This window comes from Cupriavidus sp. 22TCCZM04-2 (assembly GCF_057798895.1).
The window spans coordinates 1-49,538 of sequence record NZ_JBYOJS010000030.1 but is presented as its reverse complement, the minus strand read 5'-3'; the positions used below and the strand labels follow the sequence as shown (position 1 = coordinate 49,538).

The window sequence follows — 49,538 nt, the reverse complement described above, 5'->3', positions numbered from 1 at the left end:
CGACCGAGGCTGTGTGAAAACGTCCCGATCGCCTAGACTGAGTCAACGCATTCAGACTGGGGGATCGGATGAAGCGATTCATAGAGGGAGAAGACCGCAAGCAGGCTACGCTGCTTCCAGAATGCCTCGATGATTTCATCGCCGAGGATAACCCCGCCAGGATCATCGACGCGTTTGTTGAAGAGTTGGATCTCGAGTCGCTCGGGTTCGAAGGTGCCAATCCCTCAACTACAGGTCGCCCCTCATATCATCCTGCCGTCCTGCTGAAGATATACATCTATGGCTACCTCAACCGGGTCCAGTCCAGCCGCCGTCTGGAGCGCGAATGCCAACGCAATATAGAGCTGATGTGGCTGACCGGTCGACTGGCGCCGGACTTCAAGACGATTGCAGACTTCCGCAGGGATAACAGCACAGGCATTCGCAATGTCTGCCGTCGTTTCGTTGTGTTGTGCCGCGAGTTGAAATTATTCTCGCAGGCCATGGTCGCCATCGACGGCAGCAAGTTCAAGGCAGTCAACACTCGGGACCGCAATTTCACTGCTGGCAAGGTCGACAAGCGTCAGCAGCAAATAGAGGAAAGCATCCAGCGGTATCTGAGCGCGCTGGAAACTGCGGATCGCACGCAGCCAGCGGACATAGAACTCAAGACAACTCGACTGCGTGAGAAGATCGCGCAACTGCGCCAGCAGATGCATAGCCTTGACCAGATTAAGGAAGAACTCAAGACGCTGCCAGATGGACAGATCTCGATGACCGATCCCGATGCGCGCTCGATGGCGACGAGTGGCAAGGGCTCTGGAATGGTCGGCTACAACGTACAGATGGCCGTGGATGCCAAGCACCATCTGATCGTCGCCCATGAGGTCACCAATATTGGCAGTGATCGGGCGCAACTCAGTTCGATGGCTCGAGCCGCTCGCGATGCGATGGGGAGGACCAGGCTTAAAGCCATAGCTGATCGTGGCTACTTCAGTGCGCTGGAGATCAAGGCGTGCGCGGATACGGGCATTGCTGCCATCTTGCCAAAGCCAGCAAGGTCCAGCGCGAAGGTGGGTGGTCGATTCGTTCGGGCAGACTTCATCTACATTGCCCGAGACGATGAATATCAATGTCCCGCCGGTGAACGTGCGATATACCGCTTCACCACGGAAGAACATGGACTGCAGCTACGCCGCTATTGGAGCAGTGCTTGTCCGCGGTGCTCAATGCGGTCGAAATGCACGCCGAGTCCGTACCGGCGCATCTCCAGATGGGAGCATGAGGAAGTGCTGGAGGCCGTCCAGCGCCGGCTCGACAAGACGCCAGATGCCATGACGGTTCGCAGGCGAACGGTCGAGCATGTCTTCGGAACCTTCAAACATTGGATGGGCTACACGCACTTCTTGACGCGCACGCTACCCAATGTAGGTACTGAAATGAGCCTGCATGTTATGGCGTACAACCTCAAGCGTGTGCTCGGAATTCTCGGATTCTCGAAAACAATGAAGGCGATGCGCCTGGTGGGTGCGTAAGCACCCATTTACGCCCAAAAAAATGGGCTGAAGATCGCCCTCAGGGCTCCCATTAGCACTATTCGCCCGTTTCGACGTCATCCCACGACAGAATTAGCCGAAAATTCGATAAGGCAGGCTACGCCCCAGAGGGAGCACGCATTGGTCGATTCGAGAGACGTTTCCACACGGCCTCGACCCATTTCCGATGTTCGCCCCAGTTGAGGCCCGTGACCGTTTTGGCCGAAAAGACGACATCCGGCCCGCGGGTGCAATAGCCGCACCCCGTCCCGAATGCCATCATTCATCAGCACAGACGGTACATGCGCTCAAGAATGGAGATTTATCCTACGACCGGCGCGACAGGAACAAAAGGGCTGCCACCGCAACCACCGGCCCGACCGCAAGTGTCAGCAGCGCAACCGAAAACGAATGCGTCTGCCCATAGAAGTAGCCCACCACGAGCGGTGACATGGCGCTGCCGGATTGCCAGATCGCATTGGTCAGGCCAGCGGCGGCACCGGCGGAGTTGCGGCCGGAGGCATCGCTTACCTGTGCCATGAGCACGGGCGTATAGCCGAATCCGACCGCGCCCAGCAAGGGGGCGATCAGGTAGAACTGGGTGATCGTGGAACTTTGTCCGAAGACCACCAGCATGACGGCAAAGGCGGACAAGCACAGGATGGAGATCCGCTTGCGGGCGTTGCTGTGCAAGTCGGAGAGCCATCCGAGCACCGGCTTTGCGATGACTGCGCCAATGCCGAACGTGGCCGCAATCGAACCCGCCGTCACCGGCGTAATGCCGTATTGCCTGGTCATCAGTGCATTGGCCCATGCCCCGAAACCCACAGTGGCCCACAAGCCGCCGCAACCGGCAATGGCAAGCAGGATGAGGTTTCGGTGCTTCAGCAGCACCACGACGTCGGCAGCTTTGATGCGCGACATGGGCGGCTCTCCTTCGGGGGCGTCGCGCAAGACAAACCAGGCGACCGCCGCGCACGCCAGCGTAATCATTCCCAGCAGGCGAAAGGCGCTTTGCCAGCCATACCACTGCGAAATGGTCGGCACCGTGGCATTCGTGAGCACGATAGCCAGCGACGTGGCTGTCGTGTACAGGCCCATCGCGCGGCCGCGGTCCTTGCGGAACCACGCCGCGATGATCTTCATGCCGGCCGAATAGTCCGCGCCGGCGGCCAGGCCCATCGCGAACTGGATGGCAATGCCGGTCCACAGGGTATGCGCGAAGCCGAAGCAGAACGTGAGCACGCCCAGCGGCACGAGTGCCAGGGTCAGCGTGGCGCGGCCGCCCAGCACGTCGGTCAGGATGCCGCCCGCGATATTGGCGAGCACATAGCCGATATAGAAGGCCGTGATGAATGCGCCGAGCATAGACACCGCCAGGCCCAGCGTTTGGCCGACCGGCGCGGCAACGCTGCTCCACGCCACGCGATCCACATAGCTGAGCAGGAACGCCGCCCACACCACCGCCAGCACCACCCAGCGGTATCGTGATGCGTCGGCATTCGCGGGCGACGCGGCATCGACCGCCTTCTCCGCCATCGAAAGGCTTGTCTTCATGGTCTCCTCCATCGCGGGCGTGTGCGTGGGAGCACTCCGCGTAGTATCAGATGTATTGGGTACAGACGTCCGGAAATATTTCCGCGGACGGCGGCTCGGTCGTCCGCTCTTCTTGCTGCATGGTTTCCATCGATGGCAGTTGCCTGTCATCACCGGGTATGGCTTACAAGTCCAGTACGAGTGTCCGCGACCTCGCGCGTGAGCAGCACGGTGTGAACTGATCGTTCCTTGCCTGCTCCTCGGGAGACAGGTAGAGGTCACGATGGTCGGGTTCGCCTTCGAGCACACGTACCAGGCAGGTGCCACAGATACCCTGTCCACAGGACACCGGCACTTCCACGCCGGCGTTGGCCAGTGCCTCGGCTACGCTTTGCTCCGCCGGGACGACCACGGTCTTTCCCGAACTGGCGAGCTTCACTTCGAATGCACCACCGGCGGTATCGACGGTGGCCGCGAAGAACTCATAGTGCAGGCGCTCTTCTGCCCAGCCAAGCTGGCGGGCCGTGTCGAGCACCGCGTCCATGAAGCCCTTTGGTCCACAGACATAGAGATGCACCTTGGCGCTGGCCTCAGCCAGCAGGGCCTGGATGTCGAGCCTTTGCGCCGGGTCTTCGTCGTCGAAGTGGAGTTGCACCCGCTCGGCATACGGTGCGCGTCCAAGTTGGTCGACAAAGGCGGCGCATCGTCGCGAGCGGGCGCAGTAATGCATGGCAAATGGAAGTCCTTGGTTCGACAAGGACTCCGCCATGCACAGCATCGGCGTGATGCCGATGCCGCCAGCCAGCAGCAGGTGCCGGGCGGCTTCCGGCTCGAGCGGGAAGTGATTTCGCGGTGTACCGATCTGCAGCGTGCTGCCCTCTTGCACGGCCTCGTGCATGGCGCGGGAACCACCGCGCGACTGTGCGTCGTTCAACACGGCGATCACGTACCTGTGCTGCTCGGAGGGCGGGTTGCACAGCGAATACTGCCGTGTCACACCGCCTGGAATGTGCACGTCGATGTGCGAGCCGGCGGAGAATCGCGGCAGCGGTGCACCGTCAAGGTCGGCCAGTTCGAAACTGCAGATGCCTTCGGCCTCCATCTGCTTGCGCACCACGCGCACGGTGAGTTGGGATGCACCCATGACGCCCTCCTACATCACATGCAAGCCACCATCCACCATCAGCGTGGTGCCGGTGATGAACGAAGCCTCGTCGCTGGCCAGCCAGAGGATTGGCCACGCAATCTCGTCGGGCGAGGCCCAGCGCCCGAGCAGGGAGGTGTCCTGGCGCTGCCCCTTGAGTACGTCCAGGCTCTTGCCGGCAGCCTCGGCGCGGCCGATATGGAAGTCCGTCAGGGTCGAGCCTGGGCACACCGCGTTGGCCCGCACGCCGTGCGCCGCTTCCTCGAAGGCGAGGGTACGCGTCATGGCCAGCATGCCCGCCTTGGTGGCGTCATACAGGCCCATGCCCTTGCGCCCGGTCACGGCGTAGCAGGACGACACGTTGACGATGCTTCCCTGGCCGGCGGCGCGCAGCAGCGGCAGCGCGGCCTTGCAGTAGTTCGAGGTACCCACCAGGTTGACATCGATCATGGCGTGCCACTCTTGCGGCGTGGCATCCGCCATCGCCGAATAGTTGCGCATGGCGGCGTTGTTCACCAGCACGTCCAGCCCGCCGAACTTGTCCGCCGCTTGCCGCACGGCGTGCTCGGCCTGCGCCGGATCATTCACGTTGGCCACCACGGTCCGCAGCGAAGCTTCCGGTAACCGCGCGGCAATGGCCGCGGCGGTGCGTTCCAGCGCTTCGGCGCTGGCGTCGACCAGAATCACCGAAGCACCCGCCGCGCAGAACAGGGTGGCGGTCGCGGCACCGATGCCGCCTCCGCCGCCCGTGATCAGGGCGCGTTTGCCCTGGAGTCGTTTGCGATGTTCCATCGTGGCGCTCTTATACGGAGTAAACCGGCTGGTCCTTGCCATCGTCCAGATGTTCGCGTGCCCAGTCCTGCGGCTTCTGGTCCTTGGGCAGCAGCACGCCGGCGGCGCGCACACGCTGTGCGCTGGCGTCGAGCGCGGGCGGCTCGACATCGCTTTGCATGTTTGCCGCAGCCTCGTACAGCATGCGGCGGCACATCACGATCGCGCGGTCGGTCGGCAGCAGCTTCTCCTTGCTGTGGTCCTGGATCGGGCCCATGCTTTCCTGCAGCGAAGAATCCTGCACCGCGAAGCCGAACACACCCGAATACGCGCGCTTATCCTTCTGCGCCTGGCGGTCGATCAGGTAGTCGTTGTCCTTGTTGGCCTTGGTGCGCCACGTGCCTTCTTCATATTCGTTGTGGATACCCTTGCCGGCCTTCATGTCGGCCAACTCCTGCTCCGTGAGCGGGCGGTCAGGACGGAAATTGATACTCCAGGCCCAGCAGTTGTGGTCGTCGATGGGCACCCACACGTGGCCGCCGAGCGCGTGCTCGCCAAACGGCGGAATCAGCGTGTACCACGGGAACAGCCACTGCGTGATGCGGTAGTAGTAGGTGTCCTCGTCACCGTTGCGGCGGCCGAACAGCGTGAGACCGACCGGTGTCTTCTCGATATCGAAAATCACGTTGCCATCGGCCTTGATGTACTTCAGCGCCTCGGTGCCCTGGTGCATGGGGTCGTCGTCGACCTCGTAGCGGTGCACGTACGACACGTGGCTGGTGTCGATGCCGCCTTCCATGGCCTGCAGGTAGTTGCTCTCCTGCAGCCGCTTGGAGACGTACACATGGCTCTCCGGCAGGTTGCACCACTCCACGTCGGGCGGAGCCGGCTGCTTGTCCTTCGGGCCCAGGTAGGCCCAGACGATGCCCGCGCGCTCGATGCACGGATACGCCTTGACGCCCATGTGCTTGCAGGCCTGCGGCGCCGAGGGCACATCCACACAGTTGCCGTCCCGGTCGAACTTGAGACCGTGGTAGGCGCAGCGGATGCCGTTCTCCTCGTTGCGGCCGAAGTAGAGCGAGACGCCACGGTGTGAGCAGAACTCGTCGATCAGTGCGGCCTTGCCCTCGGTATCACGGAACGCCAGCAGCTTTTCACCGAGCAACTGCACGCGTACCGGCGGGCAGTCCGGCTCGGCGATTTCGCTCACCAGCAGCGCCGGCACCCAGTACCGCCGCATCAGATTGCCCATCGCCGTGCCGGCGTCGGTGCGCACCAATGTTTCCGACATGTTCATGTCCATCTCTGCATCTCCTTGCGTTGTCCGTCTGGTGAAACTGTAATCCATTGTACGGACAATTTGACAAAGGTCAAGCTCGACTTTGAATACAATGGCGAATATGAAAAGCTCCGAGATGAAGGGAACAGATCACATGGAAGTCGAAAAGAACCAGGACAGCGTGCGCGCCGTGGACCGCGCGCTGGACATCCTTCTCGCATTCCGTCCGGGTGATGACGCCCTGACGGTGGCGGACCTGCTCAAGCGGGTTGATCTGAGCCGGCCGACGCTGTACCGCCTGCTCAATGCGCTCGAGCACAACGGCTTTCTGGTGTCGTTCGGGGAGCCGCAGCGCTTCCGGCTTGGGAGTTCCGTGGCGCGATTGACCTACGTGTGGACGGCGAGCCATCGGATTGCCGATATCGCCCAGGCCCCGCTACGTCGCTTGTGGGAAGCGACCGGAGAAACCGTGGCGTTGTTCGTACCGGAGGGCGCGTACCGCGTGTGCGTAGCCGAGATCGAGAGCGTGCAACCCTTGAGCTTCCGACGTGGCTTGGGATATCGGGAGAAACTGGCATTAGGCGCCAGCGGGCGCGCAATCCTCGCGCATATGGACGGTGGCACGGCACAAGCGCTCGATGCCCCGGTCGATCCAGCCGAGCTGGCCACCATTCGCCAGCGCGGCTACGCGGTCAGCCGCAACGAATTGATCGAAGGCGCCGTCGCGTTGGCCGCGCCGTTCTTCAACGGTGCGGATCGGGTCGCGGGCTCGCTGTGCATCTTCGGCCCTGGGGTGCGCCTGACCGAGGACAGGGTGTCTGCGTTCAGCCGTTTGCTGGTGACTGAGGCGGCAACGCTTTCGAAGGCCCTCGGGCAGTGATCCGCCTAAGCGCAGACTCCGGGCGAGACGAACTGACAGCGCGCCAGCGGGGTTGTGAACCTACTCAATGGCCCGACACATGAGGCGATGTGCGTAGTCGCTTTCGAAGGCGGTTTTGTGGGTAAGCCGGCCGTCCGAACATCTTAGTCGAGGAGCGACCGAACGACGTCTCTTGGCCGGTCTCGGCCTGATGACCGCCCCGAAGCATCGATCATCTCTGACCGACCCATTGACGATGTTCGCGTTTCGACAACCCCCGCTGCCCGCTGTCCACGGCCAATTCACAAGCTATGGAGTGGCACGGACGAAGGCAAGGATAGCTGCACCTATGGACTCGTCTGAAGAATTGATCGAGTAGACCTGCGAGAAATGGTTGTGCCCAGCGAATTGAGTGAAGGTTGGACAATGTCCTCGACCGCACAGCGTGTCGCGCAACTCCAGGATCTGCCTTGTAAATGGAAGCGGATCGAATTCTGTCAATGTCACCATCAGTGGTACTGGTGTCTGCACCAACCCGGGCATGGCTGATCGCTCGGCATATTGGCGTTGGTCATCGCCGTAATAGGCGGTAAGTGAAGGGCTGGCATCGGCGGTTGCCGGGTCAAAGATATTTCCCGACATGAGTATCGCGCCGGCCAGGCCCACGCCATCGGGTCCATGTAAGTGCGGCTGTGCAATATACGAGGCGACAAGGGCGGCGCCAGAAGAGTGCCCCAGAATGAAGATGCGCTTGGGATCCCCGCCATTTGCTGCGATTCCTTTCCTTATCCACTGGACGGCAAGGCCAATATCTTCGGCCCCCGACGGCCACTGGTGCAATGGCGCTAGTCGGGGGTTGACGTTAACGCCGACCATTCCATGCCTGACGGCCCACAGCATGACATTGTCATAGAAGGGGCTGCCCGCCGCATGTTTGTCGCCGGCGACAAAGCCGCCTCCATGTATAAAAACCAGTACAGGGAGGGGCGCTGCCGACATGGGTTCTGGGGCGAAGAGATCGAGGCGCTGGCCGTCTTCCGATCCATAGGCAAGATCTCTCGTTACCCTGACTCCTGTATAGGACTGAGTCGCCAAGGAGGGCGCATACAACGCCGCCGTGGCACGGGGCTCCGTCACTCTACCCAGTGCCTGAAGCTTCGCAGCAAACTCTGGCTGTACTTGGGCGTAACCCGGGGAGGCGGCCGCAATGACCACTGCCGCGGCAATGCGGATAGCACTCATACATTGCTGACTTGTCATTGGTCGCTCCTTTATCTCCGATTCGCGTGCCTTGCAGCCTGACATGCTGCGGCCTTGATCAGGATAGGGTAGGAGGTTAGCGGGCCACCTGCCACACGTGGCATGCGCTGCGCTGCAAACGGGCGGGTTGATCGTTATCCGAGCAGGCGACGCTCGGATGATGCCGTTCATTGGCCGTAGATGGCCCGCACTCGTCCCGCGTCAACTGAGGCGAGAGTGCCAGACGGCCCTTCGCGACCCGCTGCGGTCATCGGGGACGTCGCAACTGCAACGTCCGTTCTCAGCGTCCACCGGTCATTGGCCGCGTGCGTCGACCACTACAAAAAGCGAACTGCGCTCTTTGGCTCGTACGATGGGCGACTGAAGAGTGCCGAGAAAAATATATTGGGCGTGACATTCGCCACGCCTTCCGCTTTCCGCGTCCGGCCGCTGCGCTTGCGCGCACATGTACCAGGCTCCAAGCCGGTTTCACTGCAGGGAGAATGCGCGCCAGCAAGCAACGAATTGCCGTGCGAGCGTGCCGACTCTATCCGCGGAGTAGCCTCTGCGGGGCACCTGAGTGAGTTCCGGCATACCAGTTGACGCCTTTTCCGCCATGGCCGCCCTATCATTCGACCTTTGCGCCCGATTCCTTGATGACGCGCGCCCAGCGAACAGATTCGCTCTTCATGTACTGCGTGTACTGCTGCGGTGTGCCACCCAGGATTTCGGAACCTTGGTCGAGCAATTTATTCCGAACGGTCTTGTCCTGCAGCGTGTGCTCGGTTGCCTGACGCAGGCGACTGACAATGGCATCAGGCGTGCCTTTCGGAACAAGAATACCTTGCCAGGCACCCATCTCGAGCGAGTCCTTGCCCGTTGCCTCTTTGATGGTCGGTACATCGGCCAGCAACGTCGAACGCTTGGCACTGGTAATTGCCAAGGGCTTCAGCTTACCCGCCTTGATGTGCGGCGTCGCTTCGTTGAGGGGAAGGAACATGAACTGCGTCGAGCCGGAAATGAGGTCGGTGATGGCCGGAGCGCTTCCCTTGTACGCCACATGCGTAACGTTGATGTCCATCTCCTTGGCAAATAGCGCGCCGCCAAGATGCAACAGGGCCCCCGAGCCGGATGACGCATAGTTCAGCTTGCCAGGGTGAGCCTTCGCGTACGACACCAAATCCTTCACATTGGTGACTGGAAGCTTGGGAGTCGCCACGAGAACAAGCGGGATATTTGCCGTCAGACTGATTGGAATGAAGTCGGCGAAGGCGTCGAACTGCACGTTCTGGTACAGGGACGGCGCCAGGACGATGGCCGAGGTACTGTAGAAAATCGTGTAGCCGTCTGGCGACGAGCGTTTGGCTTCCGTCGCCGCGATGTTGCCGCCCGCCCCGGGCTTGTTGTCGGGGACAATCGATGTCGACAATTGCGTCGATAGCCCTTGAGCCACAATGCGCGCGTTGATGTCAGCCGAACCGCCGGGGGGGAAGCCGACGAGCATGCGCACCGGCTTGTTGGGATATGAGTCGGCTGCGAGCGCCACCGGCGCTACGCACGTGCTCGCGAGGACGGCCGCCGCCGATACGGCAAAGAGGAATTTTTGCATGATGGTGTCTCCAGGCTTTGTTTTTTGGTTGGATTCTTTTCTCAGGCCGCTTTCTCCAGCAGCCACTTCAGCGCATCGTCAAGAGAGGGGTTCTCGCCCACGGGCTGAGCATCGATAGCGGCGGCAGTATTCTTGAAACGAGCTTCGACACCAGGTAGCACAAGCGAGGTTAGGCCGGATCCCTTCAGTTCCTTCTGGGCCTCAGCGACTTCGTGAGTGCGACGCTTCGCGTGGATGGTGTGCGTTCGCACGAGCATGTCGATGAAGTCGGCCAACGGGCTCTCGTCGATATCTTTCAGTACGGCGTACAGCTTTGCGCGAACACCTTGTTTTTCCGCCGCCATGAGCAACTCGACGGCGAGCGCTTCCATTCCTTTGGTGAACACACTGCGAAGCACCTTCAGCGAAATAGCGTCTCCTGCAGCGCCGCCTTCAACGACGCGAATGTTGCCTCCAGCCGTCTGAATCAGCGAGGCGAGTTCATCGGCGCCCTGCGTCGCAGCACAGAGCAAAGGTGTCCGTGCCCAGGCGAGGGAAATGGCGCCCATCACCGCGACGTCAACGTAGTCAATGCCCTTGCTTTTAGCTCGCTCCGACGCGGCTCGCTTGTCCGCGGGGCTCGCCGTAGTCAAGTCCGCGTACTTGGCATGGGGTTTCATGTGTTCGAAGCACTGGCCGGCCACATCGAGCGCCACGGCTCCAAACACACACGAGAACACCCAATCGGCTTCGGCGAGCCAGGGGCCAACTGCCGACTCAACGGGTACGCCGAATTTGCTGGCCAGTTCGCGGCCGGCTTGCGAGAGGTGGGTGTCGCAGAACTGGAATGTTGTTCCCGGGATGGTGGCGAGGGCGTTGGCGTAGCAGCGGCCCACTTCGCCGAGGCCAATGATTGCGATGTTCAAGACTGTCTCCTGGCTGGATGCTGATACAGCCGAAGAGTACAAAGAAAATACAGTTAGAGCAACGCGAATCGAGAAGCCTCCGGGTAAACGTGAGATTTACCCGCCGACCCTAGCCTATAAAGTGATGTTATAGGATTTTAATGTTCTAATTTTGTATTCTTCCTAGCGTCGGGTTGCAAGCTGTCCAGCCGGCGACTCATGAAGCGCTGGTTCGAAATGAGCAGGTGGACCGTCATCACTTGCTCGGCAAGGTCACCATTCCCCAGTTCCACGGCCAAGGTAATGTCGCGGTGATGCTGAAGGCTGCGAAGGAGGTCGTCCCGCTCATAGAGGAAGAACGAGCGGGTGATGATGGGCATGTCTATCATCGTCTCAAGCATCGTCTTCAGACGTTGAGACCCTGCGGCATCGAGCAGCATGCGGTGAAATCGGCTATTGGCGGCTTGGACCTCGGCGATGGCATCTTGCGAGACTTCAGCTTGGTCGATGGCGTGGGCCATCTCCTCGTTGCACCGCTTGAGTTCCGCAACCATTCGAGGGTCGGCGCGCTCCGCAGCAAGCCGTGCGGCAAACGGTTCCAAGCGAATCCTGAGGCGGAACATGTCCTCGATATCCCAGCGCGTCCAGCCGGCAACGAAAACGCCGCGGCCCGCCTCTGCGACAGCAAGACCGTCATCAATCAGCCGTTTGAGCGCCGCGCGCACGGGCGTCCGACTGACGCCTATGTCCTCTGCAATGCGCTCTTCTTTCAACTGCGTGCCCGCCGTGTAGTGCCCCGCGACGATACGCTTTTTCAACACTTCGTAGGTCTGCTCGCTGCCCTTTTTCATCGCCGTTGTCGAGGGGGTTCCTCTGCCTCCGTTGTAGTCCTGTCTCCTTGCGTTCGCCAAGCGAGACGCGCCGCAATCCTACCAAAGACTCCCCCGGGCGCCGGAAACAGGTTTCAGCCAAGTTACTTTTTCGGCGGATGTATTTTATTTGTACGATGCGACCGAGCATCCCTCGCAAAACCCTAACGTTTACCCGTACAAAATAACGATCTCCTTGCACCTCATTGTTTTTATTTTGTACTATCCGTTCGATGCGCAATCGCCAACACGAACCCCACCAAGGAGACTACATGTCCATCACCGCACAACAACTTGACCGCCTCAAGGCCTTCGGTACCGCCACCATCCATGAGGCGCAAGGCCAGAAAGGCGCACTGGACGTCGGCATGAAGCCGCTGGACCCGACCCTGCGCATGGCCGGCCCAGCGGTCACCGTCGACATCCGGCCCAGTGACAACCTGATGATTCAGTACGTGCTGACCCAGACGAAGCCGGGCGACGTGCTCGTCGTCGACGCCAAGGGGTTTTTGGAAGCCGGTCCGTGGGGTGACATTCTGACGTTGGCCGCCATGAACCTCGGCATCGCAGGGCTGGTCATCAATGGCTCCGTTCGCGACGGTAATGCCATCATCGAAATGGGCTTCCCCGTGTTTTGTCGTGGCCTGTCCATCAAGGGCACCCACAAGAACCAGCCCGGCAAGATTAACGTTCCGGTGCACATGGGCGGTGTCCAAATCAACCCTGGTGACATCGTGGTCGGCGACCGCGATGGCCTGGTAGTGGTAGCCGCTGATGAAGTGGAGGGTGTCATTGCCAAGAGCGAAGAGCGTGAGCACAAGGAAGAAGGCATCCGTGCAGCGCTCGCGGAGGGCAAGACCATGGTCGAACTGATGAATCTCGGTGAGACTCTGCGCCGCTTCGGCTTCCAGTGATGTGTCGGCACCCGGATTTGCGGGTGCGCGACTACCTACCTCTTGCTCGAGCGCTCGCAGAAGCGCATTCCCAGAATTTGGAGACATCCCATGCACATTCTCGTGCGCATTCTGACCGCGTTCGCCATGAGCGTTACGGTTTCCACCGTTGCTATGGCTGCGGATTCCCATGGTCCTGTGCGAGTGGTGGTGCCATTCGCCGCAGGCGGTGCCACGGACGCGCTTGCGCGGCTGCTTGCACCGGGACTTGCCAAGGAGCTTGGCCAGACCGTCGTCGTCGAAAACCGCCCCGGCGCAAGCGGGCAAATTGGCACGGCCTACGTGAAGAACGCTCCGGCTGACGGCTCCACCTACCTTTTGGCGCTCGACCATTCGGTAGTCATCGTGCCCTTGATTACGCCTTCGGCGGGGTACGATGCGCTGCGCGATTTCACGCCGCTCGGCACGGTTGCGCGCTTCCAGTGGGCCTTTTCCGTTCCCAACACCAGTCCCGCGACAACACTCAAGCAATTTATCGAGCTCGCAAAGAAGGATGCGAGCAAGCGGAACTTTGGCGTCCCGCTGATGGGTGGGATGCCCGACCTTATCGGAGCCAGTGTAGGCGGCAAGGTGGGTGCTTCCATGGAAGCTATTCCTTTTAACGGTTCGGCCCAGATGATGCCTCAACTGATAGGTGGCCAGCTTGCGTCGGGCGTAACTGGCACTCCAGAAGGAGTCACGATGGCACGCGGAAAGAAGGTGAGGATTCTTGCGATTACCGGAGACAAGCGTTCCACACTGCTGCCTGACGTGCCGACTTTCGAGGAGCAGGGCGTTCAAGGCCTGAGTCTGAGCAGCTTCAATGCCTTCTTTGCACCAAAGGGCCTGCCGGCGCCTATCGCAGAGAAGTTCAATGCCGCCCTTCGCAAGACATTGCAAGATGCGGACGTCCGAAAGCAGATCAATGACATGTCCCTCGACATCGCATCGTCGAGTTCGCTTGCCGACGCGACGACAGAACTGCAGCGTACATATCGCTTTTGGCACACTGCAGCGCCTGCTAAGCGATAACTCGATACCGCAGACAGACGATACCCACCATGCCCATTGCTATGACAGTCCCGCACTCGACCGGCACGGGAAGGCCTTTGTTTCGCATGCCGGCTGACGCGTGTGACTGCCATATGCACGTGTTTGATGCGGCTCTACCGTTTGCAGCCAATGCATTGCTGACACATGGTCCTGCGACATCGGCGCAGTACAGAATGCTGCAGCAGCGGTTGGGCACGTCGCGCAACGTAGTGGTTCAGCCTTCATCCTATGGGACCGACCACCGGGCATTGCTCGCTGCCCTCCAGGACTTTGGCGATACCGCTCGCGGCGTGGCCGTCATTAGGCCAGAGACGGAAGACGCGGCGCTGGATCAGTTAGCTACCGCCAATGTCGTCGGGGCACGCATGAATCTGGTCCAGCGCGGCGCAACAGACATCGTCATGGCCCGTCCCTTGGCGGCGAAACTGCGGCGGCTGGGCTGGCATTTGCAGGTCCACCTGTGGCCCGAAGCGTTTTTGACAAACTTGGACCTGCTGCTTTCCCTGGGCGTTGATGTGGTCGTTGACCATTTCGCCCGCGTGTGGAGCGACGAGAGGCTGGCGCCACTCGTTGAGCGGGGTGTACATAAATTGCTAGGGAGTGGCCGCGGCTGGCTGAAGCTCTCCGGAGCCTATATGGCGGTTCTCGACGGAAACCCGGACTCATGCCGGCTCGGGGAATTCGTTAATTCGGTCGTAGAGCGATACCCCGACCGGTTGGTGTGGGGGACAGACTGGCCTCACGTGACAGAAGCCACTAAGCCGGATGATGCGGCATTGATGAATCTCCTCGCAAGATGGATTCCCGACGAGGGTGTAAGAAGCACCATTCTGGTAGCGAACCCCTCCACTCTTTACCAATTCGACCGCCGACGGTGAGCTCTGGCCCACGAACGAACCTGTCGAACATAACTTGTTTAATGCAGCGAGCGATTCTTCAAACAGCCGTTCGTAGCACATGCACTGCATAGGAGACCCGCATGACAGCGGCAGCGCAGACTGACTACCGCGCGACAACGATTCGAAAGATTCAGTGGCGCATCCTTCCATTCCTTGTGCTCCTCTACATCATCGCGTTCATTGACCGGTCCAACATCGGCTTCGCCGCGCTCAAGATGAACGGGGACCTGGGAATCTCCTCGACACAGTTTGGCGTCGCTGCGGGGTTGTTCACGGTCGGATACTTCCTCTTCGAAGTACCGAGCAATTTGCTGATGCATCGCTACGGCGCCCGCAAGTGGATTGCACGCATCTTGTTTACCTGGGGAGCGGTTTCCGCTTGCACGGGCTTCGTGCACAGCTACACGCAGCTCGCCATCGTGCGCACAGTGCTGGGCATCGCTGAGGCAGGCTTTTTCCCATGTGTGCTCCTCTACCTGACCTACTGGTTTCCGGAGAGGGAGCGGGCCCGCGTAGTGGCGTTGTTTATGGTCGCATTGCCCATCGCGACTCTGGCGGCAGGACCGCTTTCTGGTGTCATTCTGGACCACGTGCACTGGGCAGGCGTTGCTTCGTGGCGCTGGTTGTTCATCCTCGAAGGGGTGCCGGCGGTTCTGCTGGGTTTCGTGGCGCTGCGGATACTTCTAGACAGTCCGCGTGATGCCAAATGGCTGACCTCGGATGAGAAGGCGTGGCTCACCGGCATTCTCGAGGCGGAAGCGAAGGCAAAGGTGAAGCAACACGGGGAAATGTCGTTCTGGAAGAGTCTCAGTGGCGTGCGCATCTGGCTGCTTGCATTCATCTATTACGCCAAATCCGTGGCCGTGTATGTGCTCGCGTTCTACTCGCCGCAAATCCTAAAAGGGCTCGGCCAGGAACTTAGCAACACAACGGTGGGCCTGCTGAACGGGCTTCCCTACGCTGTCGCGACCGTGGTGATGGTCTGGTGGGCACGGCGTTCTGACCGGACCGGCGAGCGGCGTTGGCATGTGGCGCTACCGCTGTTTACCGCTGGCGTCGCCCTCGTACTGATGGCGATAGCGGCCGGCAACCTGTGGGTATCCCTGGCATTGCTGACAGTGGTTACTGCCGCAATCTACGCACCGTATGGGCCCTTCTGGGCGATGCCTTCTCTTTTCCTGACCGGCTCCTCGGCGGCCGTTGGTCTGGCGGCGATTAACTCAATCGCGAACCTTGGTGGCTTCGTCGGACCGGTCGCATTTGGCGCGTTGAAGGATTCGACGGGGTCGATTTATGCTGGCTTGGCCTTTGTAAGCTTGACGCTCGTCGCTGCAGGCATCCTCGTGGTGCGCCTGCGATTCGTCAAGGAAGCGGAACAACGCATGCGAGCAACGATGGCGACCGCTATGGCCGCGTGAGAGCAATCGGTAGCGGCTTGGACTCAACGAGGCCGATCCGCGTTGACCAGCAAATGACTACACACCGGGGTGACCAAGGCAGCCGTTCATTCTTACGCGTAGTCGCAACGCTTCACGCTACGTGATAGCAACGTCAGGATCCTGCTGGTAGCGCCGCCTTGGGTCGATACCGATTTGTCCTTGTCCGCGTCATGGTGTCTCATGAGGGCGCCTACGCCATATATAACCGGTAGTGACGGACGACGCAGCAACGTTCGCGAGCGGGGAGCTGAACGGCCGCTTCGTGAAATGGAACGGACGTTTGGATGTCCGGGGCAAGGCTCAGCGCAGTGTCCGTTGGTGGCCGCATGCGGCCCGACGCTGGACACAACCGAGCGTCCCTCCCGTACCGGCCAGCGTGGGGCAGAGAACGACCCACTACAGTCGCTGGACCATGCGTCTGGCCAAGGCAGTTTCCTGGTGAAGCGGGCGTCTGAATGGCACCGTCGGGGCGGCATCGCACGTCGCTTCCTGACCGGCAACCGCCCGCTGGCCGGCCATTTTCCCTAGCAGCCACGACGCCATGCCTGATTTCCGAGCATGGCGTCGCCGATTGACAATGCCTCTCCTTAGACTTGCGCCTGTCCACCGTCAACAAACAATTCCGCGCCGTTGACGAAGCTCGAATCGTCGGAAGCGAGGAACAGGGCGGCACCGGCAATCTCGTCGGGCTCGCCTACTCGCCCCATCGGGATGCGTGACGCGAGATAGTCCAGCAACCCCTGCTGCTGCGTGACATCGGGACCGGCCAGTTCGACCAGGCCAGGCGTACGCGTGGCGCCTGGGCTGATCGTGTTGACGCGAACGCCGCGGTCCTTCAGGTCCAGAATCCAGCTACGGGCGAACGCCCGGATGGCAGCCTTCGAGGCGGAATAGACGCTGAAGGCGGCGGTGCCTTCAATGGTCGCGGTGGAGCCGGCCAAAATCACCGATGCCCCGCGGGAGAGCAGCGGCAACGCCTTCTGCACGGTGAACAGCGTGCCCTTGACGTTGCGGTCGAAGGTGTCGTGGTAGTGGCCCTCGGTGATGTCGCCAAGCGGCACCATCGTGCCGCCGCCGGCGTTGGCAAACAGTACATCGAGCCGGCCCTTCTCGGCGCGGATCTGCTTGTAGAGCAGATCCAGTTCTTCAGGCTTGGAGGAGTCCACACGCACGCCCGTGGCGTTGCCAATGGCTGCGACCGCTGCGTCGAGTTCGGCCTGCCGGCGGCCTGTGACATATACATGCGCACCTTCTGCGGCGAACCGCTTGGCGGTGGACAGTCCGATGCCGCTCGTGCCACCGGTTACGAGTGCGATCTTCTTTTCGAGTCTGCGGGTCATGGTGATTCTCCTTGCCTGATTTCGGTTGATTTCGGTTGACGTCGATTCGCGAGAGGCGATGGAAGAAGCATATCGACGGCCGCATCTTTTCGAAATAGAATTGATCGCAAACCATCATTGCGAAAATGAAATGATGAAATTTCCCGATTTCGAGGGGCTGGCGATGTTTGCCAAGGTGGCAGAAGAAGGATCGTTTGCCGCGGCGGCACGCGCCATGGGCGTGTCCGTGGCCACCGTGTCGCGCGGCGTTGCGAGGCTGGAGGAGCGGCTAGGTGCACGGCTTTTCAATCGCACTTCGCGGCAACTGGCATTGACGGAATTCGGGGCGTCGATTGCCGAGAAAGCGGGCGACATCTACCGACAGGCCGAAGAGGCAGAGAACGCCGCCCGGGAACTATCGACGCAGCCACGAGGCCTCATCCGCCTTTCTGTACCGATGTCCTTTGGCGTACGCTGGGTTGCGCCACTGCTCCCGGCGTTTTTCCGGGCATATCCAGAGGTCTCGATCGATCTGCACTTGTCCGATGCGACTGCGGACATCGTCGCCCAGGGATTTGACGCGGCGTTACGCATTGCCGCACTGCCGGACTCGTCCCTGATCGCCAGGCGCTTGTGCCCGGTGTCACAGACCTTGGTGGCATCGCCAGCGTACTTGGACGGCTTCGGTCGCCCAGCCCACCCCCGCGATCTCGTGGGCAGACCATGCCATTCCTATGCTTACCGGGCGCGTAGCGATGTTTGGCGCTTCGTTAATGACGCGGGTGAGGAGCACCCAGTGACGCCGGTGGGTCCGCTGCGCGTGACCAACTCGGAAGCGCTGCTCCCCATGCTACTGGCGGGGCAGGGCATTGCAGAATTGCCGGAATTCATGGCGGGCGAATATCTGGCCGACGGACGGCTAGAGGCGATCCTGCCTGGCTGGAGCCTGACACGCGGCGGACTGTACTTTGTCACGCCATCGGCACGAGCCCGGCCCGCCAAGGTCACTGCGCTCGCCGATTTCTTTGCAAAACACCTCTCTTCGCCCCCATGGTCGCGGCCGCCGGTTGATGGATCGGGCGCTCCACAGCGGGGGAAATAGCATTGGAATGACTCTTGCCGTCAGGGATTCTGCCCTCGTCTGCAGGGCTGTGAGAGACCGTGGCGCGTGTGTCAGGCGTTGAACAATCCTTAACGATTTGAGCCAGCCGAGGGCGAGGGCGCCCGCCGGCGCTACACGGCCGGTAAGAGTCCACGGCCTATCGAGCCGCCTGATGGTACCGGCTCGCAAACCGGGACGCGATTGCAGTCTTGTGCAGTCTCGCCCGGCGCCTCGACAACCGGAAGCGGCGAGTTATTTCAGGACTCTGGTCCGTCGGCTGGAGTTTTGCATTCGGACCAGAATCCCTGCATCACAATCAGGGTCCTCAGTCGGTCAGACCTGGTGTTATTGCGCGAGGAAATCGACGATGGCATTTACGGTGGCTTGTGGCTGCTCTTCCATCAGCCAATGACCGGCATTTGGGATGACCAGTTCCTTCACGTTGCTGGCGGCATTTCGCATGACTATTGCCTCGTTCCGGCCAAAGGACTTCTCGCCGCCAATTGCCAGCACGGGCATGGTCAACTTGGTCGCCAGCGATTTCTGATTGTCCTCGGCGTCCTGCGGAATTGACAGAAATTGCGCAAACGCGGAATGCATGGCGCCCGGCCCGGCATATATCCGGGCGTAGTGAACCCGCGTGGCCTCGTCGATCTTCGAGGCGTCCCCTGCGAATTCATTCCAGAACCTGTCCAGGTAGATTCGCTCCCGGCCTTTCACTAGCCGCTCGGCATCGGGGCCCCCAAAAGAGAAGTGCCACAGAGCCGGCATACGGACGATCTGCTCCCATGGCGGCACCCCGGGCACCGGAGCGTCCATCACGACCAGCCGCTTTGTCTTGTCCGGATAGCGCTCCGCATAGGCGAATGCGACCATGGTGCCAATGTCATGGCCGACCACGTCGGCCTGATCGATATTCAGTTGAGCCAGCACTGACCGGATGTCGGCCGCCTGCGTGCGCTTGTCATAGCCGCCGTCGGGGTGTGATGACAGCCCCATTCCCCGCAGGTCAGGAACCACGACGGTATGTGTGCTTGCGAGCTGGGCGGCCAGTGGTGCCCACATGTCGCCCGTGTCGCCGAATCCGTGCAGCAATACCACCGCCGGCCCGTTGCCCCCCACACGTACAAACAAGGTGGCTCCGTCGGTCTGGACATTCTGATTGCGAAAGCCCGGCGGATATGGCTTCACCTGTGCGTGCAAAGGGTGGGCCATGGCAACCATGAGGGCGACTACGGCAAGCAGTTTTCGCATGGCTTCCTCTTTGAGCGTGACGGGGCTTTACCAGTAAGTGGCTTCTTAATCGCTGAAATGACAGTGCACTATTAGATGCTTCTCAAGCGTAGTGCATGCCACGCGCGGCGCAAGGCCCAGGACCTGTCAAACTCATATCGAATTTAGGCGCGCCCCTTTTAGATGGGAGCAGGCCGCCATTGACGGCAGAGGGCCATCCGTCGCGGCAACGCGTAACGGCCTCGTCAGTCGTGTGTGAGAGCAGACGTGTTGTAGATCTTCTCGCACCAGGCGGAACTTGCGCCCAGCAGCCGCGAGAGCTTTGCGGCGGCAACGAGCTGAACGCGCGCGATTTCGGTGCGCTCTGCTGCCTGCAGCCGCGAAGCCGGCCCGGAGAGTGTGAGGGCAGCCAGGAACTTGTCGCCTGAGCCGAAGAGCGGCGTCGCAAACGCCGCCGTGTACACGTCGCGCACCCCTGAAGTGAACCACGGCAGCGGCTCATCGCGATTTGATGAGGCTTCCCCCTTGCCCCAGTACTTGAGTACCGAACCAATCGCAGTGTCGTCGAGCGGCAGGATCGTGCCAGGCAGACGGGTTTCTCGCAGGCCCTCACTGGGTTCGGCGCGGTACAGACACATGCGATGCTCGTCGCCGTGCAGCACGTAGTACGACGCGCTTTCCCGCGTAGCCAGGGCGAGCTCCTGCAACACAGGCTCGATCACGGAACCGAGCTGAAACGATTGCTCATACAGCTTTCCCAGATAGAGCAGGCGCGGACCCAGCGCGTAACGGCCATCGGCCGTGCGCACCACATAGCTCATCCTCTCCAGGGAGTTCAGCAGCCGAAAGACGGTCGTCTTATGCATCCCCGACGCCGTCGACAGGTGTGCAAGGGACAGAACTTCCGAGCCGAGCCGGAAGCAATCCAGCAGGCTCAGTGCCTTTTCAACGGCGGCTACCCCGTGATTACTCATTTTTCATTCCCGACGCAGTTTCGAGCATTGTACTGTGTACAACATGATTTTGCAGGGTACACGGGTATACGCCTAGTGGAAGGGCGACCGGGAGCGACTATAGTTCCCTCAGATTTGTGAAACAGTGTTGTACATCGTACAACTACAACAACGGAGACCACCATGCGAGCAATTCGATCCCGCGTTCTTCTCTTCGCTGCAATGGCCATGACCGCCGTGTCGGCCCAGGCAGCGTGGCCAGAGGACCGGCCCATCGAGGTGTATGTCGGATTCGCCGCAGGCGGCGGAACCGACTTGCTCGCCCGTGCGATGGCACCGTTTCTGCAAAAGCACCTGGGCGGGAAGGCACGCATCGTTGTGGTCAACAAGCCGGGCGCCTCGGGCGAGATTGCTTACCTGTCGCTTTCAAGGGCCGCACCCGACGGTTACACGATCGGCATCATCTCGACGCCTTCTTTCCTGACGATTCCCATCCAGCGCAAGCCTAAATACGATCCGGCCGCCATCGTTCCGCTGGCACGCGTCATCGACGACCCAACCATGTTTGTGGTCGCTGGCGACAGCAAGCTGGCGTCGATGGCCGATCTGGTCAGGCAGCTCAAGGGCAATCCGGAAGGCCTGTCGATGGGCAGCAACGGCATCGGCACGAACGGCCATATGGCTGCATTGGCCCTCCAGCGGGCCACCGGCGCCAAGGTCAACCACATCCCCTTTGCCGGAACGTCGCAGACGAAGACCAGCCTGTTGGGCCATCACATCGACGTCATGGCGATGAGCACCACCGAATTCACCGAAGCCGACCGCGCGTCGAGGGACGTGAAGGTGCTCGCGCAACTTGGCAGTGAACGTCGACAGGGCGTCGTGGCGGACGTGCCAACGGCCCGTGAACAGAACCTCGACATCACGATCTCGTCCGAACGAGGCTTCGCGGCGCCGCGCGGACTGCCGCCCGCCATTGCGAAGCGCCTGCAGGACGCCATCGAGGCCACCACCAAAGACCCCGAATTCCTGTCCCGCGCCGTGAATGAGGCGCGGGGTATCTCCTATCTGTCCGGCGCGGCGTGGACGCAGCACATGACCACGCAGCGCGGCAAGTTCGAAAGCCTGTGGAAGACCGCTTCCGCGAAGTAACTGCAACCAGCAGGTCCTATTTGTTTGTCCGTCACATCTGGAGTCGTATATGAGCACCCAAGCCAAAGCATCCCCCGCGATCCGTCGCGATTTTGAGCGCGTGTCCCCTGAACTGGTGGAGCGTGCTTCGAAGTTCCAGGCCGCCATCCTGGCGGATGTGGTCGGCCGTCGCGGCACGCTGAACGCCCGGGTGCAAGGCCTGTCGCCGGCGATGAAGGTGTGCGGCCCGGCGCTGACCGTCGAGGTGCGCCCGGGTGACAACCTCATGTTCCATGTGGCGCTGGCCATCGGGAAGCCTGGCGACGTCATCGTGGTCGATGGCAAGGGCGACCAGACCGCGGCGCTGTGCGGCGAGATCATGGCCACGCAGGCCCAGGCGTCCGGTTTCGCCGGCTTCGTCATCGACGCCGCCGTGCGCGATTCGCATGAACTGGCCAGTGGCCCGTTCCCGGTGTTTTCGGCCGGCACCAATCCCTGCGGTCCCACCAAGGCCATCGGCGGCCTGGTGAACTGGCCGGCATCGGTAGCGGGCGTGGCCGTCAATCCGGGCGACCTGATCGTGGGCGATGCCGACGGCGTGGTGGTCATCCCGCGCGAAGACGTGCCGGCCATCCTGGAACTGGCGCAGAAGAAGGTGGATGCTGAAGCAAAGCGTATCGCCGCCATCAAGGCCGGCGAGCTGCGTCCGGGCTGGCTGGACAAGGAGCTGCGTGCCGCCGGCGTGCTGGCCGAAGGTGAATCGCTGTGAGCAGCATGAAGAAGCCCGCTCTACTGGTCACGGGTAATGACCTGGCGCCGCAGGCGCTTGAACTGCTGAAGGACTTTGAAGTGACCTTCGCGGGCAAGCAGTGCAGCGAGGAAACCGTGCTGGCACTGGCCAAGGAAAAGGACCCGGTAGCCATCATCGTGCGCTACGGCAAGGTGGGGGCGACGATCATGGATGCCGCCCCTTCGCTCAAGGTGATTTCCAAGCACGGCAGCGGCATCGACGTGATTGACCAGAAGGCGGCCGCCGAGCGCGGCATCGCGGTGAAGGCGGCAGTGGGGGCGAATGCTGCCGCCGTGGCCGAGCATGCGTGGGCGCTGATCCTGGCCTGCGCCAAGGCGGTGCCCCACCTGAATGACCGTATGCGCGCTGGCCACTGGGACAAGTCGACCCACAAGTCCATCGAGCTGAATGGTCGTACGCTGGGCCTGGTGGGCCTGGGCGAGATTGGTCGTCGCGCCGCCGCGACCGGTGTGGCGTTGGGAATGAACGTGATCGCGTTCGACCCTTATGCCAAAGCTGTGCCCGCCGGTGTGACGCTGGTGGACAACCTGCCGCAGCTCTATCGTGAGTCCGATGTGGTGTCGCTGCATTGCCCGCTGACGGAAGAGAACCGCGGGATGCTGAACCGCGAGACGCTGGCCCAGTTCAAGGACGGTGCGATCCTGGTCAATACGGCACGCGGCGGTTTGATCGACGAACCGGCACTGGCCGAGGCGCTGACCAACGGCAAGCTCTACGCGGCCGGGCTGGACAGCTTCGCCGCCGAGCCGATGACCGTTCCCCATCCGTTCCAGCAAATCCCCAACCTTATCCTGTCGCCGCATATCGGCGGCGTCAGCGACGCGGCCTATGTGAACATGGGCGTTGGCGCAGCAAAGAACGTGCTGGCTGTACTGCAGGACACGGTCGCTTCGGTGTAAGTGAAACCCCCAGGTTTCCTCAGATAGAAACAGGCATCACCGCGGGTCAGGCAGCAAGCCGGACCCGCCGGAGGTGCCAGGAGACAATGATGTTGCATCGCGCATTTTTCCGTTTGGCTTCTTTGGTCACCGTCATCTCGGCCGTCGCCGGCGTGGCCACACCCGCACTGGCCGCTTACCCGGACAAGCCCGTCCGGATCGTCGTGCCGAATCCGCCTGGCGGCGCCGTCGATGTGGTGACACGCAAGATCGCCCAGAAGTTGACTGTGCAAATGGGCCAGAGCTTTGTGGTCGAAAACAAGCCCGGTGCGTCGGGCACGATCGGCACCACGCAGGTCGTCAATGCACCGGCGGATGGCTACACGCTGCTGGCCAACGATAACTCGTACACGACGCTGCCCTACGTTTTCAAGAAACTGAACTGGGACCACCAGACTGCGCTGGTGCCCATCGCACCGTTCGCCTTCTCTCCGGTGGTGCTCGGCGTGAAAGCCGATTCGCGGTTCAAGGATCTCGCGTCACTAGTCAGCTATGCGAAGGCGCATCCTGGTGAGGTGACGTTCGGAACGGGCGGCCCAGGCAGCTCGCCGCATTTTGCCGCCGAAGCCTTCCAGCAGGCGGCCGGCATCAAGCTGATGCACGTGCCGTACAAGGGTGCCGGCGAAGCCATGGTTGGACTGCTGGGCGGCAGCGTCGATCTGCTGGTGGTGTCCACGCCGACCGCGGTGGCGCCGGTCAAGGGCAACCAGATGCGGCTGCTGGGCATCAGCGGCAAGAGTCGGGTCGACGTGTTCCCGAATGTGCCGACGTTTGCAGAAGCCGGCGTACCGGCCTTCAGCCTGTTCAACTGGTCCGGCCTGGCTGCACCGAAGGGCACGCCCAAGGAAGTCATCGCCCGTCTGCAGTCGGAGGTCCAGAAGGCGCTCCAATCGCCCGACATGAAGCAATTCCTGGCGCAGATGGGTTCACAGCCTGGGAATCTGGATAGCGGCGCATTTGCACAATTGATCCAGAAGGAAACTGCGCAATGGGCCACCGTTGCACAGAAGGCCAATATCGAAAAGCAATAACCCGGAGACCCACGATGTTGCTGCTTGCGCCACCTGCCGTTCGCGATGCGGCCGTGCTCACACGGCTGCCGGAATCGTTTCGCCGGCAGGATCGGGACAACGCCTGGTCGCTCGCCAATCGCGGCGGGGCGCTCACCGATTCCTTCCTGGAAGGGCCGGTCTGGTCGGATGGATATCTGTGGGTGACAGATATCCCCTATGGCCGCGTGTTTCGCGTATCGATGCTCGGCGACTGGGAGCTGATTGCCGAGTATGACGGCGAGCCGAATGGCATGAAGCGGCTGGCCGGCGGCGACTTCCTGATTACCGACTATCGCAATGGCCTGATGCGGCTGGACCCGAAGTCCGGCACTGTCACACCGTTCCTGGAGCGCCGCAACTCCGAGCGCTTCCGGGGCGTGAATGATCTGACCTTCGATTCGGACGGCAACCTGTATTTCACGGACCAGGGCCAGACCGGCATGCACGACCCCACGGGCCGCGTGTATCGCCTGGCACCCGATGGCAAGCTCGATGTGCTGCTGGCCAACGCGCCCAGTCCGAACGGGCTGGTCCTCTCGCCGGACGAGAAGGTGCTGTACGTGGCCATGACACGCGGCAACTGCGTATGGCGCGTGCCGCTGCAGGCCGATGGCTCGGTCAGCAAGGTCGGCCAGTTCTTCACGTCGTATGGGCCCAGCGGCCCCGACGGGCTGGCCATGCGTGCCGATGGCTTTCTTCTGGTCGCCAATCCGGGGCTGGGCTATGTCTGGGTGCTCAACCATCGTGCCGAGCCGGTCGAAGTGATTCGCACGCCCGTGGGGGCATCGCTCACCAACCTGTGCTTCGGCGGAGCCGACGGCAAGACGCTGCTGATGACCGAGTCCACGACCGGCTCGATCTTGTGCGCGGAGATGCCGGAAGGCGGCGCCCCGGTGCATGGCGGACGTTTGGCATGACCACCGGACCGATCCCCGTCATCGACTTCGCCGGCGCGTGCGACTGCCATATGCATATCTATGACAGCCGCTATCCGGTGGCGCCGGGCGCGACGCTACGGCCGGCCGATGCCTCGGTCGACGACTACCGCAGGGTCCAGCGCCTGCTGGGCACGCAGCGCGTGATCGTGGTGACCCCATCGACCTACGGCACCGATAACGCCAGCACCACCGATGCCATCGCGGCGCTGGGCCCGTGCGCACGCGGCGTGGCGGTGGTGGCCGATGTCACTGACGATGAACTGGCGTGGCTGCACCGGGCGGGCATTCGCGGCATCCGCTTGAACCTGACGCTGCCCGCGCCGGTATCGCTTGACGACCTGCCTGCGCTGGCCGAGCGGATTGCCGCATTCGGATGGCACGTCCAGCTCAACCTGCCGCCCGAGTGGCTGCCCGACGCGGCCGGCATGCTGGCGGCGCTGCCAGTGCCGATGGTGTTCGACCACTATGGCCATCTGCCGCTCGGCAAGCCGCAGGCGGAGTCGGCCTTCCGCGTCATTGCCGATCTGGTGTCAGCCGGCAATGCCTGGGTAAAGCTGTCGGGCCCTTATATCGAATCGCTCGACGGGGCTCCGCACTACGGCGACATGCAGCCCCTGGCGGCGCGCTACCTGAATCTGGCGCCGGAGCGGATGCTGTGGGGATCGGACTGGCCGCACCCCTCGGCGCAGGCCAGGGGGGGCCAGCCGGTCGACGATGCCGCCGTGCTGCGCACGTTCATAGGCTGGTGTGGATCGTCCGACACAGCGCAGCAGGTGTTGGTTCGCAATCCGCAAACGCTTTACGGGTTCGGGGACGTCATCCCGGCCTGAGTCGTACCGCAAGGAAGAACTGGAGACATGATGTTCGAATCGCTTCACCTGTCGGCCCGCGTGGGCAAGCTGGGCATTTCGGTCTGCCTGGCCGCCGCATCGTTTGCCTTGGGCGCAGCCAACGCGCAGACGGATTGGCCTGCCAACAAGGTCATCAACTACATCGTGCCGTACCCGGCGGGTGGCACGACCGATATCCTGGCGCGCCTGATCGCGCAGAAGGTCGGGCAGGCGCTGCATACCACCATCGTGGTCGAGAACCGCCCCGGCGCCACCGGCGCCATCGGCTCGGCCTTCGTGGCCCGCGCCGCACCGGACGGCTACACGTTGCTCGGTGCTTCGACCGCTTCTCACGCCATCAACCCGGCGCTGAATCCGAAGCTGCCGTATGACGCGGTGAAATCATTCACGCCGGTGGCGCTGCTGGGCACCATCCCAAGCGTGCTGATCGTCGGGCCGAACAGCCCTTACAAGAGCGTCAAGGAACTGGTGGCCGCTGCCAAGGCCAAGCCGGGCACCGTGAGCTACGCGTCGGGCGGCAACGGCACGATCCTGCAGATGTCGGCGGAACTGCTGCAGCAGCAGGAAAGCGTACGCATGAACCATGTGCCTTACAAGGGCGACGTCCCGGCGATCCAGGATGTCATGGCTGGCCATGTTGATTTCATGTTCGCGCCTACCGCGCCGATTCTTCCTCACGTACAGGCCGGGAAGCTGCGCGCGCTGGCCGTGGCCACCGCGGCGCGGGTGCCAAGCCTGCCGAACGTGCCGACGATGGCCGAAGCGGGCGTCGCGAACTTCGAGGCGGAGCAATGGCAGGGTGTCTTTGCACCGGCCGGCACGCCGCCTGCCATCGTCCAGCGGCTCAATGCCGAGATCAATAAGGCTTTGCAAGATCCCGAGGTCAAGGCGCAACTGGGCAAGCTGGGGATCAAGATCGTTGGCGGAGCGCCCCAACGGCTCGCCGAGATCCAGAAGGCGGATATCGCCAAGTGGAGCCGCGTTGGCAAGGCGGCCAACATCACGCTGGAGTGAACCATGGTTGACAGCATGGAAGCGAGCAGATCGTGGCCCCGCCTGTATCAGTTTGCATAACCACCGGAGCAAGACGTTGTACACCGCAGTTGCCGAACACCAAGAGCCCAATCTGGAAGCCGACACCATCAGGAAGGTTGCCTGGCGCATCGTCCCGTTCCTGATGGTCTGCTATTTCTTCAACCTGCTGGACCGGGTCAATCTCGGCTTCGCGGCGCTGGAGATGAACAAGGACCTGGGATTCAATGCCGCCGTCTATGGACTCGGCGGCAGCATCTTCTTCGTCTCGTACTTTCTGTGCGAGGTGCCGAGCAACCTGGCGCTGCAAAAGGTCGGCGCGCGCCGCTGGATTGCGCGGATCATGATCTCGTGGGGCCTGGTCTCGGGCGCCATGGCGTTCGTGTCGGGCGAGACGTCGTTCTATACGATTCGCTTCTTGCTGGGCGCTGCCGAAGCGGGCTTCTTCCCGGGCGTCATTCTGTACCTGACCTACTGGTTTCCGTCGGCCTATCGGGCGCGCATTGTTGCTACGTTCATGGTGTCGATTCCGCTTGCGAGCTTCCTCGGGTCGCCGCTGTCGGCGGCGTTGCTGCACGTGCACGGCTTTCTGGGCCTGAATGGCTGGCAATGGCTGTTCCTCCTCGAAGCCCTGCCCACGGTACTGCTCGGCATTGCCTGCCTGTTTGTGCTGACCGACCGGCCGCAGGTTGCCAAATGGCTCGACGCGGACCAGAAGACGTGGCTGGAACAACGCCTGGACAGTGAACGTGCGGGCAAGAAGCTCGTCGGCAAGGCGTCGATCTGGAAGCTGCTCTCGAACCGGCATTTCCTGGTCATGGCGCTGGTTTGTTCGGGCGCGTCGGCCGCCGGTACAACACTGTCGCTATGGCAACCGCAACTGTTGAAGTCGTTTGGGTTGTCGACATTCGAGACCGGCCTGATCAACGCGGTGCCGTACGGATTGGCATGCGTTGTCATGGTGCTCTGGGGGCGGCATTCGGACAAGACCAGCGAGCGCCGCTGGCATACGGCCATCCCGCTGGCCTGTATCGCCGTGGGGCTGCTGGCGACGCTGGTGGCTCCCGCGCTGGCCACGACGATGCTGGGCTTGAGCCTGGCGCTGTGCGGGGCGTACTCTTTCAAGGGCCCGTTCTGGACACTTTCGTCGGGTTGGCTCGATTCCGGCTCCGCAGCGGCAGGGCTGGCGGGTATCAATGCGGCATCGAACCTTGTCGGCGGCGGAATGATCTCGCTGGTGGGTCTGATCAAGACTGCGACGGGAAGCTACGGACTTGCACTCCTTCCGCTGGTTGCGCTGGCATTGCTCGGTAGCATGAGTTTGTTGTGGATCAGCCGGAGTGCCAGTCCCGGTGGCAGCAGCGCGAAACAATAGCTGGATGCGGTTGCCGTGTCTGCGGACACCGTTCGTTACGGAGGCAACATACCGGGCGTTGAGGGTTGAGCGACCGGCGCCTGGAGGGCCGGGCGCGAACAGGGCGGGCCGCGGCCCGCCCTGTTCGCGCCGCGCTTCGATGGCGGCTTAACTATGCGCGCCGTCGGTGAACGGATCCCGCCGATCCGTGACGCCCCTCGCACCTTCCGAGTAGACGTCGAACTTGCCTGCCTTCGCCCCGTCGGTGTACGGGTCGCGCGGCCCGTTGATATGCGTCTTGCCGCCGCTGGAATCGGCAGGCAGGTTACTTGCATGGGCCAGGACCGCGGACGAAGTCAATGCGGCGAGAACAACAGTGGATAGGATTTTCACGACAGTCTCCAAATCTAACAGCGGTGGTGTCCATAGCGGTGCCGTCAGGCCTACGCTTGGTATGTGCATGTCGGGCCCGCTTTCTGGAGGCCGGTGCCCCTTGCCTTCGGGTTCGCCATGCACTTGTCCAATTGCGCCGGCATCCTGTTTATTCCCTGTTCAGTTGCCCAGTTCTGTCCGGATGGCCTGCGCGAACGCGTTCACATGAACCGGCTCGGCGTCGCTGATTGCCCAGAAGTCCATACCGTTCTGGTGCCAATGGACGATCGAGTAGCCGTCGGATGAATCGGCCACCGGGGTTGAAACGCCGCCCCCTGACGGGAAGACGTAAAGATCGATCGGGTGCCGCTGGTAGCGGTAGATCAGGACAGCCACCATGCGATGGTCGACGTAGTCAACGCGGCCGCCAGCCAGGGGAAAGTCCCCACCCGGCAACTGGATGACCGGCGGCGCGTAATCGAGCCGCCCGTTGAACCAGGGCTTCACCGTGTGCTGATCGGTTGACAACACGTCCATCGAGTGTTGCGACAGCAGCGCGCGGACGTGGCTTGTCACGAGCTCCTGCCCCATCCTGCTGCTTTGCTGCGAGGGCACCAGCGAGAGCATGGCCACTACCACTGCGGAGGCGGCGACGCCGGCAAGGCCGCCGCCTGCCCACGCCAACGCAGGATTCATGGAACGCATGCGCCATGCCAGCCACGACACGCGGCGCGATTTCCCTGGCAGCCCGGCCTCCACGCGTGCGCGCAGGTACGGTGGCGCACGGTAGTGAAGCGAGCCATCGCGCAATAGATCGTTCAGCGACGTCATCGCCTTGTCATCGTCCATGATTGGCTCCCATCGAACGGCCCGGCACTGGCATTGGGGAAAGAGGGATGCGGCCGCCCCGGCCTTGCGTCTGGGCTGCCCGAACCACGGTGCAGAGAAGCCGGCGGCCGCGCGCCAGCCGCGACATCACAGTGCCGATCGGAATGCCCGCGACGCTGGCGATATCGCGGTAGCTCATTTCTTCCAGCTCACGCAGCACGAGAACCTCGCGATAGTCGACCGGGAGTTGCTCGAGTGCGCGGTGTACCAATTGCGCATCGTCGCGGCGTACCGCCAGTGTTTCGGGATCGCTGCCGATATCGTCCTCCCATCCGGGCAGCCGCTCGTCGCCGTGGAGGACTTCGTCAAAGGGCGTGCCGTCGGCGGCGTCACGCCGCCGGCGCCATTCGCTGAACCATGTGTTCCTGACAATGGCGAGCAGCCACGCACGCGCATTGCCACCGTGAAAGGTGTCGAAGAAGCGAAATGCGCGCAAGTAGGCTGCCTGCACGATATCGTCCGCGTCGTTCGCGCTGCCGCTCAGCCAACGTGCCAGGTTGTAGGCAGCGTCGAGATGCGGCAGCATTACCTGCGCGAAACGGCTGGACTCATCAGTAGAGTTCACGGTGCTCTCCTCTGTCTTGCACCTGTCCTACCATCGGCTGCGGCGATTTATTCCGCGCTACGATTCGTTCAGGAAGTCCGGAAAGACCTGCGTGAGCACCAACACGCCCTCGGGATTGAAGTAGAAGTGCATGGTCGAGTACTGCACGGCGTCAGACGCGAAGCGATAGCTCCAGACCTTGCGCCGCATGAGTGGGATATAGGAGGTTTCCGCGGGCTTTCCGAAGTGGACCAGCACGTCCTGCATGGTCCACTCGCCGACCCTCGCCATGCCGAACTCTTCGGCGGTCAGCATCTGCCGGACACTGACTACGCGCCCGTCCGGGTCGATCTGGGCTGCCCATTTGGCTTCGCCCTGCGCGGGATAAAGCCAGCGGCGCGAACCATCCGGGAGCCGATAGACCTCGCGCGGCGGGCCAAGCGTGGCTTGCAACTCCGCTTCGCTGGCGCCCGGCGCAACCAATTGCCACGCGGGACTTGCACAGGCGAAGGCCAGGGCCGAGGCAGCCAGCGCCGGCAACAGCCTTGCATGCCGGACAAGGGGCGCCAGGACGCGCCGGTTTGGGAATATTGAAATCATGGTTGTCCTCCGACGGTCATGGTGCAACTCTCGCGATCCGACGCGGCGGAGCCGGACTATCTGCCGCGGCAGGCCAGGAGGCGGTGTCGATCGCAAGATGCTGTGCGACGTTCGGGCACCTGCATGTTTGCGTGGCTTGCCGCTGTGGCCACGAACACGCAGGCCTATCTCATTGAGTGACGGTGGTCAGTGCAGGCCTGGTGGTCTCGGCTGTGGTGCTGGGCGCGGTAGCAGGTTCCGACCGACGCTTCGCATCCAGCTTCTGCAATGCCTGCTGCAGATCGTCCGGATACTGAGTGTCACCGGGAGCCGCAGGGTTGTAGCCAACGGCCTCCAGTTCCTGCAGCTCTCTCAGGATGCCGGCACGCGTGACCTGAGGCATATCGTTCGGCGCCGCGGGTTGTGCCTGGGCAAAGCCGGCAGCAAGGCAGATGGGTGACGCAATGGCGAGCACGCAATACAGCCGATTCAACGATCTCGTTTTCATTTCACAGCTCCTTGGGGGCAAAAGCGCTTCTGTCTTTGACGCGCTTGCATGCATAACCGGCGGTCTGCGTGGAAAATTCCGCCTGCCCGCGAAGAGGGTGCAAGAAGCTTCGGATGCCCCGGGCCAGTGACATGAGAGAGAACGATGTGCGAAGGCGTTACGCCATCCCTAGGATGCGTAAGGCGATTTCGGAATAAAGCGGGCGCCGCGGCAGTCTAGCGAAGGTGCCGGACGATCAGCTCCCCGAAATGCCTGGCGTGACCCGCATCAGGATCTCGCAATACCCGCTGAGGCGAGTGCAACGCTCGCCTGAGTCCGGCCCAGCACCCGCCAAGGACCCAAATGCTATTCACCATCATTCAAAGCGCGTTCGCCTCGATGGGGGGTGCGATGCCTATGGCGGCATTGGCTTCAGTGTTCACGGTCGCGCAGGCGCAGGACGCCAATGTGGTCACGATCCGGAATTTCATGTTCTCGCCGATGTCCCTCAACATCAAGACCGGCTCGGCGGTGACCTGGAGCAGCGAACCACCAATCGCCTGTCGACAGGCGCTTTGCGCCGTACCGCTGGTGGCCGGCCGCGATGAGCCGGTGCCGGTCCGCGTCCTGTCCAAAGCGGCGCAAATGCCAATGCCTGTGGAATGAACGACGAGTGCTCCACCACGCTATGGCGAGTTCTCGGGTCGAGGCGGACGTACCGGCGATGGGCTCCGCAGAAACATCGCTTACGGTTTGTCACAACCTCGTCGTCAACGCCAATTCAACACGGGTCGTTTTTACGGGCAAGCACAGCAACTTGCTGTGTCTCTAACCTCAAAGAAGGATTCATCATGAAGAAGCTGTTCGCCGCTGTCGCCTCCCTCGCCATCACCGGCGCCGCTTTCGCTCAAGGCGTTGCCCCGGCACCCGCTGCTGCCCCGGCACCGGAGGCTCCGATTGCGCAAGCCGCTCCGGCTCCCGCTGTGAAGGCCCCCCCCAAGACCGCTACCCATAAGCACGCGACCGCGCACGCCAAGGCCGCCAAGGTGAGCACGGCAAAGGCTGCTACTCCGGCGGCCGCAGCAAAGGCTACCCCCGTCGCGGCTGAGAAGGTCGCGCCGGCCCCCACCGCCACGAAGCAGTAGGCGGCGTTGGCAAGGCGGGCGAAGGGTAGTCGTTCGAGCCAAACCTTCCCATGCCTTCAGCGGCTTCTCAAGAAAACGGCCGACCGATTGGTCGGCTGTTTTGCTTTTGGCTGCCGCGATCGATGCGTTCCGTCCTTAACGTGATCGTGGCCTTCAGGCGCGGCCGTTTGGTCTCTTGACCGGCGACCGCCATCACATCGCTCGCGTGCCAGGATCAATTCATCGCTGTTCAGTGCATCGTGTAATTGAGCCGGAAGATCGACGCCACTCGCGAAGCGGGATGCGTGGCTCTCAGGCTAAGTTCCGGCCATGCAGATGGCCGCAGCGACCGGCTCTACCCAACCCTTGCGGTCACTGGGCCATGCGTGTTGCCAACGGCAGTTTCCTAGGCGAAGCGGTCGTCTGGATCGCACGGTCAGGGCGACATTAAACGTCGACCCTGGCCGGTCTCGGACCGAGACTCGCCATGCCACTATGATGATGCCGGCTGCGACCCGACCCCAAGACCGGCGGATTCGCGGATGCAGTGGATGAAGTAGTCCGCCGTGCGCGTGAGGATCGCACCTTCGCGCAGCACCAGGGCCATCTGGATATCCGGAGGATTCTCCGGCAGCGCGAGAGGCGTCAACAGGCTGGCGATATAGGGCGAGCGTACCGACGCCAGCGACAATGGCACCACCGCGTCAGTCTCCAGCATGAGCGTGCTGAACAGGACGTTCGACGTGCTGCGGGTGATGCGGCGCGGCGGCGGCAGTCCGTGCCGGGCGAACAGGCCGGCGAGATAGGCGGGGTAGGTGTCGCTCGCGTCCTGGTGCAGCCATTCCGCGTGCCCTAGCTCCGCCAGCGAGGTTGCGCCGGCCAGCGGACTGCCGGCGCGCACTACGAATGACGTCGGATAGACCGCCAGTTCGGAGTACTGCAGGAACGGATCGGCGGCCAGAACCTGCGTGGCGGTGAGGCCGAAGTCGACCTGGCCGTTGCGCAGGTGTTCCTGCAGTCGCGGCGGGTCGAATTCCAGGAAGTCGACGCTCACGTCCGGCATGCCCTGTCGAAAGCGCGAGAATGCCGGCGGCAGCAGCGAGATGCCAGGTAGCGGCGACACCCCGATCCGGAGCCGGCCCTCATTGATGCCACGCCGCTGCGCCAGTTCTGACTCGGCCCGTTCGATTTCGCAGACGATCAGCCGAGCTCGCGCCAGCAGCGCCTGCCCATCGTTGGTTAGCGTCACGCCCCAGGAGTTGCGCGCCAGCAGTGGCACGCCGGCCTCGGCCTCCAGCTCGCGCATGGCTTTGGTGATGGCCGGCTGGGTCAGGCACAGCGCACGCGCGGCGGCGTTGATGCTGCCGTGATCGGCAATGGCGACGAGGGCGCGCAGGTGGTGGTGTTTCATGCGGGTCTACCCGGTCAGGGGTTTACCTGAATAACCCCGGGTTATGGTTATCAACTTTCGTGCTTTGTTACTGCGGCGGGGGATTACTTACCATGGGCTTTCCGCATCCATCCCCACAGGAACCCGAAAATGTCGCAAGGCGCCGCCATTATTCCCGAAATCCACGCCCATCAGGCGGAATTCGTCGCGCTGCGCCGCGACATCCACGCACATCCGGAACTCGGCTTCGAGGAGGTCCGCACCAGCCGCCTGGTGGCCGACAAGCTGGCGGAATGGGGCTACGATGTGACGGCGGGCGTAGGCGGCACCGGCGTGGTCGGGCAACTGAAGCTCGGCAACGGCACGCGCCGCATCGGCATCCGCGCCGACATGGACGCGCTTCCCATTGTCGAGGCTACCGGCCTGCCATACGCCAGCACGCACCACGGCAAGATGCACGCTTGCGGCCACGACGGTCACACTGCCATCCTGCTCGCCGCCGCGCACTACTTCGCGACCACGCGCCGATTCGACGGCACGCTCAACCTGATTTTCCAGCCGGCCGAGGAGGGGCAGGGCGGTGCGCAGCGCATGGTGGAGGACGGTCTGTTCAAGCGTTTTCCATGCGATGCGGTTTACGCCTTGCATAATGCGCCCGGCGTGCCGCTCGGGCACTTCGTTGTCCATGAGGGGCCGACGCTGGCGTCGTCCGATACCGTCACCATCACGCTGACCGGTAAGGGCGCGCACGGCGCGATGCCGCAGTACGGACGCGATCCCGTGGTGGCGGCCGCCGCCATTGTCATGGCGCTGCAGACCATCGTCGCGCGCAACCTGTCGGCCACCGATGCCGGCGTGATTACGGTAGGTTCACTGCAGGCCGGCACCACGCACAACGTTATTCCCGAGACGGCGAAGATCCTACTTACCGTGCGTGCGCTCGACCGAAATGTGCGCGACACGCTCGAGGCCCGCCTGCGCGAAGTGGTCGACCTGCAGGCCCGCAGCCTCGGTGTGAGCGCGGAAATTCACTATCACAAGGTCACCAGCGTGGTGGTCAATACGCCCGACGAAACGCGCTTCATCCGCGGTGTCATCCAGGACTCCTTCGGTCAGGACTGCGTGCAGGACATGGAAAAGGGCGCAATGGGTAGCGAGGATTTCTCATGGATGCTCGACGAAGTACCGGGCTGTTACGTTCTGCTCGGCAACGGTAGCGGCTCGCAGGGCGGCTGCATGGTCCACAACCCCGGCTACGATTTCAACGACGAGGCGCTCCCGCTGGGCGCGAGCATGTGGGCGCGGCTGGTTGAGCACTACCTCGTCGCCGCCTGAAAAAGGGAGGATGCTATATGGAGCAGAGACTCGATGCGGCCCTGACCGGCACTGCCTCGCCTGGCTTGCCGACCGCGCAGGCTGACGCCGCCACTTTCACCAGGCAGCGCCGCGCCGTGATCGCCGCCTCGCTCGGCAACGCGCTGGAGCTGTTCGACTTCACGGTGTTCAGCTTCTTCGCCGGGCTGATCGGCAAGCTGTTCTTCCCGGTAGAGGGCGAATATGGCCCCTTGCTGCTGGCGCTGGCCACGTTCGGCATCGGCTTTGTCATGCGGCCTTTGGGCAGCGTGGTGATCGGCAACTACGCCGATCGTGCCGGTCGCAAGCCGGCCTTGACGCTGACGATAGGCCTGATGGCGCTAGGCACGGCCATCATCGGTCTGGCGCCCACCTATGCACAGATCGGCATCGCCGCGCCGCTGCTGGTGGTCACGGGCAGGCTGCTGCAGGGCTTCTCGGCCGGCGGGGAGATCGGCGCCGCTACCAGCTTCCTGATGGAGTCCGGGACACGCAGCAACCGCGGCTTCATGGTGAGCTGGCAGATGGCCGGGCAGGGCGCGTCGGCGCTGGCCGGCGCACTGTGCGGCGCCCTGCTGACGCACGGCCTGTCGCAGGCCGCGCTGGAAAGCTGGGGCTGGCGTGTGCCCTTCCTGCTCGGCTTGCTGATTGGCCCGGTCGGCTTCTATATCCGCCGCCATCTCGACGAGACCCACCAGGACGTGGCGCGCGAGCGCAGCGCGCTGTCCGAGGCGGTGCATCAACATGGCCGCAAGCTGCTGCTCGGCACGCTACTGATCCTTGGCGGCACGGCCGAAATGTATGTAGTGGTGTTCTTCACGCCGGCCTGGCTGGTCAGGACCCTCCACATGCCGGCCGCCACGTCGCTGCTCGCGGCCTGTGCGGCCGGGGCGATCATGCTGATGGTATCGCCGCTCGCGGGGGTGCTCGCCGACCGCCTGAGTCGCCGCAAGCCGCTGCTGCTGACGTTGCGCATGGTGTCGCTGGTAGGGATCCTGCCGGGATTTCTGCTGGTGCAGCATGCGCCGTCACTCGGGTCGGCACTGGTGCTGGTATGCGGTGTGATGCTGCTGGCTACGTTGGGCGCGCCGGCCGGCTTTCTATTCATCATGGAGGCCTTCCCGCGCCGAGTGCGTGCCACCGGGCTGGCGATCATCTATGCCTGCGGCGTGACGCTGTTCGGAGGCTTCGCTCAATTTATCGTGACGTGGATGCTGAGCGTGACAGGTAGCCCGCTGTCGCCTGCATGGTACGTGCTCGGCTGCGGCACGGTGAGCCTGTTGGGGCTGCTGGCGTTTGCGGAGCAGCGTGTCGCGGATTGATTCGGCCGCCGCGGGGGCTTCACGGATGCGGCAGGCCGAGCCCGGCGACCGCGCTCCATCGAATGAGCACTTCGGTAGTACCGATCGCTATAGGGTTGGCCGACTTCGGTCAACTGGGTGACCGTGGCAGCCGTCGCTATGCGATCCAGTGCTGCCCCGCCGCTATAAGCTGAACGGCCGTTGTCGAAGTAGAGCGGGCGTTCGAATATCCGCATCAACTCATGGGCGAGCATTCGCAGGCGGCCGAACCCGGCAGTTGAGGCCTTTCGCCAGGCGCCCCATCAGCACTCAAGCCCGGAACTTCCGTAGCCGACCCGTCTCGGGCATTCGGGTTTTGGGTGCCAGACGACCGCTCTGATGGGGGAAGCGGCCGTTCGCCGCATCAGATTCTTGACCAGCATGAAGCTCAACCGGGGCGTGTCGCTCGAGGCTTCATGACTCGCATCACAGAGTGATGTTCGACGTCCTTCAAAGGGAGGTAGATTTCATGCGCAACAGGATCTATGGCCAGACTATGCGCATTTGGCCCTACAAAGCCTTCCCCCACCTTTTTCACCCCCGTTTCAGTGACCTTGAAAATCGACAGCACCCCTGCTTCGCTTGCCACATAAACCTGTGAAAGGATGGCGTCGTAGCCCAGCACGTCCGGCTCTCGGCCAACCCCAAAGTTCGCGACCATCTGCTTACTCTTCATGTCCAGTACGAGCAAGCGATCATTCCCTTCGCAGGCGATAAAGGCGAGCCTCAGCTCCGGCACAATCAGCAGCCCGTGGTTACCGGCGGTCCCCGGCAAGATAATGCGGTCCACGATCTTATCCGTGCGCGGATCAATCTCGACAAGCGACCGGCGTCCCTGGACGTTGACGAAGATGTGCCGGGTGGCCGGATCGTACTGTGTGTTACCGACGGCGCCGCCCAACTCGATGGTAGCGACACGCTGATTGGTGCGAACGTCAATCACGGTCTCCGTATTGCCAGTCTCATTGGAGACGTACAGCTTGCCAGCTTCGGGGGCATAGGCGATGCCGTCGGGATAAATACCGCCGGGTATGCGCGCCACAATCTTTAGTGCGGTTGCATCAATTGCCACGACTTCGTTTGTCGCAGCCGCTGATGCATATACGCGATTGAGTTCCGGAACAGCCAGCGTGCCGTGCACGTGACCGACATCGCCAATCGTTGCCAATATGGTTTTGGTCTTGATATCCATGACGACGACTGCGCTATCGCCAAGGTGTGCAATGAAGAGTCTTGAACTGGCTGGGTCGAGGCTAAGATAGTCCCAGCGCGTCGTGCCGCCGGGTAAGGGAAAATCACCTACATGCTGCAGCGGAAGAGCCCGGGAAGGTAGTGCTGTTGTAGCGGGAAGGCAATGAGCCGGGCCGAGCAATACGGCGAGAGCGAAGGCGATACCGGACAAGCATCTTCGCGATGGCGTTTGGTACAGATTTCGCCTCGTGTTCATCCCTGACTCCCAGCATTGCTACCGATGCACGCTGGCCTGTGCATCGAGGGCCTTCTTGACAGTGGTTGCCAGTGCTGTCGCCTTGTCCTTGCCCCAGTAATGCAAGAACATGTAGCGCGGCTGCTCGTCGATCATGTGCTGATGGATGGCAACGATATTGATGCCGCCCGATCTCATCGCTTTGAGTACTGGCTGAAGCTCGTCCTCGCGCATCACAAAATCGCCATCTACGACCGCCATGTCGTCAGTGCCGGCGAACGCCGCCCATGTGTTCACGCCCATTTCGTTGCCGAAGCTCACCCCATGCATAGTCGCTTTGGCGCCAATCACAACCTTGAACATGCCGTTGCTGGCTTGTCCCTTTTTTCCGAGGATGGCTTCCAAGGGCGCGGGACTGATTGCGTTGTTTTGCCCAATTGTGCCCGGGAACGTGGATGCCACCGAGGGACTGGCGGCCCGAATCTCTGCCACCTTGTCATACAGCTTCTTTACGCTGCCGGCGAGCTGTGCAGGGTCGCCCATGCCACTGATGTGCATGAAGTACACCCGTGGCTGGTCAAAGAAAAAGTGATTATGGAGTGCCGTAACCTGCAGCCCGGCCTCAAGCGCTGCGCTCATGGCAGGATTTACCTCGTCCTCAAAGAGAACGGTGTCTCCCATCAGCATGACCTGACGTCCACGCGCGGGCGTGAACGCTGCCCAAGAGGTCAGTCCCATGAAGGGGGGCATGGTCGTGCCATCCACCTTGATTGGAATATCCGTACGCGGCTTGGAAACCTTGAACACATTCTCGGCCTCGGAGAAGCTGCCTTTCAGGCCCGTGACTTGCTCGATTTGTGCGGTATCCATCGTCGCGCGTCGTTCTGCAGGCGCTGCCACAGCGATCGCACATGCGCCAAAAATGCTGGAAAGGCCCACAACAATTTTTTTTGCCATTCGCATGATTCACTCCGGTCACTGTTGAAGAAAGTTAGGTTGGCTCGGCGCCGATATCAGCTCAATTGAGTGGCTTGACACGCCTGAAGGCGTGCAACATGGCAAGATCGTAGCCAATCTTCAACACGCCACAGGCCAGCAATGGCGCCCCGATCCAGCCCGTCGCCATCAAGCCTCCCGCAAGAACCGGGCCGACTGCGGCAGCGAGGCTTCTGGGAACCGCTGTCAAACTCGCGGCCGCAGTGCGCTCGGCCGGCGTGACCACTGCCATCACAAACGCCGTCCGGGTCGGTACATCCATTTGCGACAACGCACTACGCATCAGCAACAGCGCCAAGGTCAGCATCAATGACGGCGCGAAGGCTGCGGCAATCAGGAAAGCACTGGAAGGGATGTGCGTGAACACCATGGTGTTCAACAAGCCGATCCTCCGTGCCAGCGGCACGGCGATGAGTTGAGAGGCTGTTGTCAGCAATCCCGTCCAGAAGAAGAACTGGCCCGCTGCTCCGGGGGACATCCCGAAGCGTTGCATCAGCCAAAGTGACAGCAAGGCGTTGACGACCAAGCCTCCTGCAAACGCATCCACGCTGAACAACATCGCTAGGTGGACGACAATGCGGCGCGACGGCCCCAGAGGAGTTGTCGCCGAGGATGACTGCGGACGCTGTTCGGGCAGTCTGGTGTAGAGCACCCAGAGAGCAACCCCGGTCGTGGCATAGGCGACGAACATCATGCGCATGGCAGCCATCATCGACCAACCGGCATGCGCAGAGATCCAGGCCGGCAGGGCCGCGGCCAGGGCGCCGACGGCAGCAGTGAAGGCGCCAATCAGGCTGTATCGGGCAAACAGCGCCGTACGCGCTTCCGGTGTCGCCGCCTCAGCCAGGCGAGCTTGCTCAAGCGGCAGGAACACGCTGACATCCCCCGAACTTGGGTTCAGGGTACCGATGAAGGCTACGATCAACAGTGGCCAGAGGGAGGACAGGCCGGCAAAGCCCACTCCGGTGATTGCCATGAGGACTGCGGCCAGGATTAGCAGACGACGTAGGGGAAAGCGGCTCCCGATCAACCCGACCAGAATGGTTGCGAGTGCTGAGCCGATCAGCGTGGCGCTGCTGATCAGTCCGACGGCAAACTGGCCAAAGCCGAGACCCAGCAGGTATGCGGGCAAGAGTACTGCCACGAACCCGTCGCACAATCCGCGCAGCCCTCGCCCAACGAGCAGCGGCATCACGCTTGTATCGATACCTGGCGGAAGCAAAAAACGGGCTAGCCTCGAGCTGACGACCGAGACGGATGTCACCCCAGTCTCGTCCAGGGCGGAATCAGTCTTCGTCCTCATCGTCGTCGGCGAGCTTGCCGTCTTCGCCAATGAGTAGCGTTGCCTTGTCAGTGCCCGAACCTAACGTGACCTCGTAGCGGGCCCTGCCATCCACCACTTGCTTTTCGATCTCGCCGATTGCGCGTCCTTTCGTCTGCTGTTTAATCGTTGTTTTGACTGGTGCGGGAACCTGTGAGATGTCGATCACCTGATGGCTGCATTTCCCGAATGGGTGCCAGTCGCAACCCGATGCGGCCAGGCCCGGCAAACTTGCCAGGGCTGTCGCAGCGATTTCACGCGCACGAGGGGACATAGCAGTTTCCTCCAACACTTTACTGATGGTCCAACGTTCCTTGCGCAATGCGTTGTCCATCGCGACGGTATTCGATCATCTGGCCATGTCGCCACACCTCGAAGCACTCTTCGGTCTTTGCGTTGAGGTATACCAGGCGCAGATTGCTACCGCGAACACTCCCAACCCCTTCTGGGCGTGGCCTTGCATAGCGGATTCGACGGTACCGTTCCGGGCAAAGCTGTCGGCCCAATGTGGTCCGTCAGTGACCATCTTCCCTGCTATCGTCTTCTTGATTTAGGCGGCGCTCAGGTGCTTGAACACCTCTTGGGCCAGGACCGCATTGATTGTGCATAGCATCGCAATTCCCACGCAAATATGGGGGGACAGGCGATTCTTCGTCCAGCCTCGTTCCGACCTCAACTTCACCTCTTTCTCCTCCCGGTCCTACTTCGCGGTGGCCCCATACGTGAACGCGTCGAACAAGGTGACGCTATCGGCCTTGGTCCATACACCCACTGCACCGGCTCCTGTGATGTGTTCGTCCGTCACTTCGATATAGCGCTTGCCATCGAGTGACACCTGGATGTGGCTTCCTGCGAATTCAGCTCGCAGCGTGTGCCAGACCCGGGTGGCGACGGGCGCTTCCTGATACCGGATTGTGTGCCGGCGCCCGCCCGTCGTGTAATACAGCGAGACGTTGTTCTCGAGCGCGTTCGCGCGTGCGACGTAGTAGGCCAGGGAATGAGCATGGTCTGTTTCATGGATATCGTCCCTTTGACTCGCTCAGGCTGGCATCTTGGGCGGCCACTTGTGCGTTTCCGCCTGGCAGTGTTGACACCATGCATACAGCGCGTCGTACATCACCATGCCGTGCTTAAGCATCTCGTGGTCGTCCGCGAATACGTGGGAAAGGCCCAGGGAGATGGCATAAAGGCCGCTCGATTGCGGTGTCAGATCTAGCCGCGAAGTATCCGCCCCGCGAACGATGCCCGCCATTTGCTGCAGGGCAGGATCACTGCCAAGGTTGTATTTGTCCAGAAACGCGTCAAAGCTGCAAAGCTCTCCCACGTGTGTAAGTTCGACGCCCGGGATGTCATACGGAATCGCACCGGTTTCATTGGCAATCCGGACGACGTCTGCCGTCGGTACGTACAGGAAGTCTGGCGTCTTGTCGATGAAGCGCGCAATCAGCCATGGACAGGCGATACGATCGATCTTGTTCCCGTGTAATCCACTGCATGACGGACTCCGCTCGTTTGTAAGGTGAAATTGAGCCTACGGCTGTACAACGGCCAGGCGCTCAGCAACCTGTTTCCAGTGGATGTTCTGCATGAAGGCGTCCACGTAGGCCGCAGCCTTGGCGCCGTAGTCCATGTGATAGGAGTGCTCGTACATGTCGAGCGCCAGAATGGGCGTGGCCCCGGCCAGCGTATGGGCATGATCCGACGCCCATTGATTGACCAGTCGCCGGTCGCGTGGGGAGTAGGTCAGCAGCACCCAGCCCGAGCCGCCGCCGAGCGCCTTGCCCATGGCCGTGAATTCGGCCTGCCAGCGCGTAACCGAGCCGAAATCGCGTTCGATGGAAGCCTTGAGATTGCCTGCCAGCGGGCCGCCATCACCGAGGTTGCCGAAGTACACCTCGTGGAGGATCATCGAGTTCGAAGCGATCAGCTCCTCGCGCTTTAGGCCGTTGAGGACAAACACGGGGGCAGTCGCCATATCCAAGGCAGCTAGCTCCGCCGTAATGGCGTTGAGGCGCTTTACCGCACCACCGTAGTTGTTTTCGTAATGGCTGACGATCAGCTTTTCCGACAGGCCTGGCAGGCTCCTCGGATCGCAAGCCAGCGGCTTCACCTGGTAGGTCATGGGATCTCCTGTGATTCAGTGATGCAGCAGCGGATAGGCCACCAGGCCGATCAAAGCCGCTCCCGCCACAATCATGGGCTCGGACAGCTTCTTGAACTTCAGCAGCAGGGCCACGGTGACCAGCGCGAGCAGCGCGGTCGGGATATCGACAATTGAGCGCTTGGCCAATACGATCACTGCCCCGGTGATGGCGCCGATGGCGGCGGCGGTGACGCCATCCACGAATGCCAGAATGGCGGGCTGCTTGCCGTACTTCTTGAAGTACGGCGCAGGCAGGACAGTGAAGAGGTAGCAGGGCAGGAAAGTCGCGGCGGCCGCCACACAAGCCCCTGACAGACCTGCCACGAGATAGCCGATGAAGCCGACCGTGATGACGACCGGCCCGGGTGTGATCATGGCCACCGCCACGGCGTCCACAAACTGCTTGTCGTTCAGCCAGTGGTGTTCGGTGACGACACCGCCGTACAGGAATGGCACGATCGCAAGCCCCGAACCGAAGACGAACGCGCCGGCCTTGGCAAAGAACACGCCGATCTGTGACAGGAGTGGCCAGTCCAGCGTACTGGCCATACCGCTGGCCGCCGACAGCGGTGTTGCCGCCAGCGCATTGAGCTTGCCTTGACGCAGCCACTTGGGCGGAGCGCGCCAGAACCAGGCCAGAACACCGGCCGCGACGAACAGCCAGGCTACCTCCGATTCGGTAATGACCGTGACTGCGACGAGAACCAGGTAGATAAACCACAGCAGCTTGTCCTTGCCCACGCTCTTCTTGGTCAGCTTGTGGGCGCTGATCGCGATGATGCCGATCACTGCCGCGCCCACGCCATAGAAAACCGACTGCATCCAGGTCAGGCCGCCGAAGCGCACGTAGGCCCAGCCGAGCGCCACCACCATCAGGAACGATGGCAGCACGAAAGCGATGCCAACCAGCGTGGCGCCCAAAATTCGGAAGTGGACATAGCCGAGGTAGATCGCCAATTGGGCCGCCAGCGGGCCCGGAGCCAGTTGCGCCAGCGCGAGGCCCTCCTTGTAGTCGGCATCGGTGATCCACTGTCGCGCGTCCACCAGGTCCCGGTGCATATAGCCGGCGAGCGCAACCGGACCGCCGAAGCCCAAAGTGCCGAGTCGCAGGAAGTACATCACCAGTTGCCGCAAGGTGTATCCAGGGCGTTCGTGCGGTGAATGGACCGGGGAGGTATCAGAGGGTTGGGTCATCTCGTGTCGTCTAAAGGGGAATCTGAACGTGGCTGGATTGGTAACGACCTAGCGCTTGGGGTCGCCCAGCGCCGTCCCTGATACTGGGTGGGGTCGCGCCGCGGGATACTGCCCGCCACGCCATGCGGCTCACCCGGGGACAGCAAGATGTCGATGGCTGCGTTGAAATCGCGCCATTGCGCTTCGGCGCGGGCGGACGACTCGTCGGGGAAAAAATCGATCTTGCGGATTGCGTCGAACCCCCGGCCGTGCCGGCGAGCCACGCGCAGCAGCGCCGCTTCTTCCGCTCCACCCAACGTCGCACGGGCGTCGGAAAGCTCCGCCATCCAGGCTGCGTATTCGGCAGTCCGGTCGAACAGTGCGCGATACTCGGCTTCAGCGGACAGCATCCAGACTTTGCCGTCCTCGCTGGCCGCGTCCTCGGCCAGCGCTTGTAGCTGGGCTCGCTGGCCCGGGAGGTTGGGCAAGAGATAGGCACCATCGCGCAACGACGTGCTGCCCAACGACTTGATGCCGTGCCACAGCCGCATGCGCGGCGTAGCGGCGGAGGTCGGCAGACTGACGACGAGTAGTAGCCATGCGGCTTCGGCAATAGAGGGACGAGCAGTCATGTGCCCAGCTTAGTTGGGCGTAACCACCCCTGCAACGTTGTAGAGGTCTCTACAAATGCCAGTGCTGGAAGCGAGGCAGACCGGATATTTTTGAAGGTACAGCAAGGGGAATGGTCTTCGGGCGTCGCGAATCCGACGACTATCCATTTCCACGCTGGTAGGCACCCTGGTCGGCATTGCCGTCGCGATAGCCGGTGTCTACGTCCACGCATTCGAAGAGGATCGACCCACCGATCTGCATGAGAAGCTCCACGAGGCGATGCCACTGGACGCAAACGAACGGGAGGGTCAAGCTGCCCTCCGGCACGTGGATCGAATGGGGCGGTCAGTTCCAGAACCTGCAGGCCGCTACCAAGCGGCTGGCGCTGATCGTGCCCGCATGCTTTTTGCTGGTCGCGATTACGCTGTATATGGCCATCACGGTACTGACAGCCGTGCCCCTGGCGCTGGCCGGTGGAGTCTTCGCCCTCATGCTGCGAGGCATTCCTTTCTCGATTTCGGCGGCCGTGGGCATCATCGCGGTGTCAGGCGTGGCCGTGCTGAACGGACTGGTCCTTATCTCAGCTATCCATCCCAATACAGCGGTCATCGAGGGTGCCATGGAACGGGTTCGGCCGGTACTGATGACGGCGGCTGTGGCTTCGCTCGGCTTTGTGCCGATGGCCATTGCTACAGGGGCCGGCGCAGAGGTCCAAAAGCCCCTGGACCGTCGTAATCGGGGGACTTATTACCGCCACCGCTTTGACATTGTTCGTGCTACCCGCCATTTGTGGCATGGTGCTAAGGCGGCGGGCCGCCGACGGCACCGAAAGTGCAAGGGGTGCTGGTAGCGTAATCCTTCAAATCTATCCGGACGTGTCTGATACGGCACGACAACGTAACCCCGGGTTCATCAACCTCATTCGCCAATGTCTATTCGTACTGCGTCCCCGGCGTTACTGGCCGCCTTGCTTTTCGGGGCAAGCACTCCGCTCGCGAAGGCGCTAACCGGCTCAGTATCTCCCCTCCTGCTGGCGGGCCTGCTATATCTTGGAAGTGGCATTGGGCTGGCGCTGGTGCTTGCTATCCGGAAGATCTTGGCCGCGCCAGACCCGGGAAGCGATCAAAGCGGTATTCCGCGAGGCGAGGTACCGTGGTTGATCGGCGCAATCCTTGCGGGAGGTATCGCGGGGCCCGCCTTGTTGATGTCCGGACTCGTCTCAACCAATGCCGCCTCGGCATCGCTGCTCCTGAACGTGGAGGGCGTGTTCACGGCCGTTATCGCGTGGGTAGTGTTCAAGGAAAACGCGGATCGCCAAATCGTCCTCGGCATGGTCGCCATCGTGGCCGGCGGCCTGCTGCTTTCGTGGCAGCCAGGCAGCCTGCAGATCTCGCCCGGTGCGTTGCTTATCGTTGGCGCTTGCCTGTGCTGGGCTATTGATAACAACCTGACGCGCAAGGTGTCCAGCAACGATGCACTCCTCGTTGCATGCCTGAAGGGCCTTGTCGCAGGGCTGTGTAATTCGGCCCTCGCCCTCATGCATGGGGCGGTCTTTCCACCGGTCATGACTTTGGCGGGGGCGCTGATGGTCGGATTTGCGGGATACGGTGTGAGTCTCGCGCTGTTCGTGGTCGGCTTGCGCGTGTTGGGAACCGCTCGAACCGGGGCATATTTCTCCATTGCTCCCTTGTTTGGAGTCCTGATTTCGTTTGTGATCTGGCCGGAAGCGCCAGGTATTGCGTTCTGGGCTGCTGCGGCTCTTATGGCCCTGGGCGTGTGGCTGCATTTGAGAGAGCGTCACGAACACGAGCATATCCATGAGCCACTGGCGCACAGTCACTCGCATCGGCACGACGCGCATCATCAGCATAAGCACGACTTCCCGTGGGATGGCAAAGAGCCCCATAGGCACTGGCATGAGCACGAGATCATGGTGCACAAGCATCCGCATTATCCGGACGTGCATCATCGCCACACGCATTAGAGTGGCATTGCCCCTTGTCCTGTGCGCTGGGATGAGCGACCGTTCTTGATCTACTCGGTCATCGAAGGCTTGGATGCCGAGTGACTCAAACTGGCTGCCGATTTGCTGCCGTTCGACCAAGGGAAGGCGTTGGCCGTAGTCGGGCCAGGAGCGGCCCTTCACGCATTTTCCATTGTGACCACTCGGGCGGCCGCCCTTGGCCCGCCGTTGCAGGCCTATTCGAGGCAACCAGTTGGCGCGGAGCGAGCGAACTGCGAAAGGCTGGGGCAGCTCGCTCCGCGCCTGCTGGCCCAGTCTTCGATGGCGGGGGCAGGTCCCGACCCGTCGGGTACCAAAGTGGAGCGGTGGCTCTGCGATGTCGCCAGCGGCTGGCCGCTCCGAGGGAAGTTCGCCGGCGCTGCGGCGAATCAATGCCTGCCCTGCATGCATGGCGCCGCGGTCTCGAAGGCTGATGTCGACATGTAGCGGCCCGCCGGGTAATAGTCGCCCATCACCTCGCGCTCATCGCCCGGCTTTGAGATGGCCTGTACCGCATGGGGAAAATCCGTTGTCCCAAGCATGTGCCGCAGTTGCACCACCGAGACATCGGCGTCGCCAGCGCCATCCCCGTCATCTGCCATTGGCAGCCAGGCAATGCCACATTGTGCGATTGCATTGCTCGGACGGTCTTCCTTGCGGCTCACTACGATAGTGTAGAAGCCATCCGGACCAACCGGCACCTGCTCATCATAGACGCAGCCATTTACCCGTGTATTGGCAAAGCCCTGGTTCGAGCACATGGACCAGTACCTGAGTTCGCCCGTGCCCATCACCGCTTCCCCGTTGGCGGTGCGCGGCGTGGTTGGCGCCTTGCCGCGAATGACGAACACCTTGCCCAGCTTGCGGTTGACGATGGTGCGGATGTACTGGTTGTCAAGGTTCGGATAGAAGCCCCCAGTACTCTTCTTTGGGCTGGCCAGCGGTTTCCCGGTGTACAGGCTGTAGAGATATTCTCGGTCGTACTGGATATTCCAGGTGGGCGGGTTGGTTGCCGGATACGCAGGCTGATTCTTCTCCCTGCCTACCTCCCGGGCGATGGCAACAAGTTCGCGGTATTTCTCCCTCGGGACCGCGAGCGCTGCCGGATCGATCTGCATCGGCTGCTGGGCGCGCAAGGCAGGACACGCCGCATCCCCCCTCAGCACCTGGCCGTCCGCGAGTGTCAGCACGGGAATGGGCAGTCCGACGCCTCCAGTCTCGTCCATTTGCTTGTCTCGCGCATAGATGCGATAGAGGAGTTGCTGTTGACCGGATCCGTACTTCGGGGCGTGCAATGTTGTGCGCTGCTGCCCGAGCAGGTTCATGCCCACAGGCTGGTCGGCCGGAGGCGCTGCGTCAACTACCGTCAGCGAATATCCTCGTGCTTCGGCATTGCGATTTGCCCCGGGCAGGAAGGGATTCACCGCACCCGCTGCGGGCCTGATCAGATAGTCGGCAACCGATTCGACAGGAACGCCGGCGCCGTCATAGCTGATCAGCGACATATACCGCGAGTGCGGAAAATTGCCCTCAATGGAAAGCCTCGCGCCCTCGGGAATTGAGAACGTCGCGCTCCAGTAAAACGTGGCGGCATCAGGGTATGCGATATTAATGTACGGATCGGCACTGACCGGGCCACGCGACCAGAAGCAACTGCGCGGGCCGGGCGCCACATTTTTGGCAACATCCGCGACCGCAGCCCCATCGGACCTCGACGGCCGCGATTGCGCGGCTACCGTGCCAACTGCGCCGCAGGCAGCGGCAAACGCCAGTGCCATGGCGATTCGGCGGCGGACTTGATGGGATGCGGCCGAATTGACCGATCTCGAACCAGAATGCTGTTTCACGACTCGTCTCCTTGCTGTTGTCAGGCGTTCCGGCCAGCATGGCCAGACTGGAGGGGATGCTACATTTGAAGGGCCCTGCCACTTGTCGCCCAGGCGACAACTCATCTCTTTTCTTGTCCATGCCCACCCCTGGTGACTTCACTGATCAAGAACTCCGACGCGTCCTTGTAAGCAATGCGTGGTTTGCGAATCTGCCCGCAGCCTTGCAGGACAAGCTCATTTCCCGCGGGACAGTGCGCACCTTCACCAAGAGGGCGGTGATTTCCGCGCAGGGAAGTACGCCTAAGAGGCTGTTGCGAAATTAGTTCATGCAGGGCTTTAGCCTGCTCCAGCAAATCAATGAACAGGCAAGTGACAGGAAGGCTTCGTGGACATGGGCATATCGTTCGTATCGAATTTTCAAGCGCCTGAAGGAGTGGAGCCAAGCAATCGAGCGCTCCACGACCCAGCGCGTTTTGCCGAGTCCACTGCCGTGAGGCGAGCCGATCTTGGCAAGCACGGGCGTGATGCCGCGCTTGCGCAAGCGCTGTCGGTGTGGCTCGGAACTGTAGCCCCGGTCGCCTTGGACAATTTTCGGCTTGCGCAGAGGGCGTCCGTGCTTTCCGCGAATGGGAGGTATCGCCTCGACCAGCGCATCGAGTTGCGTGATGTCGTTGCAGTTCGCGCCGCTCAGGATGACCGCGAGCGGGATGCCTTGGGCGTCGACGATGAGGTGATGCTTGCTGCCGAGCTTGCGCCGGTCCGTTGGGTTCGGGCCAGTTTTTTTCCCGCCAGCATGGCGCGAACCGAGGAACTGTCGACAATGGCGCGCGCCATGTCGAGTTGGCCGCGACGGCGCAGTTCGGCCAATAGTGTCTCGTGGATGCATTGCCAGACACCAGCTTCCTGCCATGCAACCAGCCGCCGCCAGCAGGCGGTGCCCGAGCCACAGCCCATCTCTTGCGGCAGTAGGTTCCAGGCGATGCCAGAGCGCAGAACGAACACGATGCCAGTTAGCACCGCTCGGTCCGGCGTCGGCTTGCGCCCTGCATATCGGCGGTTGCGTGGCGCTCGCGCCGGCAGCAACGGTTCGATGAGTGACCACAGTTCGTCGTCTATCAGTTCACTGGGCATCGCTTCCTGTCAGGCAAAACAAGACAGGAAGTTAACACTGGCTCGAAAAAGTTAACAGACCCTATGGGTAATTTCGCAACAGCTTCT

45 protein-coding genes and 4 pseudogenes are annotated in these 49,538 nt (G+C 62.0%); 22 read left to right on the top strand and 27 right to left on the bottom strand.

What is annotated here, in order from left to right; all coding sequences use genetic code 11:
* Positions 1-68: 68 nt before the first annotated feature.
* The gene (locus tag AC3FKG_RS28300) at positions 69-1,514 is read left to right on the top strand and encodes an IS1182 family transposase (protein ID WP_488744731.1); all 1,446 of its coding nucleotides are present in this window, start codon (positions 69-71) and stop codon (positions 1,512-1,514) included.
* A gap of 327 nt (positions 1,515-1,841) precedes the next feature.
* On the opposite strand, the gene AC3FKG_RS28295 is transcribed toward AC3FKG_RS28300, so the two are convergent.
* The 4 genes from AC3FKG_RS28295 to AC3FKG_RS28280 form a co-directional block, all read right to left on the bottom strand.
* Positions 1,842-3,071 carry an MFS transporter gene (locus AC3FKG_RS28295; protein ID WP_488744730.1) on the bottom strand — a complete coding sequence of 410 codons (1,230 nt, stop codon included), beginning with the start codon at positions 3,069-3,071 and terminating at the stop codon, positions 1,842-1,844.
* A 163-nt stretch (positions 3,072-3,234) separates the two neighbouring features.
* A complete protein-coding gene (locus AC3FKG_RS28290) occupies positions 3,235-4,194 on the bottom strand; it encodes a PDR/VanB family oxidoreductase (protein ID WP_488744729.1) in 960 nt (319 codons plus the stop codon).
* Positions 4,195-4,203: 9 nt separating this feature from the next.
* Positions 4,204-4,986: an SDR family NAD(P)-dependent oxidoreductase gene (locus AC3FKG_RS28285; RefSeq protein ID WP_488744728.1), complete on the bottom strand. Its 783-nt coding sequence runs from the start codon at positions 4,984-4,986 to the stop codon at positions 4,204-4,206.
* A gap of 10 nt (positions 4,987-4,996) precedes the next feature.
* Positions 4,997-6,268, bottom strand: coding sequence for a Rieske 2Fe-2S domain-containing protein (locus tag AC3FKG_RS28280; RefSeq protein WP_488744727.1), 1,272 nt, complete (start codon positions 6,266-6,268; stop codon positions 4,997-4,999).
* A 130-nt stretch (positions 6,269-6,398) separates the two neighbouring features.
* On the opposite strand from AC3FKG_RS28280, the gene AC3FKG_RS28275 reads away from it, so the two are divergent.
* Positions 6,399-7,124: an IclR family transcriptional regulator gene (locus AC3FKG_RS28275; RefSeq protein ID WP_488744726.1), complete on the top strand. Its 726-nt coding sequence runs from the start codon at positions 6,399-6,401 to the stop codon at positions 7,122-7,124.
* Between the two features lie 288 nt (positions 7,125-7,412).
* Here AC3FKG_RS28275 and AC3FKG_RS28270 read toward each other — a convergent pair whose 3' ends face one another.
* From AC3FKG_RS28270 to AC3FKG_RS28255, 4 genes are all read right to left on the bottom strand, one after another.
* Positions 7,413-8,363: an alpha/beta hydrolase gene (locus tag AC3FKG_RS28270; protein ID WP_488744725.1), complete on the bottom strand. Its 951-nt coding sequence runs from the start codon at positions 8,361-8,363 to the stop codon at positions 7,413-7,415.
* A 607-nt stretch (positions 8,364-8,970) separates the two neighbouring features.
* Positions 8,971-9,951: a Bug family tripartite tricarboxylate transporter substrate binding protein gene (locus AC3FKG_RS28265; protein ID WP_483713630.1), complete on the bottom strand. Its 981-nt coding sequence runs from the start codon at positions 9,949-9,951 to the stop codon at positions 8,971-8,973.
* Positions 9,952-9,992: 41 nt separating this feature from the next.
* Positions 9,993-10,856 (bottom strand): NAD(P)-dependent oxidoreductase, encoded by an 864-nt coding sequence (locus AC3FKG_RS28260; protein WP_483735112.1) that lies wholly within the window; start codon positions 10,854-10,856, stop codon positions 9,993-9,995.
* 137 nt (positions 10,857-10,993) lie between these two features.
* Positions 10,994-11,686, bottom strand: coding sequence for a GntR family transcriptional regulator (locus tag AC3FKG_RS28255; protein ID WP_483713632.1), 693 nt, complete (start codon positions 11,684-11,686; stop codon positions 10,994-10,996).
* Positions 11,687-11,976: 290 nt separating this feature from the next.
* On the opposite strand from AC3FKG_RS28255, the gene AC3FKG_RS28250 reads away from it, so the two are divergent.
* The 5 genes and pseudogenes from AC3FKG_RS28250 to AC3FKG_RS28230 all read left to right on the top strand — a co-directional run.
* Positions 11,977-12,618 carry a 4-carboxy-4-hydroxy-2-oxoadipate aldolase/oxaloacetate decarboxylase gene (locus tag AC3FKG_RS28250; RefSeq protein WP_483713633.1) on the top strand — a complete coding sequence of 214 codons (642 nt, stop codon included), beginning with the start codon at positions 11,977-11,979 and terminating at the stop codon, positions 12,616-12,618.
* Positions 12,619-12,708: 90 nt separating this feature from the next.
* Positions 12,709-13,668, top strand: a complete 960-nt coding sequence (locus AC3FKG_RS28245) for a Bug family tripartite tricarboxylate transporter substrate binding protein (protein ID WP_483713634.1) — start codon at positions 12,709-12,711, stop codon at positions 13,666-13,668.
* A gap of 29 nt (positions 13,669-13,697) precedes the next feature.
* On the top strand, positions 13,698-14,567 hold the full coding sequence (locus AC3FKG_RS28240; protein WP_483713635.1) for an amidohydrolase family protein: 870 nt from the start codon (positions 13,698-13,700) through the stop codon (positions 14,565-14,567).
* Between the two features lie 101 nt (positions 14,568-14,668).
* Positions 14,669-16,006 carry an MFS transporter gene (locus AC3FKG_RS28235; protein ID WP_483713636.1) on the top strand — a complete coding sequence of 446 codons (1,338 nt, stop codon included), beginning with the start codon at positions 14,669-14,671 and terminating at the stop codon, positions 16,004-16,006.
* 72 nt (positions 16,007-16,078) lie between these two features.
* Positions 16,079-16,183: pseudogene (locus AC3FKG_RS28230) on the top strand (short-chain dehydrogenase); the annotation flags it as partial.
* A gap of 431 nt (positions 16,184-16,614) precedes the next feature.
* Here the strand turns inward: AC3FKG_RS28230 and AC3FKG_RS28225 are convergent.
* Entirely contained in the window at positions 16,615-17,367 is a 753-nt protein-coding gene (locus AC3FKG_RS28225) for an SDR family NAD(P)-dependent oxidoreductase (RefSeq protein ID WP_483713606.1), read from the bottom strand.
* Positions 17,368-17,497: 130 nt separating this feature from the next.
* Between AC3FKG_RS28225 and AC3FKG_RS28220 the strand changes: the two genes are divergently transcribed.
* Entirely contained in the window at positions 17,498-18,448 is a 951-nt protein-coding gene (locus AC3FKG_RS28220; protein ID WP_488744733.1) for a LysR family transcriptional regulator, read from the top strand.
* Between the two features lie 345 nt (positions 18,449-18,793).
* Here the strand turns inward: AC3FKG_RS28220 and AC3FKG_RS28215 are convergent, their stop codons facing one another.
* Together AC3FKG_RS28215 and AC3FKG_RS28210 are read right to left on the bottom strand one after the other, a co-directional pair.
* Positions 18,794-19,702, bottom strand: coding sequence for an alpha/beta fold hydrolase (locus tag AC3FKG_RS28215; RefSeq protein WP_483713607.1), 909 nt, complete (start codon positions 19,700-19,702; stop codon positions 18,794-18,796).
* 224 nt (positions 19,703-19,926) lie between these two features.
* Positions 19,927-20,655 (bottom strand): IclR family transcriptional regulator, encoded by a 729-nt coding sequence (locus AC3FKG_RS28210; RefSeq protein ID WP_488744724.1) that lies wholly within the window; start codon positions 20,653-20,655, stop codon positions 19,927-19,929.
* A 162-nt stretch (positions 20,656-20,817) separates the two neighbouring features.
* Between AC3FKG_RS28210 and AC3FKG_RS28205 the strand changes: the two genes are divergently transcribed.
* The 8 genes from AC3FKG_RS28205 (at position 20,818) to AC3FKG_RS28170 (ending at position 28,762) form a co-directional block, all read left to right on the top strand.
* On the top strand, positions 20,818-21,786 hold the full coding sequence (locus AC3FKG_RS28205) for a tripartite tricarboxylate transporter substrate binding protein (protein WP_488744723.1): 969 nt from the start codon (positions 20,818-20,820) through the stop codon (positions 21,784-21,786).
* Between the two features lie 49 nt (positions 21,787-21,835).
* Entirely contained in the window at positions 21,836-22,534 is a 699-nt protein-coding gene (locus AC3FKG_RS28200; protein ID WP_483713612.1) for an RraA family protein, read from the top strand.
* 5 nt (positions 22,535-22,539) lie between these two features.
* Entirely contained in the window at positions 22,540-23,475 is a 936-nt protein-coding gene (locus tag AC3FKG_RS28195; protein ID WP_488744722.1) for a hydroxyacid dehydrogenase, read from the top strand.
* Between the two features lie 89 nt (positions 23,476-23,564).
* Complete coding sequence (locus AC3FKG_RS28190; RefSeq protein ID WP_483714474.1) at positions 23,565-24,545, top strand: Bug family tripartite tricarboxylate transporter substrate binding protein; 981 nt, start codon at positions 23,565-23,567, stop codon at positions 24,543-24,545.
* A 14-nt stretch (positions 24,546-24,559) separates the two neighbouring features.
* Complete coding sequence (locus AC3FKG_RS28185) at positions 24,560-25,483, top strand: SMP-30/gluconolactonase/LRE family protein (RefSeq protein WP_488744721.1); 924 nt, start codon at positions 24,560-24,562, stop codon at positions 25,481-25,483.
* Positions 25,480-26,334 (top strand): amidohydrolase family protein, encoded by an 855-nt coding sequence (locus tag AC3FKG_RS28180; RefSeq protein WP_488744720.1) that lies wholly within the window; start codon positions 25,480-25,482, stop codon positions 26,332-26,334. Before AC3FKG_RS28185 ends, AC3FKG_RS28180 begins: the two co-directional genes overlap by 4 nt.
* 30 nt (positions 26,335-26,364) lie before the next feature.
* Entirely contained in the window at positions 26,365-27,369 is a 1,005-nt protein-coding gene (locus AC3FKG_RS28175) for a Bug family tripartite tricarboxylate transporter substrate binding protein (RefSeq protein ID WP_488744719.1), read from the top strand.
* A gap of 76 nt (positions 27,370-27,445) precedes the next feature.
* Entirely contained in the window at positions 27,446-28,762 is a 1,317-nt protein-coding gene (locus tag AC3FKG_RS28170) for an MFS transporter (protein ID WP_488744718.1), read from the top strand.
* Between the two features lie 147 nt (positions 28,763-28,909).
* On the opposite strand, the gene AC3FKG_RS28165 is transcribed toward AC3FKG_RS28170, so the two are convergent.
* From AC3FKG_RS28165 to AC3FKG_RS28145, 5 genes are all read right to left on the bottom strand, one after another.
* Positions 28,910-29,134 carry a hypothetical protein gene (locus tag AC3FKG_RS28165; RefSeq protein ID WP_483713620.1) on the bottom strand — a complete coding sequence of 75 codons (225 nt, stop codon included), beginning with the start codon at positions 29,132-29,134 and terminating at the stop codon, positions 28,910-28,912.
* A 159-nt stretch (positions 29,135-29,293) separates the two neighbouring features.
* Complete coding sequence (locus AC3FKG_RS28160; RefSeq protein WP_488744717.1) at positions 29,294-29,962, bottom strand: anti-sigma factor family protein; 669 nt, start codon at positions 29,960-29,962, stop codon at positions 29,294-29,296.
* A complete protein-coding gene (locus AC3FKG_RS28155; RefSeq protein WP_488744732.1) occupies positions 29,952-30,527 on the bottom strand; it encodes an RNA polymerase sigma factor in 576 nt (191 codons plus the stop codon). The genes AC3FKG_RS28160 and AC3FKG_RS28155 overlap by 11 nt, the downstream gene beginning before the upstream one ends.
* Positions 30,528-30,623: 96 nt before the next feature.
* A complete protein-coding gene (locus AC3FKG_RS28150; RefSeq protein WP_488744716.1) occupies positions 30,624-31,145 on the bottom strand; it encodes a dethiobiotin synthetase in 522 nt (173 codons plus the stop codon).
* Between the two features lie 169 nt (positions 31,146-31,314).
* Positions 31,315-31,632: a DUF4148 domain-containing protein gene (locus AC3FKG_RS28145; protein ID WP_483713624.1), complete on the bottom strand. Its 318-nt coding sequence runs from the start codon at positions 31,630-31,632 to the stop codon at positions 31,315-31,317.
* A gap of 342 nt (positions 31,633-31,974) precedes the next feature.
* Here AC3FKG_RS28145 and AC3FKG_RS28140 point away from each other — a divergent pair, with 342 nt between their 5' ends.
* Positions 31,975-32,277 carry a hypothetical protein gene (locus AC3FKG_RS28140; RefSeq protein ID WP_488744715.1) on the top strand — a complete coding sequence of 101 codons (303 nt, stop codon included), beginning with the start codon at positions 31,975-31,977 and terminating at the stop codon, positions 32,275-32,277.
* 185 nt (positions 32,278-32,462) lie between these two features.
* Complete coding sequence (locus AC3FKG_RS28135; protein WP_488744714.1) at positions 32,463-32,756, top strand: hypothetical protein; 294 nt, start codon at positions 32,463-32,465, stop codon at positions 32,754-32,756.
* Positions 32,757-33,228: 472 nt separating this feature from the next.
* Here AC3FKG_RS28135 and AC3FKG_RS28130 read toward each other — a convergent pair whose 3' ends face one another.
* Positions 33,229-34,146: a LysR family transcriptional regulator gene (locus tag AC3FKG_RS28130; protein ID WP_483713627.1), complete on the bottom strand. Its 918-nt coding sequence runs from the start codon at positions 34,144-34,146 to the stop codon at positions 33,229-33,231.
* A 129-nt stretch (positions 34,147-34,275) separates the two neighbouring features.
* Between AC3FKG_RS28130 and AC3FKG_RS28125 the strand changes: the two genes are divergently transcribed.
* On the top strand, positions 34,276-35,460 hold the full coding sequence (locus AC3FKG_RS28125; protein WP_483713628.1) for a M20 aminoacylase family protein: 1,185 nt from the start codon (positions 34,276-34,278) through the stop codon (positions 35,458-35,460).
* Between the two features lie 17 nt (positions 35,461-35,477).
* A complete protein-coding gene (locus tag AC3FKG_RS28120; protein ID WP_488744713.1) occupies positions 35,478-36,800 on the top strand; it encodes an MFS transporter in 1,323 nt (440 codons plus the stop codon).
* Between the two features lie 406 nt (positions 36,801-37,206).
* Here the strand turns inward: AC3FKG_RS28120 and AC3FKG_RS28115 are convergent, their stop codons facing one another.
* The 8 genes and pseudogenes from AC3FKG_RS28115 to AC3FKG_RS28080 form a co-directional block, all read right to left on the bottom strand.
* Positions 37,207-38,265: a YncE family protein gene (locus tag AC3FKG_RS28115; protein WP_488744712.1), complete on the bottom strand. Its 1,059-nt coding sequence runs from the start codon at positions 38,263-38,265 to the stop codon at positions 37,207-37,209.
* Between the two features lie 18 nt (positions 38,266-38,283).
* Entirely contained in the window at positions 38,284-39,207 is a 924-nt protein-coding gene (locus AC3FKG_RS28110) for a DUF1259 domain-containing protein (protein ID WP_488744711.1), read from the bottom strand.
* 55 nt (positions 39,208-39,262) lie between these two features.
* A complete protein-coding gene (locus tag AC3FKG_RS28105; protein WP_483714476.1) occupies positions 39,263-40,432 on the bottom strand; it encodes an MFS transporter in 1,170 nt (389 codons plus the stop codon).
* A 94-nt stretch (positions 40,433-40,526) separates the two neighbouring features.
* Positions 40,527-40,895, bottom strand: coding sequence for a PepSY-like domain-containing protein (locus AC3FKG_RS28100; RefSeq protein ID WP_483713642.1), 369 nt, complete (start codon positions 40,893-40,895; stop codon positions 40,527-40,529).
* A gap of 705 nt (positions 40,896-41,600) precedes the next feature.
* Positions 41,601-42,057: pseudogene (locus AC3FKG_RS28095) on the bottom strand (chromate resistance protein ChrB domain-containing protein).
* Between the two features lie 35 nt (positions 42,058-42,092).
* Entirely contained in the window at positions 42,093-42,683 is a 591-nt protein-coding gene (locus tag AC3FKG_RS28090) for a superoxide dismutase (RefSeq protein ID WP_488744710.1), read from the bottom strand.
* A gap of 15 nt (positions 42,684-42,698) precedes the next feature.
* Positions 42,699-43,898, bottom strand: a complete 1,200-nt coding sequence (locus tag AC3FKG_RS28085) for a chromate transporter (RefSeq protein WP_488744709.1) — start codon at positions 43,896-43,898, stop codon at positions 42,699-42,701.
* Positions 43,899-43,957: 59 nt separating this feature from the next.
* Positions 43,958-44,509, bottom strand: a pseudogene (locus AC3FKG_RS28080) (chromate resistance protein ChrB domain-containing protein); the annotation flags it as partial.
* Between the two features lie 287 nt (positions 44,510-44,796).
* On the opposite strand from AC3FKG_RS28080, the pseudogene AC3FKG_RS28075 reads away from it, so the two are divergent.
* Positions 44,797-45,301, top strand: a pseudogene (locus AC3FKG_RS28075) (efflux RND transporter permease subunit); the annotation flags it as partial.
* Positions 45,302-45,417: 116 nt separating this feature from the next.
* Positions 45,418-46,473: a DMT family transporter gene (locus AC3FKG_RS28070; RefSeq protein WP_488744708.1), complete on the top strand. Its 1,056-nt coding sequence runs from the start codon at positions 45,418-45,420 to the stop codon at positions 46,471-46,473.
* Positions 46,474-46,880: 407 nt separating this feature from the next.
* Here AC3FKG_RS28070 and AC3FKG_RS28065 read toward each other — a convergent pair whose 3' ends face one another.
* The gene (locus AC3FKG_RS28065) at positions 46,881-48,338 is read right to left on the bottom strand and encodes a hypothetical protein (protein ID WP_488744707.1); all 1,458 of its coding nucleotides are present in this window, start codon (positions 48,336-48,338) and stop codon (positions 46,881-46,883) included.
* Between the two features lie 301 nt (positions 48,339-48,639).
* Positions 48,640-49,451 (bottom strand): IS5 family transposase gene (locus AC3FKG_RS28060; protein WP_488743105.1). Its coding sequence is split into 2 segments (ribosomal slippage): positions 48,640-49,112 and positions 49,112-49,451, totalling 813 coding nucleotides; the frame shifts between segments, so codons are not numbered across the junction.
* Positions 49,452-49,538: the final 87 nt, after the last annotated feature.

Coding starts and splice junctions, on each gene's coding strand:
- AC3FKG_RS28300 (WP_488744731.1), top strand. CDS start 69: ATGAAGCGATTCATAGAGGGAGAAGACCGCAAGCAGGCTACGCTGCTT.
- AC3FKG_RS28295 (WP_488744730.1), bottom strand. CDS start 3,071: ATGAAGACAAGCCTTTCGATGGCGGAGAAGGCGGTCGATGCCGCGTCG.
- AC3FKG_RS28290 (WP_488744729.1), bottom strand. CDS start 4,194: ATGGGTGCATCCCAACTCACCGTGCGCGTGGTGCGCAAGCAGATGGAG.
- AC3FKG_RS28285 (WP_488744728.1), bottom strand. CDS start 4,986: ATGGAACATCGCAAACGACTCCAGGGCAAACGCGCCCTGATCACGGGC.
- AC3FKG_RS28280 (WP_488744727.1), bottom strand. CDS start 6,268: ATGGACATGAACATGTCGGAAACATTGGTGCGCACCGACGCCGGCACG.
- AC3FKG_RS28275 (WP_488744726.1), top strand. CDS start 6,399: ATGGAAGTCGAAAAGAACCAGGACAGCGTGCGCGCCGTGGACCGCGCG.
- AC3FKG_RS28270 (WP_488744725.1), bottom strand. CDS start 8,363: ATGACAAGTCAGCAATGTATGAGTGCTATCCGCATTGCCGCGGCAGTG.
- AC3FKG_RS28265 (WP_483713630.1), bottom strand. CDS start 9,951: ATGCAAAAATTCCTCTTTGCCGTATCGGCGGCGGCCGTCCTCGCGAGC.
- AC3FKG_RS28255 (WP_483713632.1), bottom strand. CDS start 11,686: ATGAAAAAGGGCAGCGAGCAGACCTACGAAGTGTTGAAAAAGCGTATC.
- AC3FKG_RS28250 (WP_483713633.1), top strand. CDS start 11,977: ATGTCCATCACCGCACAACAACTTGACCGCCTCAAGGCCTTCGGTACC.
- AC3FKG_RS28245 (WP_483713634.1), top strand. CDS start 12,709: ATGCACATTCTCGTGCGCATTCTGACCGCGTTCGCCATGAGCGTTACG.
- AC3FKG_RS28240 (WP_483713635.1), top strand. CDS start 13,698: ATGCCCATTGCTATGACAGTCCCGCACTCGACCGGCACGGGAAGGCCT.
- AC3FKG_RS28235 (WP_483713636.1), top strand. CDS start 14,669: ATGACAGCGGCAGCGCAGACTGACTACCGCGCGACAACGATTCGAAAG.
- AC3FKG_RS28225 (WP_483713606.1), bottom strand. CDS start 17,367: ATGACCCGCAGACTCGAAAAGAAGATCGCACTCGTAACCGGTGGCACG.
- AC3FKG_RS28220 (WP_488744733.1), top strand. CDS start 17,498: ATGATGAAATTTCCCGATTTCGAGGGGCTGGCGATGTTTGCCAAGGTG.
- AC3FKG_RS28215 (WP_483713607.1), bottom strand. CDS start 19,702: ATGCGAAAACTGCTTGCCGTAGTCGCCCTCATGGTTGCCATGGCCCAC.
- AC3FKG_RS28210 (WP_488744724.1), bottom strand. CDS start 20,655: ATGAGTAATCACGGGGTAGCCGCCGTTGAAAAGGCACTGAGCCTGCTG.
- AC3FKG_RS28205 (WP_488744723.1), top strand. CDS start 20,818: ATGCGAGCAATTCGATCCCGCGTTCTTCTCTTCGCTGCAATGGCCATG.
- AC3FKG_RS28200 (WP_483713612.1), top strand. CDS start 21,836: ATGAGCACCCAAGCCAAAGCATCCCCCGCGATCCGTCGCGATTTTGAG.
- AC3FKG_RS28195 (WP_488744722.1), top strand. CDS start 22,540: ATGAAGAAGCCCGCTCTACTGGTCACGGGTAATGACCTGGCGCCGCAG.
- AC3FKG_RS28190 (WP_483714474.1), top strand. CDS start 23,565: ATGTTGCATCGCGCATTTTTCCGTTTGGCTTCTTTGGTCACCGTCATC.
- AC3FKG_RS28185 (WP_488744721.1), top strand. CDS start 24,560: ATGTTGCTGCTTGCGCCACCTGCCGTTCGCGATGCGGCCGTGCTCACA.
- AC3FKG_RS28180 (WP_488744720.1), top strand. CDS start 25,480: ATGACCACCGGACCGATCCCCGTCATCGACTTCGCCGGCGCGTGCGAC.
- AC3FKG_RS28175 (WP_488744719.1), top strand. CDS start 26,365: ATGTTCGAATCGCTTCACCTGTCGGCCCGCGTGGGCAAGCTGGGCATT.
- AC3FKG_RS28160 (WP_488744717.1), bottom strand. CDS start 29,962: ATGGACGATGACAAGGCGATGACGTCGCTGAACGATCTATTGCGCGAT.
- AC3FKG_RS28155 (WP_488744732.1), bottom strand. CDS start 30,527: ATGCTGCCGCATCTCGACGCTGCCTACAACCTGGCACGTTGGCTGAGC.
- AC3FKG_RS28150 (WP_488744716.1), bottom strand. CDS start 31,145: ATGATTTCAATATTCCCAAACCGGCGCGTCCTGGCGCCCCTTGTCCGG.
- AC3FKG_RS28145 (WP_483713624.1), bottom strand. CDS start 31,632: ATGAAAACGAGATCGTTGAATCGGCTGTATTGCGTGCTCGCCATTGCG.
- AC3FKG_RS28140 (WP_488744715.1), top strand. CDS start 31,975: ATGCTATTCACCATCATTCAAAGCGCGTTCGCCTCGATGGGGGGTGCG.
- AC3FKG_RS28135 (WP_488744714.1), top strand. CDS start 32,463: ATGAAGAAGCTGTTCGCCGCTGTCGCCTCCCTCGCCATCACCGGCGCC.
- AC3FKG_RS28130 (WP_483713627.1), bottom strand. CDS start 34,146: ATGAAACACCACCACCTGCGCGCCCTCGTCGCCATTGCCGATCACGGC.
- AC3FKG_RS28125 (WP_483713628.1), top strand. CDS start 34,276: ATGTCGCAAGGCGCCGCCATTATTCCCGAAATCCACGCCCATCAGGCG.
- AC3FKG_RS28120 (WP_488744713.1), top strand. CDS start 35,478: ATGGAGCAGAGACTCGATGCGGCCCTGACCGGCACTGCCTCGCCTGGC.
- AC3FKG_RS28115 (WP_488744712.1), bottom strand. CDS start 38,265: ATGAACACGAGGCGAAATCTGTACCAAACGCCATCGCGAAGATGCTTG.
- AC3FKG_RS28110 (WP_488744711.1), bottom strand. CDS start 39,207: ATGCGAATGGCAAAAAAAATTGTTGTGGGCCTTTCCAGCATTTTTGGC.
- AC3FKG_RS28105 (WP_483714476.1), bottom strand. CDS start 40,432: ATGCCGCTGCTCGTTGGGCGAGGGCTGCGCGGATTGTGCGACGGGTTC.
- AC3FKG_RS28100 (WP_483713642.1), bottom strand. CDS start 40,895: ATGGACAACGCATTGCGCAAGGAACGTTGGACCATCAGTAAAGTGTTG.
- AC3FKG_RS28090 (WP_488744710.1), bottom strand. CDS start 42,683: ATGACCTACCAGGTGAAGCCGCTGGCTTGCGATCCGAGGAGCCTGCCA.
- AC3FKG_RS28085 (WP_488744709.1), bottom strand. CDS start 43,898: ATGACCCAACCCTCTGATACCTCCCCGGTCCATTCACCGCACGAACGC.
- AC3FKG_RS28070 (WP_488744708.1), top strand. CDS start 45,418: ATGTCTATTCGTACTGCGTCCCCGGCGTTACTGGCCGCCTTGCTTTTC.